A 55,784-nucleotide genomic window follows, 5' to 3' on the forward strand; every position below is an offset into this window, starting at 1 on the left:
GGCCGCCCGGCGGGGCGACGCGAGGTCACCTGCTCGTCGTGAGGCGGAACCCCTCCCGACGCCTGAGGCCGGCCTGGGATGATGGTGGTCATGTCCCTTCCCGTGGTGCTCGAGCCACAGCCCCGCACCGAAGCCGGAGCGGCCGCCCTGGCGGCGCTGCTGGCCGCCCCCGAGCAGGCGATGCTCGCATTCGACTTCGACGGCACGCTGGCCCCGATCGTCGACGACCCTGAGCATGCGCACGCCAGCAAGCGCTCGGTCCACGCGCTCCAGCGCATCGGACCGTGCGTCGGCAAGGTGGCCGTCGTCACCGGACGTCCCGTGCGCACCGCGCTCAGACTGGGTGGCTTCGGCGACCACGACGGCCTGAGCCACCTCACGATCCTCGGCCAGTACGGGGCCGAGAGGTGGGACGCCGACACCGGTGCGGAGTCGGTGCCGCCACCGCCCGCCGCGGTCGCCGAGGTCCGTGCGGCTCTGCCGGCGCTGCTCGACTCGCTCGGTCTTGCCGGCGTCAGGATCGAGGACAAGGGGCGCGCGGTGGTGGTGCACACCCGTCTCCTCGACGATCCCGGTGCGGCCCTCGAGCGCCTGGAGGGACCGGTCGCGGAGCTGGCGCGAGAGCACGGCCTCGCCGCAGAACCCGGACGGTACGTCGTGGAGGTGCGCGACCCGTCCGTCGACAAGGGGGCCGCCCTGCGGACGCTGGTCGCCGAGACCGGACTCCGGACGATCGTCTACGCCGGCGACGACCTCGGTGATATCCCGGCCTACGCGGCGCTCACGGCCATGCGCGACCACGGCGAGGCCGAGGTCATGCTGGTGGCCGTCGCCTCCGACGAGCAGCAGGCCCTGACGCCCCGGGCCGACCTCGTCGTCCACGGGCCCGAGGAGCTCTCGGCCTGGCTCGAGCGGCTCGCGGACGCTCTCGGCTGCTGACCTGCCGGGAGACCACTGTCCGCATATTGGAACGAGTGGACAGTATGTGAGACGCGCACGTACGCTTGGCTCAGCTCATCACGAGGGGCGGAGGGACACGGCCCGACGAAGCCCCGGCAACCACCTGACGTGAGCTCGCGACCCCGCGAGGCCGCCGTCAGGCATGGTGCCAAGTCCGTCCTGTGGCGACAGTCGCGCGCAGGGAAGATGACGAGGAGGCCTCGTGAGCGCGAGCACGCTGCAAACCCCTGATCGTACGAACGCCCGTGACGGCGCCTTCGGCAACGCGACCGGCCTGGTGTGCCGCGCCTGCGGTGCCGGGCAGGAGCTCGGACCCCACTACGCCTGTCTCGAGTGCTTCGGACCGCTCGAGGTCGCGTACGACTTCCCGGCGATCACGCGCGAGCAGATCGAGAGCGGCCCGAAGAGCATCTGGCGCTACCAGTCGCTGCTGCCAGTCCCCGCCGATATCGCGTCCTTCCCCAACACCGACCCCGGCTTCACCCGGCTCGTGAAGGCGGACAACCTCGCCCGTGAGCTCGGCATCAAGACGCTCTGGGTCAAGGACGACTCCGGCAACCCGACCCACTCCTTCAAGGACCGCGTCGTCGCCGTCGCCCTCTCGGCCGCCCGCGAGCTCGGCATGACGGTCCTCGCGTGCCCGTCGACGGGCAACCTCGCCAACGCCGTCGCCGCGGCCGCGGCCCGTGCCGGCATCAAGAGCGTCGTCTTCATCCCGGAGAACCTCGAGCGCCCCAAGATCCTCACGACCGCCGTGTACGGCGGCACGCTGGTCGCCGTGCGCGGCAACTACGACGACGTCAACAAGCTCGCCAGCGAGATCGCCGGCGAGGAGGAGGGCTGGGCGTTCGTCAACGTCAACGTCCGTCCCTACTACGCGGAGGGCTCCAAGACGCTCGCGTACGAGACCGCGGAGCAGCTCGGCTGGCGGCTGCCGGAGCAGGTGGTGATCCCGGTCGCCTCCGGGTCGCAGCTGACCAAGGTCGACAAGGGATTCACCGAGCTCGGCCGGCTCGGCCTGGTCGACCCGACGCCGTACAAGATCTTCGGCGCGCAGGCGACCGGCTGCTCGCCCGTCGCGCAGGCGTTCCGGGAGGGCAACGACGTCGTCCGTCCGGTCAAGCCCGACACGATCGCCAAGTCCCTCGCGATCGGCAACCCCGCCGACGGGCCGTACGTGCTCGACACCTGCCGGCGGACCGGTGGTGCCGTCGAGGACGTCTCCGACGACGAGGTGCGTGACGGCATCCAGCTCCTCGCCCGTACGGAGGGCATCTTCGCCGAGACCGCGGGAGGCGTGACGATCGCGACGCTCAAGAAGCTGCTCGCCGACGGCCGGCTCGACCCCGAGGCGGAGACGGTCGTCTTCAACACCGGCGACGGGCTCAAGACGCTCGACGCCATCGCGGACCGGGTCGGCCCCGCCGCGACCATCGACCCGACCTACACGGCCTTCACCGCCGCGAACCTCGTCTGACCGAGAGGACATCATGAGCGTCTCCGTCCGCATCCCCACGATCCTGCGCACCTACACCAAGGGCGACTCGGAGGTGACCGTCGACGGCGAGACCGTCGCCGGTGTCATCGAGGCCCTGGAGGCGTCGTTCCCCGGGATCAAGGCGCGCGTCGTCGACGAGACCGGCGCGATCCGCCGGTTCGTGAACGTGTACGTCGGCACCGAGGACGTGCGCTTCGCCGACGGGCTCGAGACCTCGGTGCCCGCCGGGCAGCAGGTCTCGATCATCCCGGCGGTCGCCGGCGGCTGACGCCGGACCGGCGGGGGCCCGCCGGCGTCAGGTGCCGACGAGACCGGTTGTCGGGCTGGAGGCCAGGCTCGTCTCGCGTCGGGGGATCCGGCCCGCCCCGTACGCCGTGCGACCGGCGCGCACCGCGCCGGCCATGGCCGACGCCATCGCGGGCGGGTCGCCCGCACGGGTGATCGCGGTCGCGCAGAGCACGGCGTCGCATCCGAGCTCCATCGCGAGTGCGGCGTCGGAGGCGGTGCCGATGCCGGCGTCGAGCACCACCGGGACCGCGACCGCCTCCGCGATCGCGGCGATCGCGCGAGGGTCGGTGACACCGAGGCCGGAGCCGATCGGCGAGCCGAGCGGCATCACGGCCGCGCAGCCGACGTCGGCGAGGCGGCGGGCGGTGACGAGGTCGGTGTTCGTGTAGGCGAGCACCGTGAAGCCCTCGCGCACCAGGGTCTCGGCGGCGTCGAGGAGCTCGACCACGTCGGGCAGCAGCGTCACGTCGTCGGCGACGACCTCCAGCTTCACCCAGGCGGTGCCGAGGGCCTCGCGCGCGAGGTTCGCGGTGAGGACCGCCTCACGCGCGGTGCGACAGCCCGCGGTGTTGGGGAGCAGCCGTGCGCCGTGCTCGCGGACGACGTCGAGGATCGAGCTCGGCGCTCCCGGGTCGACCCGGCGCATCGAGACGGTGACGAGCTCCGTGCCGCTCATCTCCAGGCACCGACGGAGGACAGCGGGGCTCGGAACCCCTCCGGTACCGAGGAACAGCCGGCTCGTGAACGGCACTCCGGCCACGGTGAGCGGGGACGGGTCGGTGGTCGTCAGCACGACTCTCACCCTCCTTGGACGGCGGTGACGACGTCGACCTCGGCGCCGTCGCGGACGAGGTGGTCCTCCCATCGGGAGCGCGGCACGACGATGCCGTCGACGGCGACTGCCACGTCGGTACGTGGCAGCGCGAGCGTGCGGAGCAGCGCGAGCACCGTGAGAGGCTCGGCGAGCGCGTGGGCCTGGCCGTTGAGACGGATGGTCATCGGGCCTCCTGGAGTGTCGGCGACAGGCGAAGCGGGTCGGTGTGACCCGACCCCTCAGGTGGCGAGGACTCCTCGACGAGCGCGGTGATCACGTCGGCGGTCCAGGGCGCGAGGAGCACGCCGCCACGATGGTGCCCGGCGGCGACGAGGAGACCGGGGATGCCGGTGGCCCCGACCAGCGGCAGGTGGTCCGAGCTCGAGGGACGCAAGCCGGCTGCCGCCTCCACGAAGGCGCAGTCACGCAGCTCCGGCACGACCTCGACCGCGTCGTGAAGGAGGTCGTGCACCCCCTCCACGGTGACGGTCGTGTCGTACCCCCGCTCGAGCATGGTCGCGCCGACCACGATCTCGCCGTCGTTGCGCGGGACCAGGTAGACGGGTCGGCCGCGCACCGCGGCGCGCACCGTCCGGGCCAGCATGGGCCGGGGGGCATGCAGCCGCAGGATCTCGCCCTTGACCGGGCGCACGGCGTCGCGCAGCCACTCGGGTGCGCCCTCGGTGGTGCGTAGCCCGACACCGTTGGCGAGGACCACCACGTCGTGGCCGCGCGCGCGCCCGTCCTGCCTGGTGCGGACACGCAGCGTGTCGCCGTCTCGCACCAGGTCGACCGTGTCGTCGACGGCGGTCACGTGCCGACGCGCGCATGCCGCCAGCAGAGCAGCGAGCAGAGTGCGGTTGTGGACGCTGCGGTCACCGGGGATCTCGACGACGGCGCGCAGCGCTGGGTGCAGCGCCGGCTCCCGGGCGCGCACCTCCCGCCGGGTGAGCGGGTGGTACGGGATCGTGTGGGTGTCGAGCAGCGCGGTGACCCGCTCCTGCTCGCGGGCATCGTCCTCGGTGGCGGCGGCGAGCAGCGTGCCCTCCCCACGGACCTCCAACGCTCGCCCGGCATCGCGTTCGAGGGCGGCCGCCATGTCCGGCCACCGTGCGAGCGACGCGACGCCGACCCGCAGCAGCGCCTCCTCGCCGTACCACGCCTCACCTGCGGGGGAGAGCATCCCCGCGGCCGCCCACGAGGCCCCACGGGCGGGCGTGGGGTCGTACGTCGTGACACGGTGACCACGACGTGCGAGCGACCACGCGACGGTGAGCCCGACGACTCCACCACCGACGACGGCGACGTCGCGGCCGGCTGGCCGGTGAGAGCGCGACACTGCTCCTGCCTCCCTTCGCCGGCATGACCCGGATCAGGTTCGACGGTCGGAGCGGCATCGGCTCCCTCTCAGCCCGTGCCCGGGCTCCCGTGGGGACCTCCGCACCGTAGGCGGGCTACGACGGCGTCGTCAAGCGGGCCCGGCGCCCGCGGGTCGAGCCGAGAAGGACGCCGGCGATGACCACCGCGCCGGATGCGAGCTCGAACGGGTCGAGGCGTTCGCTCAGGAGAAGAGCGCTCGCGCTCATCCCCACCACCGGGACGAGCAGTGAGAACGGCGCGACGGTGCTCGACGGATAGCGCGTCATCAGCAGCGTCCACAGTCCCGAGCCCACGACGGTCCCGATGACGACCGTGTAGAGGAGACCCAGCACGGCGGGCACCGCCTCGGGGGTGAAGGCGGTCACGAGCGACTCTCCGACGGCTCCCGGCCCCTCGAAGAGCAGCGAGACCACCAGCATCGGGATCGGGGGGACCACCGACATCCACAGCGTGAGGTGGAGCGGGTTGGAGGGGTGCGCCTGGCGGTTCGCGAGGTTGCCGAACGCCCAGCCGAGCGCGGCCAGCAGCGTGAGCACCACGGGGAGCAGGGCTGCCGTCTGCGACCGGTGCCACGCCACGCCGGCGAGCCCGGCGATCGCGATCACGATGCCGAGAATCTGCCGGCCGCTGAGCCGTTCGCGCAGCAGGACGCCGGCGAGCACCACCGTGAAGGGCGCGGAGGCCTGGAGCACCAACGAGGCGAGTCCTGCGGGCATGCCCGCACGCATGCCTACGTACAGGAAGAAGAACTGTGCGATCCCGAAGCCTGCGCCGTACCCGATCAACCAGCGCAGCCTGACGTCCGGGCGCGGGACGAGAAGCACGGTCGGGACGGCGAGCAGCCCGAAGCGCAGCGCGACGCAGAACATCGGCGGGAAGTGCTCGAGCGAGGCGTGGATGGCGATGAAGTTCAGTCCCCAGGTGATCGCCACCAGTACGGCGAGGAGACGGTCGCGGGTGGTCACGAGAGCCAGCGTGCGCTTGCGCCTGGGTGAAGCACAATCGAATACTCCTACGACTACGATGTAGCGTTGCTTCAATGAAGGATGCTGGCATCGACGTCGACAAGCTCGCGATCGTGCGGGAGCTCGCCGAGCGGGGGAGCATCACGGCGGTCGCTGCGGCGACGTACCGGACGCCGTCGGCGGTCTCGCAGACGATCAAGGCCCTCGAGCGTGACCTCGGGACCGTCCTCGTCGAGCGTGAGGGCCGTGGGGTCAGGCTCACCGAGGCCGGCCGGCTGCTCGCCGAGGGCGCCGTCGAGATCGCCCAGGTCGTCGCGCGCACCCGGGCCCGCCTCGAGGAGTTCCGCGGCGAGGTGGCGGGCGAGGTCGCCGTGACAGCCTTCCCGAGCGGCGCCGAGATGCTGCTGGCTCCGCTCGCGCCGCGGCTCGCGACGCGTGCGCCCGGCGTGACCGTGCGGCTGAGCGACCTCGACCTCGCGGAGTACGAGGTCCGAGCGGCCACCGCCGACCACGACGTGGTCGTCGGGCACTCGGTCGTGGCGGTGCCGGACCCTGCGGCGACGGGGCTGCACGTCACGCCGCTCCTCCGTGAGCCGCTGGACGTGGCCGTGCCCCAGGATCACCGCCTCGCCGGCCGCGACCGGGTGCGACCCGAGGACCTCGTCGGAGAGCGCTGGATCGGCGTCCCTGTCGGCCATCCCTTCGACCTGCTGCTCCCCATGCTCGCCGTCGACGGACAGTCCCCTCGTGTCGAGCAACGGTTCCTCGACAACCACGTCACGGCCGCGTTCGTCGCGGCCGGGCAGGGTGTGGCGCTGCTGCCGCGGCTGTGGCGAAGAGCAGCGGAGGCACGCGGCGTCACGCTGCTCCCGCTCGACGGCGTGCGGGCGGGGCGCCACGTGTTCGCGCTCGCAAGGCCCGACCGTGCCGAACGCGCGGCTGTCCGATGCGTCCTCGACGCCCTCCTGGAGATCGCCGACGAGGCGAGATGAGGGTGTCGCCCTCGCTCGCTGCACTGGCCCACTCTTTGCACTCTCCAGGCCCGAGTGCTAGAAAGGAGAGCGTTAGCACTCGGATCATCTGAGTGCCAACGTGCCAAACGGGCCAGGACGATGAGGTCCGAAGGTCGCGGCGAGAAGGGTTCGCCGTGGACGCGGGTCGTCCGTCGCGGGCATCCCCTGGGCCATCCACCTCTACGCGGAGGAATCGCGGGAGATATGCCGAAGACCATTGCATTCAACGAGGAAGCCCGTCGCGGCCTCGAGCGCGGGATGAACATCCTCGCCGACGCCGTGAAGGTGACCCTCGGTCCCAAGGGCCGCAACGTCGTCCTCGAAAAGAAGTGGGGCGCTCCCACCATCACCAACGATGGTGTCAGCATCGCCAAGGAGATCGAGCTCGAGGATCCCTACGAGAAGATCGGCGCCGAGCTCGTCAAGGAGGTCGCCAAGAAGACCGACGACGTCGCCGGCGACGGCACCACCACCGCCACCGTGCTCGCCCAGGCGCTCGTGCGCGAGGGCCTGCGCAACGTCGCGGCCGGCGCCAACCCGATCGCGCTCAAGCGTGGCATCGAGAAGGCCGTCGAGGCCGTCAGCGCCCAGCTGCTCGGGATGGCCAAGGACGTCGAGACCAAGGAGCAGATCGCGTCCACGGCCGCGATCTCCGCTGCTGATCCGTCGGTCGGCGAGATCATCGCCGAGGCGATGGACAAGGTCGGCAAGGAAGGCGTCATCACCGTCGAGGAGAGCAACACCTTCGGGCTCGAGCTCGAGCTCACCGAGGGCATGCGCTTCGACAAGGGCTACATCTCGCAGTACTTCTACACCGATCCCGAGCGCATGGAGGCGGTGCTCGAGGATCCCTACATCCTGATCGCCAACTCCAAGATCAGCGCCGTCAAGGACCTCGTGCCGGTCCTCGAGAAGGTCATCCAGTCGGGCAAGCCGCTGCTGATCATCGCCGAGGACATCGAGGGCGAGGCGCTGGCCACCCTGATCGTCAACAAGGTCAAGGGCACGTTCAAGTCCGTCGCCGTCAAGGCTCCGGGCTTCGGCGACCGCCGCAAGGCCATGCTGACCGACATCGCCATCCTCACCGGTGGCGAGGTCATCAGCGAGGAGCTCGGTCTCAAGCTCGAGAACGCCGACATCTCGCTGCTCGGTACGGCCCGCAAGGTCGTCGTGACCAAGGACGAGACGACCATCGTCGACGGCGGTGGCTCGGAGGACCAGATCACCGGCCGGGTCAACCAGATCCGCGCCGAGATCGAGAACTCCGACTCCGACTACGACCGCGAGAAGCTGCAGGAGCGGCTGGCGAAGCTCGCCGGCGGCGTTGCGGTCATCAAGGTCGGCGCGGCCACGGAGGTCGAGCTCAAGGAGCGCAAGCACCGCATCGAGGACGCCGTTCGCAACGCGAAGGCTGCCGTCGAGGAGGGCATCGTCGCCGGTGGCGGCGTCGCGCTCGTCCAGGCGACCGCCGCGGCGTTCGAGAAGCTCGATCTCGTCGGTGACGAGGCGACCGGTGCGCAGATCGTGCGCTCCGCCTCGACCGCCCCGCTGAAGCAGATCGCGATCAACGCCGGCCTCGAGGGCGGCGTCGTGGCGGAGAAGGTCCAGGGCCTTCCCGCGGGTCACGGCCTCAACGCGGCGACCGGCGAGTACGTCGACCTCATCGCCGAGGGCATCCTCGACCCGGCCAAGGTGACCCGCTCGGCGCTGCAGAACGCAGCCTCGATCGCGGCGCTCTTCCTCACCACCGAGGCCGTCGTCGCGGACAAGCCCGAGAAGAACCCCCCGGCCATGCCGGGTGGCGACATGGGCGACATGGGCGGCATGGGCTTCTGAGCCACCCCGCCTGAGCTCACGCTCGACGCACGCGGCGCCCCGTCGGTCTCCGGACCGGCGGGGCGTCGTCGTACGGTGGGCCGGTGTACGTGCCGCGCTTCAACGCCCTCGACGACGCAGCGGCGATCGACGGCCTCATCGCCGCCGTCGGTGCCGGCGACCTCGTCACGGTGGGCGCGGACGGCATGCCGTACGCGACACGGCTGCCGCTGGTGTGGCTGCGGGAGGAGGGTCGCGTGATCGCGCACGTGGCGCTCGCCAACCCGCACTGGCGCACGATCGGCGACGGATCGCCGGCCCTGGTCGTGGTGAGCGGACCGCAGGCGTACGTCTCGCCGTCGTGGTACGCGACCAAGGCCCAGCACGGCAGGGTCGTCCCGACGTGGAACTACAGCCGCGTCGAGCTGCGCGGCACGGTGCGCGTCCGTCGTGAGACCGAGTGGATCCGCGACGCCGTCACCCGTCTCACCGACCTCCACGAGCGGTCGCGGCCCGACCCCTGGGCGGTGACCGATGCGCCCGCGCCGTTCGTGGACGGCCAGCTGCGCGGCATCGTCGGCGTCGAGGTGGCCGTGACCTCGGTCGAGGGCAAGGCCAAGCTCAGCCAGAACCGCTCGGCAGAGGATCGCGACGGTGTGGTGCACGGCCTGCGCCGCGAAGGCGACGCCGAGGCGCACGCTGTCGCGGACACGATGGATCAGTCCTCGTCGACGTCGTCCCACGAGACCGCGTCGACCAGGTAGACCTGCTCACCCGCGCGCGGGTCGCGAGCGTGCAGCGTGAGGAACACCGGGGAGAACGGCCCTCCGAGGTCGACAACCGTCGCTCCGGCGCCCAGAACCCCGCGGATCCGGTCTGGTGGGCACGTGCGGTCGTTCCTGGTGACGACACCCGGGGTCGTCCACACCGGCACGCCGTTCATGGTGCCGGAGAGCTGGAGGTGGAAGTGGCCGCACAGGACCGCTCGGACGTCCGTCCCGGCCACAGCGTCGGCGAGCAGGTCCCGGTCGCGGAGACCGTCGTTGCGCATGAAAGGCGCCCAGTCGACGTGCAGAGGCGGATGGTGGAGCGCGACGACAGACCCGTACGGCGCGGGGGTCGCGAGCTGGCCACGGAGCCACGCGACCTGACCGCCGTCCAGCTCACCGTGCACCGATCCCGGCACGAGGCTGTCGAGCGTGATCACCCGCAGGCCCCCGACGTCGCTGACCGCGGCGCGCTTGCCCGCCGACCCACCCGCGAGCCTGCCGACGTCGCGTCCGCCGGCGTCGAGGTGCCCGGACCCGAGCGCCCGCGTGAACGCGGCCCGGTCATCGTGGTTGCCCGTCGTGTAGACGTGCGGTACGCCGCGCTCGGCGGCGTACGCGCCCACCATCTCGCGGACGGCGACACATCCCTCATACGACCCGTCGTCGGCGATGTCGCCGGTGACGAGCACGAGGTCGAGGTCGGGGACGTGACGCGCGTCGTGGAGGATCCGCTCGAGCGCGCTGACGGCGTCGACGCCGTCCTCGTCGGGGCCGGTCCGGCTGACGTGGGTGTCGGAGAGGTGGAGGATCCGGTGCGCCACGGTCACCGCCTGAGATAGCGCGTGGCGGCCGCTGCAAGGGCCGTGGCGTACCGGCGCTGGCCTGCCGCGGAGCGCATCGCCCGGGCGTCGCGAGGGTTGCGCATGTTGCCGAGCTCCACCATCGCGGTCGGGATGCGGCTGAGGTTGAGCGTGCCGAGGTCGGCCCGCTTGACCAGCCCGCGCCCGCCCCCGGTGTAGGTCGAGCGCCGGAACCCCGCCCTCTGCAGCTCTGCGCGGGTGATGCGCCCCAGCCGCAGCGACCGCGCCACCGCGCCCCGCTTCTTGGTGACGATCACGTGGAAGCCGCGTCCCGACCGCGCCGCCCCGTCGCCGTGGATGCTGATCTTGAGGTCGGCCGCGCGTTCGCGGCCGCGAAAGCCCGTGTTGCCGAGCCGTCCCCGGACGTCGACGCAGGGCCCCCAGAGCTTCCGGCTGTTGCGGCTGCGGGTCATCACCACCGTCGCGCCGGCTGCGCGCAGCTCCGCGCGCAGCCGTTTGGCCACCCGCCAGGCGAACGTCGCCTCCGCGAAGCCGCTCGCGGTGGCCGTCCCCGTGGTGTTGCACGCCTTGCGCAGACCGCCGGCGTCGACGGGGCGGTTGATGCGGCGGGGGAAGCGGCTGTTGCCGAGCTGGTGCCCGGGATCGATGACGATCGTGCGACCGGCCAGCGGGCCGGCGTCGTCGGCGCTGGAACGCACTCCGGCCGCGGGACCGTCGTGGGCGGTGGACCTGGCTGGGGCACCCGTGGTCGCGGCGGCGGCGGTGCCGGACGCGGCGAGCGCGACGGCGGCGAGCAGGCAGGTGAGACGACGCATCGCACGAGGCTAACGTGCGGGCGCGTAGGCTGTCCCCATGCTTTGGCTGCTGATCATCGTCGGGGTCGTCGTGCTCGCGTACGTGTACCGGGTCCAGCTCCTGTCCAAGGTGCTCGGACAGGACCAGACGCGTGTCCGTCGGATGCTCGAGCGTCGCAAGGGCGACCGCCGCTAGTCCGCGAGCCTCCGGGCTCGCCGCCCAGCCGCTCCTCGATCCCGGTCAGCGGCACAGCCGCAGCGCCATGAGCACGTACGCGCGGGCGCACCGCATCACCTCGTCCACCGGGAGGCTCTCGTCGACGGAGTGGGCGTGGGCGATGTCCCCGGGGCCGTACTGCACCGTGGGGACCCCCGCCGCGCTGTAGAGGCGCAGGTCGGACCCGTACGGGGCTCCCGCCGCCGCTGGACGGGGCGATCCGGAAGCCTCGGCGGCGTCCTGCACGACCTCCAGGAGCGGGTGGAGATCAGGAAGCCGCCCCGGGGCGAACGTGCCGCCGGGGAACGACACCGTCGCCGGGTTGTCCCGGAGCCAGAGGTCGCCGTTCGACGCTCCCGCGACCGCGGCACGCAGGGCGGACTGGGCGGCGGCGACGGACTCGCCGGGGCGTACGCCGTAGCGGCCCTCGACGATGCACAGATCGGGGACCGTGCTCGCCCAGTCGCCGGCCTGCACCGTCCCGATCGAGATCGGGAACGGGACCGGCAGATGCGCGAAGCGCTCCCCGACGTCAGTGTTGCGCTGATCCTCCAGCGTCCTCAGCACGGCGCGGACGGTGTCGAGCGCATCCAGGGCGCTGATGCCGCTCGTGCGCATCGATCCGTGCGCAGCGCGTCCACGGACCACCATCCGGAACGTCAGGGCCCCGGCGTTGTCGGTGACGACCGTCCCCGCGGTCGGCTCGGCGATCACGCAGGCGTCGGCGGTGTGGCCGCGGCGGAGAGTGGCGTAGGCGCCGAGACCGCCGTCCTCCTCCCCGACGACGGTGTGGATCGCGAGCGGACGGCGGAGGCTCACCCCGCTGGCACGGATCGCGTGCACCGCCCCCAGGATCGCGGCGACACCGCCGAGCATGTCGCACGCGCCCCGTCCGTACCAACGCCCTCCCTGTTCACGCAGGGTGAACGGGTCGTTGTCCGACCAGAGGCCTGAGTCGCCGGGTGGCACGACGTCGATGTGGCCCGACAGCGCCAGCGCAGGCACGCCGGCGTCCTCGCCGGGGACGACCCCGACGGTGCCCCAGGCCTCGGCGCGTTCGACCTCCATGCCGGGGAAGTCCGGCTCCTGGCGCAGAGTCGGCAGGTCGATCTCCCAGTGGTCGACGTCGGCGCCCAGGTCACCGAGCCGGTCGGCGCACCAGTGGCTGGCGGCGACCTCGCCGAGCGATCCGTCGAGCGGTGCGAGTGCGACGAGGGACGTGAGGTCGGCGGCGATCTGCTCTTCGTCGAGGTGGTCGAGGACGTCGCGGGGGTCCAGAGCGGTCACGACCTCAGTGTGCGTCATGACCCACCCCGACCGCGGCGGGATGGCAGGATCGCGGGCATGGTCGGACCGCGCAGGGTGCACGCCCACGTACGGGGCGTGGTCCTCGCCGCCGGCGAGGGGCGTCGGATGGGGATGCCGAAGGCGCTCGTCCGCACGGCGGACGGCCGGACGTGGTTGGGTCGGACGCTCGACGCGCTGGCCGACGGCGGGTGCGACGACCTCGTCGCGGTCGTCGGGGCCCGAGCGGTGCACGTCCAGGCAGAGCTCCGTACGGCCGGCGAGATCTCGCCCGGGCGTCGCCGCGGAGGCGGTCCAGAGGTGCTCGTGGCCACGGACTGGCGTGAGGGGATGGGGGCGTCGCTCCGAGCGGTGCTCGAGCAAGGACCTGGTGACGGGTCCGTCGACGCTGTCCTCGTGATGCTCGTCGACCTTCCCGACGTCGGCCCCGACGTCGTACGCCGCGTCCTCGACCACGTCGACGGGGCGGAGGCCCGGGGTGCCGTCCTCGCCCGCGCGACGTACGACGGGCGACCGGGGCACCCCGTGCTGATCGGGCGCGACCACTGGGGCCCGATGGCGGCGACGCTCTCCGGCGACGACGGCGGCCGCCACTACCTGGCCGAGCACGGCGCGACCCTGATCGAGTGCGGTGATCTCGCGACCGGGCGGGACCAGGACACGCCCACCCGTACGCCCGGACCGGAATAGGGTGATGGCGTGAAGCAGCCTCGAAGCAGCGACGAGCTCGGGCGCGACCTCGGTGAGGTCGGCTACCTCGCCGACGAAGGGCTTGCGACCATCGCATACCTCGCCCTGACCATGCAGCGGCCGCTCCTCCTCGAGGGCGAGCCAGGGACGGGCAAGACCGCGCTCGCCGAGGCGCTCGCCCGCGCGTACGGCCTCCCGCTGATCCGGCTGCAGTGCTACGAGGGGATCGACGCCACCCAGGCGCTCTACGACTGGGACTTCCCTCGGCAGATCCTCCACCTGCGCACGGTGGAGGCCACGGCCGACCGGTCGCAGGTCGATGCGGAGTCCGTCGAGCAGTCACTGTTCGACGAGCGCTTCCTCCTCGCGCGGCCGATCCTCCGGGCGCTGCGGGAGGCGCCCGCCGTCCTGCTGGTCGACGAGATCGACCGTGCCGACGACGAGTTCGAGGCGTTCCTCCTCGAGGTGCTGTCGACGAACCAGGTGACGATCCCCGAGCTCGGGACCGTGCGGGCGACCGTTCCGCCGATCGTCGTGCTGACGTCCAACCGGACCCGCGAGCTCCACGACGCCCTCAAGCGCCGCTGCCTCTACCACTGGATCGAGCACCCGGCCCTGGCCCGCGAGATCGAGATCGTCCGTACCCGGATGCCCGAGGTCTCCCAGCGCCTCGCCGAGCAGGTCGCCGGCGTGGTCTCCGACCTCCGCTCCCGAGGTGACCTGCTCAAGCCGCCGGGCGTGGCCGAGACGCTCGACTGGACGGCAGCCCTGGTGCGGCTCGAGTGCGACGACCTGGACCTCGAGACCGCAGCCGCCACGATCGGCGCGGTGTGCAAGTACCGCGAGGACATCGACCGCGTCCGCGACGCGCTCTCGTCGATGCTGGCCTGAGCCGTGTCCGACGTCGCGATCTTCGCCGGCTTCGCGAAGGCGCTGCGGGAGGCCGGGGCCGGTGTGACCGCGGACCGGACCCGCACGTTCCTGGAGGCGGTGAGCCTCGTCGGTCCCGACCGGCGCCGTGACGTCTACTGGGCCGGCCGCGCGACGCTCTGCGCCGAGCCAGACGACCTGGCGACGTACGACGCCGTCTTCGCGAGCTGGTTCTCAGCCGAGGAGCCGAGAGCGCGGCCGCGCAGCCGGCAGGACCGGCAGGTCGTCGTGCAGGCGGGTCTCGACGAGGCGCCGAGGGGGTCGGCGGAGGCGGGCGACGACCAGCAGGTTGCCATGCTCGCGAGCGTGACCGAGACGCTGCGCCACCGTGATGTCGCCTCGCTGTCGGTCGGCGAGCGCGCGGTCGTGGCGCGGATGTTCGCGGGGCTCGACGTGACGGTGCCGAGGCGCCGCAGCCCTCGCCGTACGCCTCGCCGGCACGGAGACCTCGATCCGACCCGGACGCTGCGAGACCAGCTCCGCAGGGCGGGAGAGCCCGGCCCGCTGCGCTTCCGCGCGCCCCGCCGCAGACCCCGCCGCGTGGTGATGCTCGTTGACGTCTCCGGCTCGATGAGCGCCTATGCCGACAGCCTCCTTCGGCTGGCGCACCGGCTGGCCGCCGCGTCGCCGAGGCAGGTCGAGGTGTTCACGCTCGGCACTCGGCTGACCCGCGTGACTGCTGCGATGCGGCTGCGCGACCCCGAGGACGCGCTCGCCGCCGCCGGGGCGACCGTGCCGGACTGGTCGGGCGGGACTCGGCTCGGTGAGGTGCTGCGTGCCTTCGTCGACCGGTGGGGGCAGAGAGGTATGGCGCGGGGGGCGGTCGTCGTGATCGCGTCGGACGGGTGGGAGCGGGGTGACCCGGTGCTGCTCGGTGACCAGGTCGCGCGCCTGCAACGGCTCGCGCACCGCGTGCTCTGGGCCAACCCGCACCGTGGCCGCGCCGGCTATGCGCCGGTGCAGGGCGGGATCGCCGCGGTCCACCCGCACCTGGACGCGCTGGTGGCCGGTCACTCGGTCGCGGCGTTCCAGGCGCTCCTCGACGAGGTGGGACGCTGAGGTCGTGCACCGCGTAGCGTGGATCACATGCGCGACGTGCTCGATGAGCTGATGGAGACGTGGAAGGCGGGAGAGACCGCCGGGGTGGCCACCGTGGTGCAGACCTTCCGGTCCGCGCCTCGTCCGGCCGGTGCGTCGATGGTCGTTGCGCCCGACGCCAGCGCGTACGGCTCGGTGTCGGGTGGCTGCGTCGAGGGCGCGGTCTACGAGCTCGCGCAGGAGGTCGTGGTCGCGGGGGAGGCGGTGCTGCACCGCTACGGCGTCAGCGACGACGACGCGTTCGCGGTCGGTCTCACCTGCGGCGGCATCCTCGACGTCTTCGTGGAGCCGGTCTCGAAGACGACGTTCCCCGAGCTCGGCGACGTCGCGGCCGACATCGAGGCGGGCACCCCTGTCGCGGTGGCGACCGTGATCGCCCATCCCGACACCACGTGGGTGGGGCGCCGCCTGGTCGTCCGACCTGAGGGGACGACGGGTGGTCTGGGGTCCGACCGGGCCGACGCCGCGGTCGCCGACGACGTCCGCGGGCTGCTCGCCGCGGGTCGGACGGCGACCTTGACGTACGGCCCTCACGGTGAACGCCGCGGAGAGGGGATGCGCGTCTTCGTGGCCTCGTACGCTCCGAAGCCGCGGATGCTCGTCTTCGGTGCGATCGACTTCGCGGCGGCCGTCGCGCGGCAGGGGGCCTTCCTCGGCTATCAGGTGACCGTGTGCGACGCCCGGCCGGTGTTCGCCACCGCGGCACGCTTCCCCGACGCTCACGAGGTCGTCGTGTCCTGGCCCCACAAGTACCTCGCGAAACAGGTCGAGGCCGGTCTCGTCGACGAGCGCACCGTCATCTGCCTGCTCACCCACGACCCGAAGTTCGACGTGCCGCTGCTCGAGCTGGCCCTGCGTCTCGAGCCGCCGCACCGCCCGGCCTTCGTCGGAGCGATGGGGTCGCGGCGGACTCACGAGGACCGGCTCGCGAGGCTGCGCGAGGTGGGCGTGGGGGAGAGCGAGATCGCGCGGCTCTCCAGCCCCATCGGGCTCGACCTCGGCGCTCGTACGCCGGAGGAGACGGCCGTCTCGATCGCGGCCGAGATCATCGCCCTCCAGTGGGGCGGGCACGGCGACCGGCTGAGCGAGCGCGACGGGCGCATCCACCACGAGGCGGACTGACCTCCCCGTTTGAGGTGCTCGCACCTCGTCCGTACGGATCACACCTCGTATTCGCGGTGCGGTCGCGACCTCTGGGGTGCGAGCACCTCAAACGGAGGAGGTCCCGTGGCCGGGTGCGAGAGGCGAGTCCACGACATCGCATTGTGATCCACGTCACTCCGGTGTAGGAAAGGCTTCAACCAGCACGGGTGAGCCTGCCGCCGACCGAGTGGAGTCCAGTCCATGGCAAAGAAGCCGATCACCGTCACCGTCGACGGAGTGTCCTGCACCGACGACGTCGAACCCCGAACCCTCCTCGTCCAGTACCTTCGCGACCAGCTCGGCAAGACCGGGACGCTCGTCGGCTGCGACACCACCAACTGCGGCGCGTGCACCGTCCACCTCGATGGTCGCAGCGTGAAGTCGTGCACGATGTTCGCCGTCCAGGCCGACGGCCACGAGGTGACGACGATCGAGGGGATCGCCTCGGACGACGGGGCGCTCCATCCGATGCAGCAGGCCTTCCACGACTCGCACGCGCTGCAGTGCGGGTTCTGCACCCCCGGCATGATCATGCAGTCCCTCGACATCGTCACCGAGCACCCCGACCCGGACGAGGCGACGGTGCGGGAGAACCTCGAGGGCAACCTCTGCCGCTGCACGGGCTACCAGAACATCGTCAAGGCGGTGCAGGCCGGCGCGCGGCAGATGGCCGGTGGCACGCCGGACGCGACCGAGGCGGGTGCGGCATGACCGTCACGGAGATCGGCAGCCCTCGCAAGCGCAAGGAAGACCAGCGCCTCATCACCGGGCGCTCGCGCTACACCGACAACATGGTGCTGCCGGGCATGCTGCACCTCGCCGCCGTACGCAGCCCGTTCGCGCACGCGCGCATCACCGGGGTCGACACGTCCGCGGCCGTCACCGCGCCCGGCGTCGTCACCGTGCTCACCGGCGCCGACGTGGCCGAGACCCAGGGCAGCCTGCCCAACGCGTGGCCCATCACGCCCGACCAGGTTGCGCCGCCGCACCCCGCCATCGCCGTGGACCGGGTGACCTTCGCCGGCGAGATCGTCGCGGTCGTCGTCGCGCGGTCGCGGCACGAGGCCCAGGACGCCGCCGACCTGGTCGACGTCGACTACGACGAGCTGCCGGTGGTCCTCGACCTGGAAGAGGCCGAGAAGGACGACGTCCTAGCGCACCCCGACCTCGGCACCAACCGGTCGGCCTTCTGGGTCTTCGACTCCGCCGAGGCCGGGACGGGCGGCGACGTGGAGGACGCGCTCGCCGCCGCCGGCGCCGACGACCAGATCCTCCTCGAGCGGACCTACTACCAGCAGCGTCTGATCCCGGCGTTCATGGAGCCGCGCTCCACCGTCGTCGACCCGACCGCGGACCAGATCACGATGTGGTCGTCGACGCAGGTGCCGCACATCCTCCGTCTCATGCTCGCCCTCACGCTGGGCATCCCCGAGTCCAAGGTTCGGGTGATCGCGCCGGACGTGGGCGGCGGGTTCGGCGGCAAGCTGCAGGTGACTCCTGAGGAGGTCATCACCATGCTGGCCGCACGGCGGACCGGCAAGCCGTGCAAGTTCACCGAGACCCGCTCGGAGTCCCTCATGGCCGCCCACCACGGACGTGGGCAGGTGCAGCGGCTGGCGCTGTCCGCTCGCCGTGACGGCACGGTCACAGGTCTCAAGGTCCAGCTCCTCGCCGACATGGGGTCCTACCTCGGTCTCGTCACCTCAGGTGTCCCGATCCTGGGCGCGTTCATGTTCCCGGCGATCTACAAGTTCCCGTCGTACCGGTTCGAGTGCACCAACCTCTTCACCAACAAGGCGTGGACCGACGCCTACCGCGGCGCGGGGAGACCGGAGGCGACCTTCGCGATCGAGCGTCTGATGGACGACCTGGCCGCCGAGCTCGACATGGACCCGATCGAGCTGCGCCGCAAGAACTGGATCGCCCACGAGGAGTTCCCGTTCACGACCGTCTGCGGGCTGGAGTACGACACCGGCAACTACGAGGCGGCGACCGCGCGGGCGCTCGAGCTCTTCGGGTACGACGAGCTGCGAGCCGAGCAGAGGCGTCGCCGCGACGACGGTGACCCGGTCCAGCTCGGGATCGGTGTCTCGACGTTCACGGAGATGTGCGGCCTCGCTCCGTCGCGGGTCCTCGGGTCGTTGGACTACGGCGCGGGCGGCTGGGAGTACGCGCAGGTCCGGATGCTGCCGACCGGCAACGTGGAGGTCGTGACCGGGGTCAGCGCGCACGGCCAGGGCCACGAGACGGCGTGGAGCCAGATCGTCGCCGACCGGCTCGGCGTGCCGTTCGACGACGTCCAGGTGCTCCACGGCGACACGGCGATCGCCCAGCGCGGGCTCGACACGTACGGCTCCCGCTCGCTCGCCGTCGGGGGCATGGCCGTGGTCGCCGCCGCCGACAAGGTGATCGCGAAGGCCAGGGTCATCGCGGCCCACATGCTCGAGGCCGCCGACGATGACCTCGAGTTCACCGACGGGAGATTCACGGTGCGGGGCACGGACCAGGGGGTCGCCCTCGGTGACGTCGCGCTCGCGACGTTCGCGGCCCACGACCTGCCCGACGGGGTGGAGCCCAGCCTGGACTCCGACGCGACCTTCGACCCGGAGAACTTCTCGTTCCCGCACGGCACCCACCTGGCCGCGATGGAGGTCGACACCGAGACCGGGCAGGTCACACTCCGCTCGTACGTCTGCGTCGACGACGTCGGCACCGTGATCAACCCGTTGATCGTCGAGGGGCAGATCCACGGTGGGCTCGTCCAGGGCATCGCCCAGGCGCTCTTCGAGGAAGCCGTCCACGACGAGTCCGGGACGCTCGTGACGGGATCCTTCGTGGACTACCTGGTCCCGAGCGCGGCCGACGTGCCGTCGTTCATCACCGATCGCACCGAGACCGCGTCGACGACGAACGTCCTGGGGGTCAAGGGCGTCGGTGAGGCGGGGACCATCGCCTCGACGCCGGCGATCGTCAACGGGGTCATCGACGCCGTGCGACATCTCGGAGTCGATGACATCCTCATGCCATGCTCGCCCGGCCGTGTCTGGGCGGCGCTGCAGGGCGCGGACAAGGGCCGGGGGGCCGAAGCCGCCGTACCGACGGTGAACAGCCCCGAGGTCGCCGACCGCGACATCGCGTCGACCGGCGCGGTCCAGACGGGTACGGACCAGGGGGAGCAGCAGTGATTCCGACAGCTTTCGAGTACGAGTCGCCGACTACCGTCGAGGATGCACTGAGGCTCCTTGCCGAGGGAGGTGAGGACGTCAAGGTCCTCGCCGGGGGCCAGAGCCTCATCCCGGTCCTCAAGCTCCGCCTCGCCGGGCCCGAGCTCATCGTCGACCTCGGCCGCATCGAAGGGCTGCGCGGCGTCCGCGAGGACGGGGACGCGCTGGTCATCGGGGCGACCACACCGCACCACGAGGTGGCGACGAGCGCCCTGGTGCGTGAGCACGCGGCGCTGCTGGTCGAGGCTGCGGGCACGGTCGCCGACCCGCAGGTGCGTCATCGTGGCACCTTCGGGGGCGCCCTGGTGCACGCCGACCCCGCGGGCGACCTGCCCGCGCCGGCGCTCGCGCTCGGGGCATCGTTCGAGATCGCCGGGCCCGCCGGCGTCCGTACGGTCGCCGCGGAGGACTTCTTCGTCGACCTGTTCACCACCGCGGTCGGTGAGGACGAGATCCTCACCGCCGTGCGGGTGCCGAAGCGGACCGGCTGGACCGCGGCCTACGAGAAGTTCGTCCGGGTGGCCCAGCAGTGGTCGATCGTGGCCGTCGCCGCGACCGTCCGTGTCGAGGACGGCGTCATCACCGATGCCCGCCTCGGGCTCACCAACATGGGTTCGACGCCTATCCGCCCCGCGGCCGTGGAGCAGAACCTGGTCGGGCTCGCCCCCGTGGGCGGGGCGGTCGAGGGCGCCGTCGCCGACGTTGCCGCAGGCACGACACCACCCGACGACCTCAACGGGACGGCGGACTACCGTCGCCACCTCGCGCGCGTCCTGGCCCGTCGGGCCGTGGTGCGGGCAGCTGGTGCCTGATGGAGCTCACCCACACCTTCTCCGTCCCGGCGCCGATCGAGACCACCTGGGCGGCGTTCAACGACCCCGAGTCGATCGCTCCGTGCATGCCGGGCGCCGTCGTCACGGTGGTCGACGACAACGACTTCACGGGCACGATCAAGATCAAGCTGGGGCCGATCTCGCTGGTCTATGCCGGTTCGGGGACGTACATCGAGCGCGACGAGGCCGGCCGCCGGGTCGTGATCGACGCGAAGGGCAAGGACAAGCGCGGTCAGGGTACGGCGGGGGCGAAGGTGACGGCCCGGCTCGTGCAGGAGGGCGGGGGGACGCGGGTCGAGGTGCGCACCGACCTCGCGATCACCGGCAAACCGGCGCAGTTCGGTCGCGGCGTCATCCAGGACGTGAGCGACAAGCTGTTGTCGCAGTTCGTCGGGTGCATCAGTGACAGCCTCTCGGCGGGCTCGACCCCTTCTGCGGAGCGCGGGCCGGGGCTGGAGGGCGTGGAGACCGCCCAGACGCCGGCCGAGGTCGAGGAGGCGGACGTGGTCGAGGGTGGACGGCATGCCGCGTCGGTGCGCGAGCCCGCCGCGACTCCGTCGTCAGACGTCTCGTCCGGTGGTGCCTCGTCCGGGACGGCGAGCAGCCCTCACGGAGATCCTCTCGAGTCGGCGGCCGAGCTCGACCTGGGGTCGACCGTGGTCCCCGTGCTCGCCCGTCGCTACGGGCCGGCGGTGGCCGTCGGCACGGTCGCCCTGGCGCTCGCCTGGTGGCTGGTGCGCCGCAGGCGCTGACTCGGCGCTCAGCCGGTCGACTGGTCGAGCGCTCGCAGCGCCCCGACCGGTGCGACCTCGAGGCCGGACTCGGTGCACACCCAACGAGGGTCCTCGCCGAGCTCCGGCTCGACCCCGAGGCTGTGCTCGGGGCCTGGCCCGCAGGCGCGGCAGCGGGGCCACCGGCTGCCCGCGTCGAAGAGGGCGTCCTGGACGTCCTGGGCGATGAGGCCGGCGAGGAACGGTGCACCATCCGGCCACTGGGCGACCCACCAGCCACGCTGGCTGAGCGCCTCCTCCAGGAGGGAGACCGCCGAGGCGTCGGCCATGCGGTACGCGGCGAGGTCGTGCAGCACGCGGGCCCGCGCCTCGAGGAGGAACTCCGTCACGGCGTCCAGGTTAAGCGGCCGGGCAAACCCTAGACCGCGACCGGACGACCGAGCGACCTCAGCTCGCGCGTGATGTTGGACCTCGCGCACGTCTCCCAGAGGGCACGGGCGGGTCGGGTCGCGAAGAAGTGGGGCCGCGCCTGGTAGCGCGCGAGAACCCGGGAGCGGAGCCGCCGGTACTCCGAGTCGGGGACGTGCAGGTTCTCGGCGCGGATCGCGCGGGCGTACCGGTCGTAGCGCTCGGGATCGGACCCGAGGACGCTCAGGTCGGCGTCGCACAGGACGGCTGCCTCGAGGTCTCCCGGCGGTGCGACGTGGTCACGGGTGGCCATCACGATCTCGGCCACGCGGTCCCCGGTGCCCGGTGCGAGCCAGCGCTGGGCGAGCGCGGCGGACCGCTCGACGTTGTCGGCGCGATGCACGTCGTAGATCGCGTCGTGGAACCACGCGGCGGTGCGGACGGTCTCCACGTCGAACGTCAGGCCCAGTGCTGCAAGCAGGTCCACGGCGCGGACCACCTCTGCCAGGTGATCGGCCCCGTGGTGTTCGCGGTGAGGCTCCGACCAGCGCTTCGCCAGCTCGAGCCGGATGCTGGGGTGCACCTGGTCCAATCTACGGGGCCTCCGCGACGACCGCAGGCGTGGCGGAGAATCCTGTCACCGCGTCGAGCGCCGCGGCCGCCACGACCAGGTCCTCCCACGCCATGCCGACGGACTTGAAGAACACCGGCCGTCCGGCCGCGTGCACCGGCTCGGCCGCAACCTCGGCCAGGGTGACGAGGGACAAGGGGTCGAGCGTCCCGGCCGCGACGGCCATCACGACGTCGCCGGCCTCGCGGAGCGCCGTCCGGCGATCCTCGACCACGACCCTCGACCGGCCGACCAGGTGCTCGTCAACCTCGCGTGCGTCCGGGTCGTGCGACCCGACGGCCACGACGATCGCGTCGTCGGCGACGAGGGTCCCGTCGAACACGGGCTCGCGCGCCGACGTGGCGCACAGGATCAGCCCTGCCGCACCCACGGCCTCGGCGGCGGCGGCGCTGTCGACGGCCACGACCCGGGTGGGGACGCCGACGAGCTCGGGGACCTCGGCCGTACGCGGATCGCGGGCGACATAGGTGACCGAGGCGACCGTGCGCACGCCCTCGACGACGTCGGCGGCGGTCGCCACGTGGCGTACGGCCTGGATGCCGACGCCGTAGGCGACGACGTGCAGCGGGCCGGTGTCGGCGAGGAGGTGCTGGCGGACACCGGCGAGAGAGACCGCCGGGGTGCGGAGCGCCGTCAGCTCGATCCCGTCGAGCAACGCGCGCGGAGCGAGCGTCCGGGCGTCGAAGAGCACGTAGATCCCTTGGATCCGCGGCAGCCCTCGCTCGCGGTTGCGGGGCGCGACCGTCACGATCTTGACGCCGGTGTCGGCGCCGTTCTCGGCGGGCATCACGATGTACTCGCCGTGGGTGAGCGGGACGAAGGTCCGCGGGGTGCCCTGGGTGGGGTCCAGGCCGTCGCGCAGCGCGGTGAGGAGCGCCTCGACGGCGTCGCGTGGGCGAAGCGCCGAGACGGCGGAGGCGTCGAGGTACGGCAGCGTCGTCATCGCAGCACGAACCCGGGTGTCAGGGAGTCGGCCGGGTCCACCACGAAGCGGTGCTCGCCGGTGCGGTGCGCGGTGCCGCTCACCGACACCACCACGGCCTCGTGCCCGTCGACGACCGTCCGCTCCTCCACACGTGCGAGGAAGCGCGAGCCGACCAGCGAGTCGTGCACGAGGTCGCGCCCGTCGGGGAGATCGCCGTGGGCGTCCAGCACCGCGACGCGAGCACACGTGCCGGAGCCGCAGGGGGATCGGTCGACCTCGCCGTCGGCGAAGACGGTGACGTTGCGCTGGTGCGCCCTGCCGTCGTCGGTGGTGCCGAGATCGTCGTAGATCGTCGTCCCGTAGACACCGCTCAGGCGGGTGTCGGTCGGGTGCTGGGCCACGGCGTGGTCGTTCAGGGCCCACTTGATCTCGCGACCGAGGGCGATGAGGTCGTCGACCTGCTCGGGCACGACGGCCAGCGCGGCGGTCCGGGCGTCGAGCTGCGCGTAGATCGCGCCACCGAAGCCGACGTCGACGCGCAGCGGACCCCGTGACGTCGCGACCTCCACGTCTCGGGCGATCGCATGGCTGGGCACGTTGACGAAGTCGGTGTGGGAGACGCGGCCCTGCGCCACGTGCACGCGTGCGGTCACCCGTCCCGAGGGGACGTCGATCCTGACGTCGACGACGCCGTCGGCGGGTGCCTGGACGAGGCCCGACTCCACCGCCCACGTCCCGAGGGCGATCGTGCCGTGGCCGCAGGCGGTCGAGAAGCCGTCCTTGTGCCAGAACAGCACACCGAAGTGGGCGCCGTCGTCGTCGGGCGGGGTGATGAAGCCGCCGTACATGTCGGCGTGGCCCCGCGGCTCGTGGCAGAGCACCCGACGCAGGTGCTGGACGTCGGGGTCGGCCGCCGCCCTGACCCGCCGGTCGGCGACCCCGTCACCGGGGAGCGCGACGGGCGGGTCGGCGACGATCCGGAAGGGCTCGCCGCCGGTGTGGTAGTCGACGGTCGTCACGCCCTCCCACTCGGCGGTGTCCGATGCCGTCGGGGTGCTCGCCATCAGTACCGCCCGGTGAGCTCGCCCCACTGCCGCGACAGTCCGGCCGGGCTGCGGCGCTGCGGCACCCCCCAGGGGTTGTCGTCGCGCAGCGGCGGAGGAAGGACCGACTGCGGCGCGCCCTGGTAGGCCACCGCGCGGAGGAACCGTCCGATCGCCACGGTCCCCACCGACGTGGCGTCGTGCGTGGTCGCCGGGTACGGGCCACCGTGCTGCATCGCCGCCGTCACGGAGACACCGGTGGGCCATGCCCCGAAGAGCACGCGTCCGCTCGTGCGGGCCAGGGCGTCGAGGAGAGGCTCGAGGGCTGCCGTGTCCTCGGTCGGAGCGAGGTGCACCGTCGCGGTCAGGTTGCCCGGGAAGAGGCGCTCGAAAGCAGCGGGGAGCTCCGCCGCGGTGCCGTACTCGACGACGACCGACAACGGTCCGAACGACTCGTCGAGGACCGTGTCTCCGGCCTTCTCGAGGTCGGCGAGGGACATCGACACCAGCGTGGGCGTGGCCCAGCCGAGACCGTCGGCGCCGACCCGGACCTCTCCCTCGACCAGCACCGAGACACCGGCGGCAGCGAGGACGGCCTCACGGCGCTCGCGGTAGCCGGCGGTGATCCCGGCGGTCAGCAGGCGGTGCTCGGGCACCTCCGCCGCCGCGGTGACGAGGGCATCGGCCAGCGGCTCCACACCGGGGACGAGGAGGAAACCGGGCTTGGTGCACAGCTGACCGCACGAGCCCGAGACGCTGCCGACGTACGCGGCGGCGAGAGCATCGGCGCCGGCGGCGAGCGCAGCCGGGGTCACGACGACGGGGTTGACGCTGCCCAGCTCGCCGTAGAAGGGGATCGGCACCGGGCGGGCCGCGGCGACGTCGGCGAGCATCCGACCGACCGTCGTCGAGCCGGTGAACGCCGCCGCGCGGATGCGGTCGTCCTTGAGGGCCGCGACCCCGTCCTCACGGTCGAAGATCACGGCGAACGACCCGTGGGGCATCCCGGCCTCGCGGAGGGCCTCGGTCACGATCGTCGCGACGAGCGCGCTGAGCCGCGGGTGTCCGTCGTGGGCCTTGACCACGACCGGGTTGCCCGCGGCCAGTGCGGCTGCGGTGTCACCGCCAGCGACGGAGAAGGCCAGCGGGAAGTTGGAGGCGGCGTAGTTCAGCACGGGTCCGACCGGGACGTTGACCCTGCGCACGTCGGGCCGGGGACCGACCGCGTAGTCGGGGTCGGCGGCATCGATCCGGGCGTCGAGGTAGGCACCCTCGACGACGACCTCGGCGAACAGGCGCAGTTGCTGCGTCGTACGGTTCAGCTCTCCTCGTAGCCGGCCCTCCGTGAGGCCGGTCTCCTCGGTGCCGAGCGCGACGATCTCGTCGGCCGCGAGCTCGAGGCGATCAGCGACCGCGACCAGGGCGGCTGCGCGGTCGCGCGGCGTCGTGCGGGCCAGGAGGGGGGCCGCCGCGTCGGCGGCGTCCAGCGTGGTGAACAGGTCGGTCATCGCCATCCTCAGAAGTCGAATCCGGTGGGGAACGGGTCGTGGGGGTCGAGCAGGTACTGGGCCGTGCCGGTGATCCAGGCCCGGCCGGTGATCTCCGGCAGCACCGCCTCGTGGTCACCGACGGTGGTGGTGGCGACGAGCCGCCCGGTGAACTCCGACCCGATGAACGACTCGTTGACGAAGTCGGTGTGCAGCGCCAGCTCACCCCGCGTGTACAGCTCGGCCATCCGCGCGGAGGTGCCGGTGCCGCAGGGCGACCGGTCGAACCACCCGGGATAGATCGCCATCGCGTGCCGGGACCGCACGGCGTCTGACCCGGGAGCGATGAACTCCACGTGGTGGACGTGGTCGACGCCTTCGATCGTGGGGTGGTGCGGGGGTGCGGTCTCGTTGATCGCCGACATGATGGCCAGACCGGCGGCGGCGATGTCGTTCTGACGCGCGCGGTCGAACGGCAGGCCGACGTCGTCGAGGTCGACCATCGCATAGAAGTTGCCGCCGAACGCCACCGAGTACGGCACCGTGCCGAGGCCGGGCACCTCGATCTTCTGGTCGAGTCGCTCGGTGAAGCTCGCCACGTTGGCGAGGGTCACCGACGTGGCTCGCCCGTCCTGCACAGCGACCCGGGCGACGACGAGACCGGCGGGGGTGTCGAGCCGGATCTCGGTCACCGGCTCGGTCGCCTCGACCATCCCGGTCTCGACCAGCACGGTGGCGACGCCGATCGTGCCGTGCCCGCACATCGGCAGGCAGCCGCTGGCCTCGATGAAGATGATCCCGAAGTCGCAGTCGTCCCGGGCGGGTGGCTGCAGGATCGCCCCGGACATCGAGGCGTGCCCGCGGGGCTCGCTCATGAGCAGCCGACGGATGTGGTCGAGGTGCTCGATGAAGTGGAGCCGGCGCTCGTTCATCGTCGCACCCGGGACCACGCCCACGCCGCCGGTGACCACTCGGGTGGGCATGCCTTCGGTGTGGGAGTCGACGGCATGGAAGATGCGTGTGGATCGCATGGTGACCTCCTGACTCGAGTATGGATCGGTGGCGTGGGCGCTCGGACGTCAGCGTGCGGCGATCGCGGCGAGCGCGCGCTCGGTGTCAGCGGTCACCGCAGCGACCTGCTCGGGGCTGAGCGGGCCGCGGGGCGGTCGCGTCGGCCCGCCGTACGAGTTGCCGCAGATGTCCATCGAGAGCTTGATCGCCTGCACGAACTCCGTACGGGAGTCCCACCGGAAGACCGCGACGAGCTGCGCGTAGAGCTGCTGGGCCTCCTGCCACTTGCCCGCCACGCAGAGGTCGTACAGCGCGACGGCCTCCTTGGGGAAGGCGTTGGGGTAGCCGGCGAACCAGCCGACGGCACCGTTGACCATGAGCTCGAAGAGCACGTCGTCGGCGCCGGCGATGACGTCGATGTCGCACTTCTCCTTGATCTCGTAGACCCGGCGGACGTCACCGGAGAACTCCTTGATCGCGACGACCTCGGGGATCTCGGCGAGTCGGGCGACGAGGTCGGGGGTCACGTCGACCTTGGTGTCGAAGGGGTTGTTGTAGGCCATGATCGGCATCCCGACCTCCGCCACCTTGCGGAAGTGCTCGACGACCTCGTCGGGGTTGGAGCGATAGAGGGTCGGCGGGAGCAGGAGCACGCCGTCGGCCCCGTCGGCCTGGGCGTTACGCGCCCACTCCTGCGCCTGGTGCCAGCCGACACCGTGTACGCCGGCGACGACGACGCCCCGTCCGTCGACGGCGTCGACCGCGACCTGGACGACCTTGCGGCGTTCCTCGTCGGTCAGCGAGGAGTACTCGCCGAGCGACCCGTTGGGGCCGACTCCGCGGCACCCGTTCGCCATGAGGAAGTCGACGTGCTCGCCGAACTTGTCGTAGTCGACCGCGAGCCCGGCGGGCGCCGACGGGTCCTCCTTGAACGCGAGGGCGGTCGCGACGACGACGCCGCCGAGATCGATGGTGCTGGTCATGCTGGGTCCTTTCGGGAGGGGGACGGAACGTCGGGGGATGCGGGTCGGGCGAGGTCGCCCACCCGGACCGGCACGGCGATCGGCCGCCGGTCGGTGGAGGTGTGGTCGGCGAACGGGACGGATCCCCGTCCGCTCGCCGCGGCGAGGATGGTCTCGACCGTGCGGCCGCAGACCCTCCCCTGGCAGAGGCCGAGACCGGCTCGGGTGGTCAGTTTGAGTGAGCGCAGTCCGACGGACGAGGTGTCGGACGCGACGCGGGTCAGCGTGCCGTAGCCGACCTCCTCGCACCGGCACACGACCGTGTCGTCGTCGAGCCAGCGCGTCCATCCCGGTCCGATGCCGTGGGCGGCCTCGATGCGGTCGGCGAACCGTCGGGAACGGCTGCGGGCGCGGCGGGCGCGCGACAGGTGCGCCGCGGACGGATCGCCGCCCCCGGCCACCCAGCCGGCGATCTCGCCCTCGGCGAGGGCGAGGTCCACCCCGCCGATCTGCGTCAGCTCACCAGCCGCGAGCACACCCGCGACCGTGGTGCGCTGGTGGGCGTCGACGGCGACGAAGCGCTGGTCGGTGAGTCCGCAGCCGGCGGCGATCGCGAGCTCGAGGCGCGGGACGAAGCCGTGGCCGAGGCAGACGGCGTCGCACGACACCTCGCTCTCGGTTCCGGCCACGGGCTGCCAGCGGTCGTCGACGTCGGCGACGGTCACGCCCTCGACGCGGCCCTCTCCGTGGATGCGGACGACCGCCGAGCCGGTGCGGTACGGGACGCGGCCTCGGACCTGGTGTCTCGCGTACCCCGCGAGCTCGCTCACCTTGTGGGCCGTGCCGACCAGCTCCCACGGTCGCGCGAGCCACTCGCGGGCGAGGCGTCGAGGACGCGCGGCCTCGTGGACGCCGACGACGGAGGCGCCCGCCTGGAGCAGCGAGGCGGTGACCGGCAGCAGGAACGGCCCGGAGCCGGCGACCACGACGCGCTCGCCGATCGCGAGGCGCTCGCCCTTGGCGAGGGCCTGGGCCGCGCCGGCGGTCACGACGCCGGGCAGGGTCCAGCCGGGGACCGGCAGCGTACGGTCGTGCGCCCCGGTGGCGAGGACCAGCCGCTGGGGTCGCAGCGTCTCCGTGCGCTGTCCGGTGCCGTCGACGTCACCGTGGGAGACGTGCACCGTGAGACCGGCGTCGTCCTGGCCGATCGCCCACACGTGCGCCTCCAGGCTCACCGTGACGCCGGGGTCGGACTGGAGGCTCTGGTGGAGCCGCCGATAACGGTCCCACTGGTGGTGGAGCACGCGCTCGCGTGCGGCGGGCCTGCTGGCCGGCAGGTGGCGCCAGTACTGGCCGCCGGTCCCGTCGGAGGCGTCGAGCACGCGGACGGTCGCTCCGGCGGCTCGCGCTGCGTGCGCCGCGGCCATGCCGGCAGGCCCGGCGCCGATCACGAGGACGTCCACGTCATCGCTCCTCTCGGGGCTCGGGCAGCCGGTCGTGCTGGCGCTCGACCAGCTCGCCGCCGCGGGCGCGTCGCTGGCACGCGCGGACGTCGCGGACACCGTCGACGCTCACGACGCAGTCGAAGCAGACGCCGATCCCGCAGAAGAGGCCCCGGCCCGCTCCGGAGACCGACGTCGTACGCCAGTCGAGGACGTCGTGGGAGAGCAGGATGCCGGCGACGGTCTGGCCGCGCACGCCCTCGTACCGGCGCCCCTCGAACTCGATGGTCACCGTCGTGGCGAGGGCCGGCTCCGCGGGGTCGCGGGCGGGGTCGACAGGACGCGGGGTCACGATGCCTCCTCGAGGTAGGGCGCGAGCGTGGGGCGGTCGACCGCGAACGCCGCCGGGTCGAGTGGGGCCGCGGAGCCGGTCACCAGCGCGTGGAGCAGGTCGGCCGAGGGCACCGAGAGGCCGATGCCGGCGCCTTCGTGGCCGGTGACGTGGAAGAGCCCGGGTAGGCGGGGATCAGCCCCGACGAGCGGCAGGTGGTCGGGCATGTACGGGCGGAAGCCGCCGTACGTGCGCAGCACCGACGCGCTGGTGAGGAACGGGAAGATGCGCAGCGACTTCGCCGCGATCTCACGGACGACCTCGACGTCGAGGCGGTCGTCGAAGCCGACACGCTGGCGAGAGGAGCCGATGAGGACGGTGCCGGCCGCGGTGGACTCCACCACGGTCGAGGTCTGGAGGTCGGCGTCCGCGGACTGGGTGGCACCGACGTAGTCGGCGTCGTAGACCTTGTGGAGCACGCGGTGCGGCATCCGTGTCGTGACGAGCACCATCCCGCGCCGGGGGAGGACCGGCAGGTGGACGCCGAGACGTCGGGCGACGTCGCCTGCCCACGGGCCGGCCGCGTTCACGACGACGTCTCCACCGTGGTCGCCTGCGGGTGTCGAGACACCGATCAGGCGACCGTCTGTGCTGCGGACGGCCCCGACGACCTCGGTCTCGGTGAGGACGGTCGCCCCCGCGTGGCGGGCGGAGGCCAGCAGCGCCTCGGCCGCCGTCACCGGCTGCACCTGGGCATCCTGCGGATAGAGCACGCCTGCGGTGACGTCGCGGGTGAGGTACGGCTCGAGGGCCAGCGCCCCGGCGGTGTCGACGTCCTGCGCGTCGACACCTGCCGCGCGCTGCGTCGCGGCGAACGCCCGCAGGGCGTCGGCGCCGTCGGCGGTCGTGGAGACGACGAGCCCGCCCTTGCGCTCGTACTCGACCGAGGGGAAGGCAGCCCCGAGCTCCTCGTGCAGCTCGGCGGCGACCGTGGCCCACCGGTCGGCCGCCAGCAGCGAGAGGTCGAGCTCCGGTCCGGGTGTCTTGTCGGAGACGAGGAGATTGCCCTCGCAGGCCGCCGACGTGCCTCCGACGGCGGCACCCCGCTCGAGGACGAGAACGTCGACCCCGGCCCGGGCGAGGCTCCGGGCACAGGCGGCACCGACGATGCCGGCGCCGACCACGATGGCGCGCATGGTGCCTCCTCGTTCGGGAGCGAGTAATATATCACATATTACTGGTAGGGACAGAGCGATCTCTGGGGTCTGGCTGTGTTCTGGCGTGACGTCGGGTCGCGGGGTCAGGAGCCGAGGTACGCCTCGACGACGCGCGCGTCTCCCGCGAGCTCGTCGGCGGCGCCCGACAACGTCACACGCCCTGTCTCGACGACGTACGCACGGTCGGCGATGCGCAGCGCCGCCTTCGCGTTCTGTTCCACCAGGAGCACGGTGGTCCCCTGGGCGTTGACCTCGGCGATGATCTCCATGACCTGCTTGACGATCAGCGGAGCAAGGCCCATCGACGGCTCGTCGAGCAGGAGCAGTCGCGGATCGGCCACGAGGGCGCGGCCGATCGCCAGCATCTGCTGCTCGCCGCCCGACAGCGTGCCGCCCTGCTGGCGCCGCCGCTCGAGCAGGCGCGGCATCAAGGCGTAGACCCGCTCGACGCGCTCGTCGATCACCGAGGTGTCGCGCACGCGGTAGCCGCCGAGCATGAGGTTCTCGTGCACCGTCATCGTGCTGAAGATCCGCCGGCCCTCGGGCACGTGGACCACGCCGCGAGGGACGAGGTCGTGTGCCGGCACCGACCGCAGGTCGGTCCCGTCCCAGGTCACCGACCCCGACGACGGCTTGACCAGTCCCGAGATGAGGTTCATCGTCGTGGTCTTGCCGGCGCCGTTGTTGCCGAGCAGCGCGACGATCTCGCCCTGGTCCACGTGGAAGCTCAGCGAACGCAGCGCGTGGACCCGTCCGTAGTAGACGTCCACGTCCTCGACGACCAGCCCGCTCATGCGTCCTCCTCGTCCTCGGAGCCGAGATACGCCTCGATCACCTTCGGGTCGCTCTTGATCTCCGCGGGAGTCCCGTCGGCGATCTCCTTGCCGTGGTTGAGCACGATGATGCGCTCGGAGATGTCCATCACCAGCCCCATGTCGTGCTCGATGAGGACGATGCCGATCCCCAGGTCGCGGATCCGCCGGATGAGGGCGACCAGCTGCTGCTTCTCGTTGTGGTTCAGGCCGGCGGCCGGCTCGTCGAGCAGCAGCAGGCGGGGCTTCGTGGCGAGGGCACGAGCGATCTCCACCCGACGCTGCTCGCCGTACGGGAGCTGGGTCACGTAGAGGTCCTCATCGCCGGTGAAGCCGACGAAGTCGAGCCACCCACGCGCCTCCTCGAGGCACTGCCGCTCGCTGCGCTTGTAGCGCGGGGTGTGCAGCATGGCGTCGTACCAGCGCTGACGCAGGGCAGCGTGCATCGCGGTCTTCACGTTGTCGAGGACCGACAGCTCCCGGAACAGCCGCAGGTTCTGGAAGGTGCGTGCCATCCCGGCCTTCGTGATCGTCGACGGCAGCGACCGTACGATCGAGCGGCCCTTGAACGTGATCGATCCGCTGGTGGGACGGTAGAACCCGGAGATGCAGTTGAAGGCGGACGTCTTGCCCGCCCCGTTCGGACCGATGACCGAGAGGATCTCGCCCGAGCGCACCGACATCGACAGTCCGTCCACGGCCTTCACGCCGCCGAAGGCCAGGTGCAGGTCGGTGACCTCGAGCAGGACCTCTCCGGTCTCCGTGGTGGTCGCGGTCATCGGTTCTCTCCTTCCCGGCGCGCGAGCAGGTCGCCGCCGGTGTCCTCGCCCTCGTTCAGCTCAGCCTCGTCGCGCGTCTCAGGGGCCGAGTCCTGCTCCACCTCGTCGACGTCCTCGTCGACGTGCTTGTCCTTGGACCACGGGAGGACGGCCGTCGCGGGCCAGATGCCCGTCGGACGGAAGATCATGGTCACGACCAGCAGCACACCGAAGAGCAGGAACCGCCAATCCGCGAACTCCCGCAGGAACTCAGGCGCCAGCGAGACGAACAGCGCGCCGATGATGACGCCGGGCACCGAGCCCATCCCGCCGAGCACGACGGCCATGAGGATCAACGCCGAGTAGAGGAACAAGAAGCTGTTGGGGGAGATCGCGGTGAGGTGCGTCCCCATCAACTGCCCGGCGAGTCCCGCCCAGACCGCACCGATGATGTAGGCGGTGATCTTGGTGACGTAGGTGTTGATGCCCATCGCCTCGGCGGCGTCCTCGTCGTCGCGGACCGCCTTCCACGCACGGCCCATCTTGCCGCGGGCGAGTCGCCCCAGTGCCACCACTCCGACGAGGCCGACGATGACGGCGACGAAGTAGTAGAAGACGACCTTGCCGTTGAAGAAGATGCCCCCGATGGTGACGCCGTCGGCGAGGTCCCAGCCGAAGAGCTGCCACGAGGGGATCCCGTGGATGCCGGACGGGCCTCCGGTGATCTCCAGGTTGTTGGCCGTGAGGCGGATGATCTCGCCGAAGCCGAGCGTGACGATCGCGAGGTAGTCGCTGCGCAACCGCAGCGTCGGACCGCCGATGACGATGCCGGCGATGATGCAGGCGACGATGACGCCGGGCACGGCGAAGACCATCGACCAGCCGAAGTGGGTGGTCAGGATGCCGGAGGTGTAGGCGCCAACCGCGAAGAACGCGATGTAGCCGAGGTCGAGGAGGCCCGCGTAGCCGACCACGACGTTGAGACCGAGCGCGAGCATCACGTAGATGAGTGCCGTGGTCATGATCGAGATCGTGTACGGCGACGCGTTGATGAACGGCAGGAGCAGCACGAAGGCGAACGCGGCGATGCCGAGCAGCCGCAGCACGCTGTCGTCGCTGCGCCAACCACGGGAACGCTCGGGACGGGCGCGGGTCGGGGCGGGCGCGGTGATGGAGGCCTGAGTCTTCATCGGGTCACATCCGCTCGACGACGCGGGCACCGAGGATGCCGGTCGGCTTGAACGACAAGAAGATGATCAGACAGGCGAACGAGAACACGTCGCGCCACTCCCCTCCGAGCCAGGCGGTCCCGAAGGACTCGAGCAGACCGAGCGTCAGTCCGCCGAGCATCGCGCCGTACAGGTTCCCGATGCCGCCGATCACCGCGGCCGTGAATGCCTTGATGCCGATCACGAACCCCATGAGGAAGTCGATCGAGCCGTAGTAGGCGCCGGCCATGACGCCTGCGGCGCCGGCCAGTGCCGAGCCGATGAAGAAGACCCGCGAGATAACGCGGTTGACGTTGATGCCCATCAGGGTCGAGGCCGCGGGGTCCAGGGCGATGGCGCGCATCGCGCGGCCCTCCCGCGTGCGGTTCACGTAGAACGCGAGCACGACCATCAGGAGTGCGGCGAGGGCCATCAGCACCAGCTGTGCGGTGGAGATGCGAGCGCCGATGAACTCGACGCTGCCTCCGCTGACCCGCACGGGGTACGCCTTGGGGGACGGGCCGAAGATCTGGCGGACCGCGTACTCGAGGGTGAAGGACATGCCCACCGCGGTGATGAGGACCGCCAACCGTGGTGACGATCTCAACGGTCTGTACGCCACGCGCTCGACCGTCACCCCGAGCAGTCCGGTGAAGATCATCGCGACCAGCACGAGCAGGACGAGTGTCGGGATGGTGGCCGCTGCGGCGAGGCCACCGAAGGACGTCAGCAGGACGAAGCCGACGAAGGCGCCGATCATGTAGACGTCGCCGTGGGCGAAGTTGAGCAGCTTGATGATCCCGTACACCATGCTGTAGCCGAGCGCGATGAGGGCGTAGAACGACCCGACGAACAGGCCGTTGATGATGATCTGCGACATGAGGCTCCGATCGTGATCCAGCGATACGGGGTCCCGGCCCCACAGGAGCCGGGACCCCTCTCAGACGTCAGCCCTGCAGGTCGTCGTGCAGGACGAACGAGCCGTCGTCGCCGATCGTCACGATCGCGAAGCCGCCCTCGGCGAGGGTGCCTTCCTCGGTGAAGGTGATCGGACCGGAGAAGGCGGGGAACCCGTCGAGGTCGCGCAGCGCGGCGTCGATGTCCTTCATCTCGGTGGAGTCGGCGTTCTTGATCGCCTCGGCCATCACCCGGACCGCGTCGTAGGACTGCGTCGAGTACGGGCCAGGCTCGTCGCCGAACTTCTTCGTGTAGTCGGCGATCCAGTCCTCGGCACCCTCGAGCATGTCGGGCGTCTGGGTGAAGGTCGCGTAGACGTTGTCGGTGTAGTCCTTGCCGGAGATCTCCGCGAAGCTGGCATCGACCGAGCCGTCACCGGCGAGGAACGTGCCCTTGTAGCCGGCGTCCTTGGACTGGCGGTTCAGCAGGCCGCCCTCCTGGTAGTAGCCCGTCCAGTAGACGAAGTCGGCGCCGGACTTCACGAGCTTGTTGGCCTCGGCGGAGTAGTCCTTCTCCTTCGGCGTCATGGTCGCGTCCAGCACGACGTCGAGACCGGCGGACTTGGCCTGCTCGACGAACGAGTCGGCGAGGTCGACGGAGTAGTCGGTCGAGTCGTCGATCACCGCGATCTTGGAGGCACCCTCCTTCTTCGCGAACGCGACGGCGGCGGCGGCCTGCTGGGTGCCGGTGCCGTTGATGAGGAAGACGTTCTCCTGGTCGGCCTCGACGAGCGCGTTGGAGTTGGCCGCCGGGATGACCATCGGCACCTTGGCCTGCAGGAAGATCGGGAGCGTCGGGAGCGTCGCGCCCGAGCAGTAGCCGCCCACCGACGCCACGACTCCCTGGGAGACGAGCTTGTTGGCGGCCGCGACGGCGGTCGTCGCGTCGCACCCGTCGTCCTGGGTCACGAGCTCGATGTCCTTGCCGTCGATGCCGCCGTCGGCGTTGATCTCCTCGACGGCGAGGGCGGCGCCGTTCTTCATGTAGTCGCCGAACGCGCTCTCCGTACCGGAGAAGGGGGCGAGCATGCCGAACTTGATCGTGTCGCCGGACTTCTCGTCGTCGCTTCCACCGACGCCACCGCCGCAACCTGCGACGGCAGTCGCGAGAGCGACGCTGGCGGCCAGATAGCGGGCGCGCCGCCAGACCGACGCGGACCGAGTGCTCTTCATGCGTGTTCCTTCCTCGTCGGCGCGGGTCATCGCCGTGCCTTGATATGTGACATATTACATATCACGTGACGCGGATTACGCGGAAGTAAATCGGGAAAACAGTTGCGTTACAACGTCGCCGACGGCGTGGTGTCCTCCGCCACACCGCTCCACCAGCCGAGGACGTGACCGATGTGGCGTGACATCAGCTCGCTCGCCGCCGCCCCGTCGCCGGCCTCCAGGAAGTCGAGGAGGGCCTCGTGCTCGTCGATCGACGCCCGGAGCTGCTCGCGGGTGATCTTGGCGGCGATGCCCACCGTGCGTGTCTGGTCGCGCAGGTTGCCGACGACCTCGACGAGGATCGGGTTGCCCAGGAGCGCGAGGAGACCGAGGTGAAGCTCCTTGTCGGCCCGGACGTAGGTCGGGAAGTCCCGCGCGTCGGCCGCGTCGCGGACGCGGACGACGAGCGCGTCGAAGGCGGGCCGGTCCGCCGCGGTGAACCGCTCGGCGACGTCGAGCATCGTGGGGCACTCCAGCAGGCGCCTGGTCCGTACGAGGTTGGAGAGCTCGTCACGCCCGACCTCGCGGACGCGGAAGCCCTTGTTGCGCACGGGGACGACGAAACCGCGACGAGCGAGGTTGAGCATCGCCTCGCGCACCGGCGTGGCCGACACCTCGTACTGTGACGCGAGCACAGGGACGGTGAGCAGCTCGTGCGGCTCCACGAGGCCGGTGACGATCGCCGCGGTCAGCGACTCCTCGATCTGCTCGCGCAGGCTGTGACCGGGCTCGATCCGGCGGGACGTCCAGGTCGGCAATGGACCCACTCCTCGATCAGTGATGCGTCACATAGTACCGACCCTTGCACCGTGGGCACCTTGGTCCTCGCATCTCGACGAGAGGTGCCGGATATGGCGAACACCACACCGTTTGGCGACTCGAACAACAATTCGTCCGGCGTTGGACATAGCGAGAGCATCCCACCAGCGACGAGGGGAAAGGGCATGACCATCGCGACCGAACTGCGCACCGAGACCGGCCGTGGCCGCGGCTGGGAGGGCTTCGTCGACGGGCCGTGGCAGACCCGCATCGACGTCCGGGACTTCATCCAGCGCAACTACACGCCGTACGACGGCGACAGTAGGTTCCTCGCCGGCCCGACCGAACGGACCAGCGCGCTCTGGCGCCGGGTCAGCAGTCTCTTCCCCGAGGAGCGCGAGAAGGGCGTCTACGACGTCGACTGGCACACCCCGGCCGGCATCACCGCCCACGCGCCCGGCTACATCGACCGGGCGAACGAGCTCATCGTCGGGCTTCAGACCGATGCTCCGCTCAAGCGGGCGATGATGCCCAACGGTGGGTGGCGCATGGTCGAGAACGCCCTCGAGACGTACGGCTACCCGGTCGACCCGATGCTCAAGAAGGTCTTCACCGAGTACCGCAAGACCCACAACCAGGGTGTCTTCGACGCCTACCCGCCCTCGGTGCGCGCGGCCCGTTCGTCGCACGTCATCACCGGCCTCCCGGACGCCTACGGACGAGGCCGCATCATCGGCGACTACCGCCGCGTGGCGCTGTACGGGGTCGACGCCCTCATCGCCGACAAGCGCAACGACCGGGCCCTCCTCGACCGCCAGCCTGCGTCGGAGGACATCATCCGCGCCCGCGAGGAGAACAGCGAGCAGATCCGCGCGCTCCAGGAGCTCGGGCAGATGGCCGCCTCGTACGGGTTCGACATCTCGCAGCCGGCGACGAACGCCCGTGAGGCCGTCCAGTGGACCTACTTCGCCTACCTCGGCGCCGTGAAGGAGCAGAACGGTGCCGCGATGTCGCTCGGTCGCACGGCGACCTTCCTCGACATCTACCTCGAGCGCGACCTGGCCCGTGGCGACCTGACCGAGTCTCAGGCGCAGGAGCTGATCGACGACTTCGTCATCAAGCTGCGCATCGTCCGCTTCCTTCGGACGCCCGAGTACGACGCCCTGTTCAGCGGCGACCCGACCTGGGTGACGGAGTCGCTCGCGGGCATGGGCGACGACGGGCGCCCTCTGGTCACCAAGACGACGTTCCGCTACCTCCAGACCCTCTACAACCTCGGTCCCGCGCCGGAGCCGAACCTCACCGTGCTGTGGAGCGACCGGCTCCCCGAGGGATTCAAGCGCTTCGCCGCGCAGGTCTCGATCGACACGTCGGCCATCCAGTACGAGTCCGACCACCACATCCGTGAGTGGTGGGGTGACGACGCGGCCATCGCGTGCTGTGTGTCCCCGATGCGCGTCGGCAAGCAGATGCAGTTCTTCGGCGCGCGGGTGAACCTCGCCAAGACCTTGCTCTACGCCATCAACGGCGGCCGCGACGAGATCACCGGCAAGCAGGTCGGACCGGCCGCCTCGCCGGTCGACGAGGGACCGCTGGACTACCGCGACGTGATGAAGCGCTTCGACGCCGAGATGGACTGGCTCGCCGGGACGTACGTGGAGGCGCTCAACGTCATCCACTACATGCACGACAAGTACGCCTACGAGCGGCTCGAGATGGCGCTGCACGACACCGACGTGCTGCGGACCATGGCGTGCGGCATCGCAGGGCTGTCGGTGGCCGCGGACTCGTTGTCGGCGATCAAGTACGCACGCGTGGTCCCGGTCTTCGACGAGCGAGGGATCGTCGTGGACTTCGACACCACCGGCGACTTCCCGACCTTCGGCAACGACGACGACCGTGTCGACGCCATCGCGCGCGACCTCGTCGAGCGGTTCATGGAGAAGCTGCGCGCCTACCCGACCTACCGGGACGCGCTTCACACGCAGTCGGTCCTCACCATCACGTCCAACGTCGTCTACGGCAAGGCCACCGGCAACACCCCGGACGGACGCCGCCGGGGCGAGCCGTTCGCGCCGGGCGCCAACCCGATGAACGGGCGTGACACCCACGGGATGCTCGCCAGCGCGCTGTCGGTGGCGAAGCTCGCCTACGACGACGCACAGGACGGCATCTCGCTGACGAACACCGTGGTGCCGTCGGGACTCGGTCGCACGAAGGAGGAGCAGGTCACGAACCTCGTCGGCCTCCTCGACGCCTACACCGGCTCCGACGGCTACCACATGAACGTCAACGTCCTGAACCGCGAGACCCTCGAGGACGCGATGGAGCACCCGGAGAAGTACCCGCAGCTCACCGTCCGGGTGTCGGGGTACGCAGTGAACTTCGTCCGCCTCACGCGCGAGCAGCAGCTCGACGTGCTGTCGCGCACGTTCCACGGGGCCGTCGCCTGATGACCGCCACCGTTCTCGCCGACCTCCCCGCGGTCGAGCTCGACCGCGAGGAGCGGCTGGCGGCGATGCGCTCCGGCGAGGTGGGGGCGGTCCACTCCTGGGAGCTCGTGACGGCGGTCGACGGGCCTGGGACCCGGATGACGACGTTCCTGACCGGATGCCCGTTGCGCTGCCTCTACTGCCAGAACCCCGACACCTGGAGGATGCGTGACGGCACGGAGGTGCGCGCCGACGACCTGGTCGCCCGCGTCGCGCGCTACCGGCCGGTGTTCGAGGCGACCGGCGGCGGCCTCACGCTGTCGGGCGGTGAGCCGTTGATGCAGCCGCGGTTCGTCGCCCGTGTCCTGCGCGGGGTGAAGCAGCTGGGGGTGCGTACGGCGCTCGACACCTCGGGCTTCCTCGGTGCCGCCGCGACCGACGAGATGCTCGACGACGTCGACCTGGTGCTGCTCGACGTCAAGGCCGGGGACGAGGAGACCTACCGGCGTGCGACCGGCCGCACCCTCCGACCGACGATCGACTTCGGAGACCGCCTGGCAGCGCGGGGAACCGAGGTCTGGGTGCGGTTCGTGCTCGTTCCCGGGCTGACCGACGCTGTCGACAACGTCGAGAACGTGGCGCGGATCGTCGAGCGCTGGCCCAACGTCACCCGCGTCGAGATCCTCCCCTTCCACCAGCTGGGCCGCGGGAAGTGGGAGCGGCTCGACACCCCGTACGCGCTCGCCGACGTCGCGCCGCCCTCACCCGAGCTGGTCGCGCGGGTCCGCCGCCAGTTCGAGGCGCACGGTCTGCCGACGTACGTCGGCTGACCCTCAGTCGTCGCGCTCGCTGCCCTGGTAGAGGCGGTCGCGTCCCGGGCCGCCCCGCAGGACGTCCCTGCCTGGACCACCCTCGAGCGTGTCGTTGCCCGGGCCACCCCACAGGCGGTCGCGCCCACGGTTGCCCTCGATGTCGTCGTTGCCCGACCCGCCGCGGAGACGGTCGTTGCCCACGCCGCCCTGCAGGTCGTCGTTGCCGGAGCCGCCCCACATGCGGTCGTTGCCGGAGCCGCCCTCGATGTCGTCGCCTCGGGACCCGCCGTACAGGCGGTCGCTGCCGGTGCCGCCCTCGAGGTCGTCCTCGCCGGCGCCGCCGCAGATGACGTCGTTGCCGCCGAGCCCTCGGATGTCGTCCTCGCCGCCGAGCCCGGCGATCACGTCCCGCCCACCGGTGCCGCGGATGTTGTCGTCGCCGGCGGTGCCGACGATCGTGGCCCGGAGACCACCGCAGGTGGCTGCCTGGGCAGCGTCCGCGGAGCCGGCCGTGAGGGCAAGGCCGGCGATCCCGAGCACGGATGCCGCTCCGAGGGCCGCGCTCCGGCGGCGGATGCTGGTGCGAGTCATGGGTCTCTCCTTCGGCAGGGGATCTGGTCGCTGTCCCTCCAGACAACCCCCGATCGGGCCGCTCTGCACGAACGGCTCAGTCAGGCCAGGAGGGAGAGCGCCCGGCGAGCGCGACGACCCGGTCGAGCAGGGGAGCGTCCGCAGCCACCGGCAGCGGAGGCCCGAACAACCCCTCGCGCGCCTCGGCCTGCTCCGGCGCCGCCGACTCCTCGACGAAGCGGTGGACGATGGTGAGGGCTTCCGGGTCGACCTCGTACGGCTGGCCGGTGGCGCGGGCGAGGTCCCAACCGTGCAGCACGATCTCGTCCAGGGCCACGACGCCGGCGATCTCCGCAGGCATCGTGACGCCTCCCGCCGTCGCCTCACCTGTCCACGCCTCCGGAGACCGCCAGGCCTCGGCGAGCGCATCGAGGCGCTGCGGGATCCGCTCTCGCCACCCCGGGGAGAGACCTGCGTCCGACGGTTGCGGTGGGGCGGCGAGCGCCGGGTCGTCGGACTTGCGGGCCGCGAGCGTGAAGGCGAGGGCAAGTCCGTCGAGATGGTCCAGCAGGGTCGCGACGTCGTACTCGCACGGGGTCGGCCGACCGAGCTCGCCGTCGTCGACGCCCTCGAGCAGAGCGCTGACGCGACGGGCGGCGGGGCCGAGGTCCAGAAGATCAGGCACGGGTGAGCCTCTCGTCGTTTCGGGTCCGGTCACATCCCCGACTCGGCAAGCCTCCCAAAATCATCGGCACGCCAACCCATCAGTCCGTCAGCCCATCAGTCCCTCAGCCCGTCAGGTCGGCGACGAGCTGCGCGGTCTCGCGGTCGACGACCTCGGTGCTGACGTACCCACGGCGTCCTTGCGCGATGTACTGCTGCGACCGCTCGGCTCGTCGACCAGCGTGCCCAGCATGTCGAAGACCACAGCCTCGGGGTCGGTGGATCCGGTCCATGTCTCCCCGCCTGCGCGAGCCGGCTCAGACGTCGGCGGCGTCGACGATCCGGTAGGCGTAGCCCTGCTCGGCGAGGAACCGCTGCCGGTGCTGGGCGAACTCCGCGTCGACGGTGTCCCGGGCGACGACGGCGTAGAAGCGCGCCGTACGGCCGTCACCCTTGGGGCGCAGCAGGCGCCCGAGACGCTGCGCCTCCTCCTGCCGCGACCCGAACGAGCCCGACACCTGGATCGCGACGGACGCCTCGGGCAGGTCGACGGAGAAGTTGGCGACCTTGGAGACGACGAGGAGCCCGATCTCCCCGGTACGGAAGGCTGCGAACAGCGCCTCGCGCTCCTTGACCGACGTCTCGCCCTTGATCAGCGGAGCGCCCAGACGCTCGGCGAGGTCGTCCAGCTGGTCGATGTACTGGCCGATCACCAGCGTCGGCTCGCCGCGGTGCTCCTCCACGAGTCGCTCGACGACGTCGGTCTTGCGGTCGGTCGAGGCCGCGAGCCGGTAGCGCACGTCGGCCTCGGCCGTGGCGTAGACGATCCGCTCGGAGTCGCTCAGGGTCACCCGCACCTCGACGCAGTCCGCGGGGGCGATGTAGCCCTGTGCCTCGATGTCCTTCCACGGCGCGTCGTACCGCTTCGGGCCGATCAGGCTGAAGACGTCACCCTCGTGACCGTCCTCGCGCACCAGGGTCGCCGTGAGGCCGATGCGGCGGCGGGCCTGCAGGTCGGCGGTCATCCGGAAGATCGGAGCCGGCAGCAGGTGGACCTCGTCATAGATGATCAGGCCCCAGTCGCGCGCGTCGAACAGCTCGAGGTGGGGATAGACCCCCTTCCGCCGCGTGGTCATCACCTGATAGGTCGCGATGGTGACCGGGCGGACCTCCTTCTTGGCGCCGGAGTACTCACCGATCTCGTCCTCGGTCAACGTCGTACGGCGGAGCAGCTCCTCCTTCCACTGCCGCGCCGAGACCGTGTTGGTCACGAGGATCAAGGTCGTCGAGCTGGCCTGGGCCATCGCCGCGGCACCGACGATCGTCTTGCCCGCACCGCACGGCAGCACGACGACGCCGGACCCGCCGTGCCAGAAGGACTCGACCGCCTCCGACTGGTACGGCCGCAGGTGCCACTCGCCGTCGGACAGGCTGATGGCGTGAGCCTCGCCGTCGACGTACCCGGCGAGGTCCTCCGCGGGCCAGCCCACCTTGAGCAGCGCCTGCTTGAGGGACCCGCGCTCGCTGGGGTGGACCACGACGGTGTCGTCGTCGATGCGGTCGCCGAGCATTCCCTGGATGCGCTTGGCACGGACGACCTCCTCGAGCACGGGCCGGTCGGTGGTGGAGAGAACGAGGCCGTGCACCGGGTGGTTCTCGAGCCGGAGGCGGCCGTAGCGAGACATGGTCTCCGCGACGTCGACCAGCAGCGCGTGCGGGACGGGATAGCGCGAGTAGTCCATCAAGGCGTCCACGACCTGCTCGGCGTCGTGGCCGGCGGCCCGGGCGTTCCACAGTCCGAGCGGGGTGATCCGGTAGGTGTGGATGTGCTCGGGCGAGCGCTCCAGCTCGGCGAAGGGCGCGATGACCCGACGACACTCGGCAGCCTGCTCGTGGTCGACCTCGAGCAGCAGCGTCTTGTCGGACTGCACGATCAGCGGTCCGTCGGTCATGCGATACCTCCAGGGATCGGGCGCGACTTCTGGCGCGCCCGGTAGGCCGCGACGTTCGCGCGGGAGGAGCACCGCTCGGAGCAGAATCGCCGCGAGCGGTTGGGTGAGAGGTCGACATAGGTGTTGGTGCACGCATGGGCGGCGCACACGCCGAGCCTCGCCGGCGTCAGGTCACAGACGAGCGTGGCGAGCCCCATGAGGGACTCGGCCACCAGCAGCTCCGCGACCGAGGCCGCGCGGTCGGCGACGTGCAGCCGCCATCCGCTCGCGGCGCCGTCGGCGACCTTCGTGGTGTCGGTGGCGGTGGCGGTGTCGGTGGCCGTTGCGTCGGTGGGGACGATGAGAGGCGTGATCCGGTGCGACGCGAGCAGTGCGTTGAGGGAGTAGACCACCGCGCCGGGCTGTCCGGCGCTGCCCTGCTCGAAGACCGTGCGCAGCCGGCGCTGGAAGCGTCGGAGCGCGCGGACGTCGCGCTCGGTGGCCTGCCGGACCAGCCACTGGCGCTCGCGGAGGTGGGCGCGGACGTCGTCGACGGTGACCAGGCGGGCGTTCACGAGCTCGGCGGCGCGCTCGGCGTACCCGACGAAGTCCATCCCTCCATCCTACTGGCGCACTCCCGTCGGCGGTAAGGCCTGGAAGCCGCTTTGGACCTCACCTACCGCCCGGTAGTATGTAAGACGTAGCGGCAGAGATGCCTGTTACCCGTCACCCTCGCCGATGTACCCCCCCGACATGGCGAGGGTGATGTCGTGTGCGGGGTCGAGGGCGTCAGCGCCGTGGCGCGACCAGGAGCGGCTGCATCACGAAGCCGCAGAGCCCGTCCGTGTCGCTGGCGACCGCGTGGGCGACCCCGGTGCCGCGCGGCTGCGACCACGAGGCCGCCTCGAGGTGCACCCACTCCGACGACGGCGGCCGCTGGAGCGTCACGCCGAGACCTGGCGGGATGAAGAGCCAGTCACGCAGGTCCAGGTTCGCGCTCACGCCGTTCGCGGAGTCCGCGACCACCATCAGCCGCGCGAGGGCAGAGGTGTCCTCGCCCGCCACGAGCGGGACCCGCGCGCGCATCCAGACGCTGGTCGCGCCGTCGTCGGCCGACGCCTGTCCGTCCGGCGCGCCGACGACGTACCGCCACTCGATCGCCCGCCCGTACCCCCAGTCCGGCCGCACCCCGACCATCGGCGGATGAGGCTGCGGGGCAGGGAGTCCGGGCACGGCGGCGGTGGCGCCGGTGGCGGGGGCGCGCCCGTCCTCGTGGGACACCAGCCACGCCCGGGCGCTGGCGGCGGCCCGCCTGTCCGCCGTCAGCGTCGCCTCCACCAGCCGCACGCGGCGGCCCGGGCGGAGCGTCGTGACGGCGACCTCGCAGACGCCCTGCGGGATCGGTCCGAGGAAGTCGACGTCGATCTTGGCCACGGCCATCGCCGCGTCGTCCACGCCGTGCTCGATCGCGCGGGCGAGCAGCGCCGACGGCGGTCCCCCGTGCTGCGCGCGGGGATCCCACGGGCTCTCGGTGGCTGCGGTCGATCGGAAGGCGTGGTCGTCCTCGCGCTCGTAGAAGCTCGCGGCGGGGAGCTCGGGCAGCGGCACCGTGGTGCTCGACGTGGAGAGTTCGCTCACGGAGCGGACGCTACCTGCACGATCCGGTGGACCGCGAAGCGCTGCACACGCTGGGAACGGTGATCGAAGGCGGTGAGCCATCCCGCGTCCACCCGCAGCGGCTCCACGACCCGCTCGGTCCGGGTGCCCGCCTGGTCCATGTAGGCGACCCAGACGGGCTCCTGCGCGTCCGCGGCCTCCCGCAGCTGCGCCATGGTCGCGAGCGAGCCCTGGTGCTCGTCGCGGCCGCCGACCGGTCGCAACGACGCCGCGCGCTCGCCGGCGCGGATCGCGCGTACGGCCTCGGCCGGGTCGCCCATCCTCCGGACGCCGGCGTCGACCACCTCGGCGCGGCGCTGGTCGCGACGGCGCACCCGCAGGACGCCGCCCGGCTCCTCGCCGACAGGTCGGTGTCCTGCCGTCGAGAGCCGGTCGGCGAGCACCTCGTGCCGGACCGTGCTGACGGCGACGGTCGGGGCGATCCGGTGCAGCATCGGTCCGATGGTCGGGTCGGCGAGCAGCGCCTCGAGCTCCGCGGGGTCGTCGGAGCGGAGGTACGCCGACGCGTCGCCGATCCGCAGCCGGCCGTGCTGCCGTGCGGTGTCGTCGACGAGGTAGGTCAGCGGCTGCGGGATCGGCGTCACCGACACCTGCTCGACGAAGGCGTGGATCTCGCTCGCCGGCCAACCGCGGTCGAGAGCGCGGCGTACGGAGTCGGCCGTGAAACGGTAGACGGTCGCACCGCCGCGCGACTCGACGTCGGCGACATCCTCGAGCCGGTCACGGACGGCGGGCTCGAGCGGGCCAGGGGCGACCGCGGTGAGGTCAGCCTGAACGAGAACGTGGTCGACCCGGGACGGCAGCAGCCCTTCCACGACCGCCGCGGCGTCCGGGAGCCCGAGACCGGCGCCGGCAGGACTCAGCGCATCCAGGGTGACGACACCGAGCCGGGTCGCCTCGACGAGCGTTCGTCGCACCAGGTCGTCGCGATCGGCGTCGGCCCGAGGCACGGCCCACGCCACTGCCTCGACGACCTCTTCGGCGTCGACGTAGGCGGCCCCGTCGAGCGACGACAGCACGCGGAGCACCTGTGTCCGCACCCGGCGCCCAGGGCCGGCGAGCCACGCCGTGGCGACCGCCACCCACCGGGCGGCGGGCGGGCTGTCGCGCCACGTGTCGAACAGTGTCGTGGGGGCCCACACCTCACCGGCGCCGTCATCCGGTGCGCGGCCCAGCAGACCGGCGGACTCGGTGAGGTCGAGCAGGAACTCGACGTGGTCGACCGTGACGCCGAGTGCTGTGGCGGCGTTGCGGACGTCGCGGACGCCTCGCCCGCCGGAGCGGAGGACCGGTGGAGGACTCTCGCCCCACGACCCGAGCAGGTGCTCGAGACGTTGCAGGACCTCCATCACCGTGCCCGCGCTCGCGTTGCGATGACGGCGGTCGTCGACCTCGCGGGTGCGCACCGGCGGCGGCCCGTCGTAGGGGCCTCGTGGCCCGTAGGTCCGCAGCACCTCTCGCGCCTCGCGGACGACGTGCCACGCGCCGTCACGCCCCCAGACCAGTGCGCTCGCGTGCAGACGGGCCACCATCGCCGCGATGCGGGCGTCGTCGGCGTCGACCTGCCGGCGCAGTCCGTCCAGCGACACCGGCGGCTCGAGGGCCGCCATCGCGGCGAGCGTCGAGAGGTGAGCGGTGTCGAGCCGGTCCAGGGCCCACAGCACGGAGGGTCGCGAGGCGGCTCGAGACGCGAGCTGTCCGATATCGGCCGGCGGGGTCGCCCCAAGGTCCGGACGTGCGCGCAGCAGGACGACCAGCGCCTCGTCGCTACGGGCCCGGAGGTCGTCCGCGAGGGTGCGCGGTGGGGCGTCGGACATCGTCATCCCTCCCACGGTAGTCCGGGGGCGGGAGCGTCCCGCACTACGCTTCCCCCATGCCTCGTACGCGCGACCTCCTGTCCCGTCTCGTCTCCACGCTGACTCGTGGTCGCGCGTCGTCTCCGCGGACGTCGCAGAGCACGGCAGGAGCATCAGGCGCTCTCGACATGACCTACGGGCCGACGCCGGACGGACGGCCCGACCCGGGCGAGATCGTCTGGACGTGGGTCGCGTACGAGGATGACCCGAGTCAGGGCAAGGACCGCCCCGTGCTGGTCGTCGGCCGGCGCGGACCCGGGCTGGTCGGCGTGATGCTGAGCAGCAAGGACCACGACCGGGATGCTGCCGACGAGGCCCGGTGGGGACGCCAGTGGCTCGACATCGGGGCCGGCGGGTGGGACCCTCGGCGGCGTCCCAGCGAGGTGCGGCTCGACCGCCTGATCACGGTCGATCCGAGCCGCGTCCGGCGGGAGGGTGCGGTGCTCGACCGGCCGCGCTTCGACGCCGTCGTCGCGGGTGTCCGCCAGTACGCCGACGTGGGCTGACTGCGGCCGGCGGCCCTCAGGTGGACGCGCTGCGCTCCCGGTGGTTGCGGACCTTGGCGCGGTTTCCGCACACCTCCATCGAGCACCACTGGCGGGAGTGGTTCTTGGAGCGGTCGTAGAACGCCCAGCGGCAGTCGTCGGCCGGGCAGATCTTGACGCGCCCGAGCCTCCCCTCGATCGCGAGCCGCGCCGCTGCCGCGGCGACCTCGCCCACGACTCCGGCTCCGCTGAGCCGAGCGCCTGCGTCCACCGTCACCTCGATCGGGACCCGCAGAGGGTCCTCCGGTGGCGGCTCTCCGGCAGCGAGGGCCCGGAGGTGGTCGCGCAGGCTCCGCGCGACCTCGAGGTCACGGTCGGTCTGCGGTCGGCCCGACCAGTCGGCGTACTCCGACGTCGTCGCGAGCCGGTCGACCACGCCCTCGACATCGAGCGTGTTGAGGAAGGCCACCACCTGGTCGGCGGGATCGTCGCCGGCATCCTCGTACTCGCTCATGCAACCACCGTACTTGCTTGACTGGTTGCGCCTGATCCGACTAACTGGCAAAGTCCGTATGACAGTTACTAACGGAGGGGACACCATGCACCCGTGGGCCGCATATCTGATCAGTCAGGACTACCTCGCCCGCGAGGAGCGTCGACGGCGGGCGGAGACCAGAGCGCCGTCCCGGCACGCCCGGGCCAGGGGGTGCGCCCTGTGAGCGGGACGGAGGTCCGGATCGGCGCCTACGTCCTCGACTGCCCCGACCCGCTCGCGCTGGCCCGCTTCTACGGGAGCATGCTCGGCCTCCCGGTCGCCGACGACAGCACCGACCGGTGGGTGGAGCTCGCCGGTGACGGCCCCACACTGGCGTTCCAGCGTGTCGCCGACTACGAGCCGCCCCGGTGGCCGGACGGTCTCCCGCAGCAGGCGCACCTCGACCTGGCGGTGGACTCGTACGAGGCGCCGCACGCGCTGGCGATCTCGCTCGGCGCCACGCCGCTCGATCCCGTCGAGCCTCCGACCCCCTCCTTCTCGCGCGGTTTCCGCGTCTACGCCGACCCCGCAGGGCATCCCTTCTGTCTCTGCACCTGCGACTGAGGCGGGCCTCGAGCGGGGAGCCAGTCGAGCGCTGCCGACACATGCGGTCCCGGCAACGGGTAGTTTTGCCAGGTGTCAGTCGTCGAGCGGATCGACCGCTTCCAGCGGAGTCACCCGTTCGTCGGGTTCCCGATCGCTGTCATCTACAAGTTCTTCGACGACTCGAGCAACTACCTCGCCGCGGCCGTCACCTACTACGCGTTCGTCGCGATCTTCCCGCTACTGCTCATCGGGTCGAGCATCCTCGGCTTCTTCCTCCAGAACGACGGCAAGCTCCGCGAGCAGCTGCTCGATACCGCGATCGGCAGCTTCCCGATCATCGCCGACCAGATCGAGAGCACCGAGGGCCTGCACGGCTCGACGACCGCGGTGGTGTTCGGAGCCCTCGTCGCTCTGTACGGCGTGCTCGGGCTCGGCCAGTCGTCGCAGTATGCGATGAACGTGGCGTGGGCCGTCCCGCGCAACTCGCGACCGAACCCGTTCATCGGGCGCGGCGTGAGCCTGGTGATGCTCGGGTTCGCCGGGCTCGCGCTGCTCGTGATCGCCGCACTGACCGGGTTCCTGTCGACCAACCCGTGGTTCGACGACCAGCACTCCTGGGCGGGATGGCTGGTGCGCGGCGGCACGCTGGTGCTGAGCGGCGCTGCGTTCACGGTGCTGTTCCTGCTGGCGTCGGCGCGCAAGCACAGCTTCCGGTCGGCGGCTCCGGGCGCCTTCGCGGTCGCGGTCATGTGGCAGGGCCTGCAGCTGGCCGGGACGGCGTACGTCCAGAACGTGATCGGGCGATCGAGCAACCTCAACCAGATCTTTGCCGTCGTCCTCGGGATGATGGGGCTGATCTACATCGGTGCGGTGATGGCGATGATCGGCGTCCAGATCAACGTGGTCAGGACCAAGCGCCTCTATCCACGTGCGCTCCTCACGCCGTTCACCGACAACGTCAACCTGACCAAGGCCGACCAGCGGGCGTACTCCGACTACGCGAAGGCGCAGCGCCACAAGGGGTTCGAGTCGATCCGCGTGATGTTCGGTCGGCCAGAGGAGTGGCCCCGGGTCGAGCTCCCGCCGCCCGTGAAGCGCGCGGACCGGCCTGCCGTCCGCGAGTGAGGGCGCGTTAGCGCGCCTCGCGAGCGAGGACGAGCATGCGTTCCTCGATGGTTGCGGGTACGGGCTCGACCGACGCGTCGAGGCGTGCGGCGGTGAGGATCCGGGTGATCTCGTCGCGTCCGGCATCGGCGACGCGTACGGTGCGTCCGTCCAGGATCACCGCGGCCCCGGCGTCGTTGAGCGCGGAGAACGCGGCGGCCCAGTCGTCGGTCCGTACGACGAGGGCGCGGGTGGGTCCGATGATGTCGGTCTCGCTGCCCTGTGCGACGAGCCTGCCCTGCGACATCAGCAGCAGCCGGTCGCACTGCTGCGCCTCCTGCATGTAGTGCGTGGTGATCAAGACCCCCACACCTCGGTCGGCCTGTGCCCGGATGGTGTCCCACAACGTGGCCCGCGCGAGTGCGTCGACGCCCGAGGTCGGCTCGTCGAGCAGCACCGCCTCCGGCTGGTGCGACAACGCGGCGACGAAGGCGCCCTGACGCTGAGCGCCGAGGGGCATGTCGGCGACGAGCTCGTCGGCGTACCGGGAGATGCCGTCGGGCAGGACCGGGACGGTGGTGCCGTACGCGTCGGCGACGAAGGCGAGGTTCTCGGTCAGCGTGAGGTCGCGGTACAGCCCGAGGTTCTGAGGGACGTAGCCGAGCCGACGACGCCGCTCGCGACGAGGAGGTCCGCCGAGCATCTGGACGGTTCCCTCCGTCGTGGGGAGCAGCCCGAGGAGCATCCGCATCAGCGTCGTCTTGCCGGCGCCGTTCGCCCCCAGCAGTCCCACGACCTCCCCCGGCGCCACGTCCATGGTCACGTCGTCCACGGCCGTGAACGACTCGAACCGCCTCGTGACCGAACGCGCTTCGAGCACCGTGGCGGTCATGCCGCTGCTCCGCGGTCGGCGCGACGTACCAGCGAGAGCGCGATCACGATGTCCTCGAGATCGGGCTCGACGACCGGCAGGTGAGGAGGGGCGTCACCGTCGGGCCAGTACTCGTGCCGCTCCCGGCCTCGCCGCCATGACCACTCGGGGCGGACGCTGGGGTCGGCCCGGGTCACCGTCCCCTGGAAACCGGCGCGGACCTCGTCGTACGAGCCCTGGACGAGTATGTGTCCCGCGTCGAGGACGACCAGACGGCTCGCCCGCTCGGCCTCGTCGAGGTACGTCGTGGACATCACCACCGCCGAGCCCGCCGCCGCTGTCTCGGAGACCATCCGCCAGAGGTCGACGCGGCTGACCGGGTCGACGCCGGTGCTGGGTTCGTCGAGGACCAGCAGCCGCGGGCGGTGGACGATCGCCATGCACACGCCGAGCTTGCGCCGCATGCCGCCGGACAGCTGGGAGGCGAGCCGGTCGGCGGCCTGACTCAGCCCCGCCGCGGCGAGCAGGGTCGTCCGTCGCTCGTCGAGCTCCGCGCCACGGACGCCGTACGCGCCGCCGGCGAAGTCGAGGTTCTGCGTCACGGTCAGGGCGGCCCAGCTGCCGGGCGAGGCGGGCAGGAAGCCGATCTCCGCCTTCGGCGGTGCGTCGACCTCGCCGGCCTCGGGCGCCACCTCGCGTACCAACGTGCGGAGGAGCGTCGTCTTGCCGGCACCGTCGCCCCCGACGATCGCGACGACCTCGCCCGCGGGAACCTCCACCGTGACGCCGTGCAGGGCCGGCACGCCTCCGAACGACACGTCGACCGAGTCCAATCCGTACGTCATGCCGGGCTCCGGGAACGGTCGGTGGACCGGGGTTGGTCCTTGACCTTGCGCTCGGGTGCGAGGTCTCGACGGAAGCGCAGCGTGGCCGCGGTGAACACGACCAGTGCCATGACGGCCAGGACCACCAGGGGCAACCACAGGGCAGTGATCGGTGCGCCGCGCAGCATGACGCCCTGCGAGATCATCGTGAAGTACGTGAGCGGCAGCAGGTAGCCGATCCACCTGACGCCGGCTGCCATCGCCTCGAGCGGGAAGATCATCCCCGACAGCAGGATCTGGGGAAGCAGCACGAAGAACGCGCTCTGGATCGCCTGGCCCGCGGTCTGGGAGATCGTCGAGATGAAGATGCCGATCCCGAGGACCACCAGCAGGAAGAGCACCGCGCCCAGGGCGAAGGTGAGGACGTGCCCGTTGAACGGGACGTCGAAGAGCAGCATCCCGAGGACGGTGACGACCGCCATGTCGAGCGCGGCGAGGACGAAGTACGGGGTGACCTTCCCGAGGATGACGGTGCTCGGACGGATCGGCATCACGGCCAGCTGCTCCAGCGTGCCTGCTTCGCGCTCGCGGACCAGTCCGATGCTCGTGATGATCGTGCCGATGAACGTCAGGATCAGTCCGATGATCGCCGGGATCATGACCCACGACGTCTTCAGGTCGGGGTTGTAGAGGACCTCGACCGTCATTCCCTGGCCCGAGGTCTTGAGCGCGGCCACCGCGGACTGGGCGGCGAACAGGTTCGAGCCGTCGACGAGCGCTCGGGTGCCGCCCGCGCCGGTCACCAGCGCCACGTCGACGATGTCGTCGCGCAGGAGGTCCCGCGCATCGTCCTCGCCCTCCGACGGCTCCGTCGTCGAGACGTCGAAGAAGCCCGGCAAGGTGCCGGCGACCTGCTCTGCCTCGGGCCCGACGACAGCGGTGTCGACCCTGTCGACGGAGAAGTTGGCCGCGTAGCCGAAGACGACGAGCAGCAGCAGCGGCATCGCGACCAGCAGCGCAAGGGTCCGGTGGTCCCGGACGAGCTCGCGGAACTCCTTGATGATCATGGCTCTCACCCACGACACGTTACGACAGGTTCGTCAGATCCTCAACAGGTGTTGAACCAGGTCAGATGCCTGGTTAGCCGTTCAGGAGAGCCTGGAGCGGTGGGGAGACCGCCGCGACCAGGTCCTCCAGGGGCATCGAGGCGAGCGGCTCGGTGCCGAGGACGTAGCGCGCCATCGCGATCCCGAAGACCTGCGCTCCCAGCAGGTTGAGGCGTTCGGGGGCCCAGTGCGACGTCCCGTCCACGGACAGTGCGCTCTCGATGGTCGTCCTGACGACTCGGGCCGCGGTCGCCGAGCTCGCTGCGGAGCGCACGACGCTGTGCAGGACCAGGGAGGTGTCCGGGTGCTCCCAGGCGCCGAAGTAGGCGCGGGCGAACCGCTCGCTGAAGGCCTCCGACGGACCGTCGACGGCCGCTCGGACCTGGTCGGCGACGAAGCCGGCGTCGGCGATGGTGGCGGCGAACAGGTTTTCCTTGCTGCCGAAGTAGTGGATCACGAGCGCCGGGTCCACGGACGCGCCGCGGGCGATCGCACGGACGGTCGCCGCGCCGTACCCGACGCGCGCGAACTCGGCACGGGCCGACTGCAGGATCGACGTCCGTGCGGCGCCGGGGGCGCCGCGGCCCGGCTCGCGCTGAGCGGGTGCCGGTTCCTCTGAGGTCATGCGCCGAGCCTAGGGCGCAGTCGCCTTCCGCCGCGTTCGCGCGCTTGTTCGCGCGGGGCGAACGTCGTGGTGCGCGGGACGGGAACACCCCGGGCCGACGCGAGGTTGAGTAGGGCACGCTCAACTTTGAAAGGTTGCTCATGACTGAGCCACGCACCCCCCAGCAGCTGCCCGTCCTGTTCCTGACCGAGCCCGTCCTCCTCCCTGGGATGGTGGTGCCGATCGAGCTCGACGAGGCTGCCCGCGCCGCGGTCGACGCCGCGCGTGCCAGCTCCGGCGACCGACTCCTGGTCGCTCCCCGGCTCGAGGACCGCTACGCCTCGTTCGGGGTCGTGGCCGAGATCCTGCAGACCGGCCGTACGCAGTCCGGCGAGTCCGCCGCCGTCCTCAAGGCGGAGCGCCGTGCCCGGATCGGCACCGGCGTGACCGGCCCCGGTGCCGCCCTCTGGGTGGAGGCCGAGGAGGTCGACGAGAATCTCGACGACGAGCGCATCCCCGAGCTCGCCAAGGAATACAAGTCGCTCGTGATCGCCAACCTGCAGCGCCGTGACGCCTGGCAGGTCGTCGACATGGTCAACAAGGTCACCGACCCGTCGGCGCTGGCCGACATGGCCGGCTACGCCCCCTACTTCACCGACGTCCAGAAGCGCCAGCTGCTCGAGACGCCGGACACGGCCGAGCGCCTCGAGGTGCTGCTCGCGTGGACCAAGGCCACCATCGCCGAGGCCGACGTGGCCGAGAAGATCGCCGAGGACGTCCGCGAGGGCATGGACAAGACGCAGCGCGAGTTCCTGCTGCGCCAGCAGCTCGCCGCGATCCGCAAGGAGCTCGGCGAGGACGAACCCGACGGCGCCGACTCGTACCGCGAGCGTGTCGAGGCGGCCGACCTGCCCGACGGCGTCCGTACGGCCGCGCTGCGTGAGGTCGACAAGCTGGAGCGGTCCTCGGAGCAGAACCCGGAGACCGGCTACATCCGTACCTGGCTCGACACGGTCCTCGAGATCCCGTGGAGCGTGAAGACCGACGACAACGACGACGTCGAGGCGGCTCGTGCGGTGCTCGACGCCGACCACCACGGCCTGGACGACGTCAAGGACCGGATCGTCGAGTACCTCGCCGTGCGGTCGCGTCGTGCGCAGCGCGGTCTGCAGGTCGTCGGTGGACGAGGATCCGGTGCCGTGATGGTGCTCGCCGGGCCGCCGGGAGTCGGCAAGACCTCGCTCGGCGAGTCCGTCGCCCGCGCCCTCGGCCGGACGTTCGTCCGCGTCGCCCTCGGCGGCGTCCGTGACGAGGCGGAGATCCGCGGCCACCGTCGTACGTACGTCGGTGCCCTTCCGGGCCGCATCGTCCGTGCGATCAACGAGGCCGGCTCGATGAACCCGGTCGTGCTGCTCGACGAGGTCGACAAGCTCGGCGCGGACTTCCGTGGAGACCCGGCAGCGGCGCTGCTGGAGGTCCTGGACCCGGCGCAGAACCACACGTTCCGCGATCACTACCTGGACCTCGACCTGGACCTCTCGGACGTGCTGTTCCTCGCTACGGCCAACGTCGTCGAGCAGATCCCGCAGGCGCTGCTCGACCGGATGGAGCTCGTGACCCTCGACGGCTACACCGCCGACGACAAGGCCGCGATCGCCCGTGACTTCCTCTGGCCCCGCCAGCTGGAGCGCGCGGCGCTCGACGCCGACGAGGTCACGCTGACCGACGCCGCGCTCGCGAAGATCGTGGCCGACTACACCCGCGAGCCGGGCGTACGCCAGCTCGAGCGGCTGCTGGCCAAGATCCTCCGCAAGGTGGCCACGAAGCTGGCCGGGGCGACGGGACAGGAGACCGTCGTCGTCGACGAGGCGGATCTGAAGGAGTACCTCGGTCGTCCACGGTTCACTCCGGAGTCCGACGAGCGTACGGCGGTCCCCGGCGTGGCGACCGGACTGGCGGTCACCGGGTTCGGTGGTGACGTCCTCTACATCGAGGCGACACCGACCGACGGCAAGCCCGGCATCACGCTCACGGGTCAGCTCGGTGACGTGATGAAGGAGTCGGCGCAGATCGCCCACTCCTACGTCCGCTCGCACGCCGAGGCGCTCGGGGTCGACCCGGCGTTCTTCGACCACCACGTCCACATCCACGTCCCGGCGGGGGCCATCCCCAAGGACGGGCCGTCGGCGGGCGTGACGATGGTGACGGCGCTCGTGTCGGCCGCGACGGGCCGCAAGGTCCGCTCCGAGGTGGGCATGACCGGCGAGGTGACGCTCAACGGGCGGGTGCTGCCGATCGGCGGCGTGAAGCAGAAGCTGCTCGCTGCCCAGCGGGCTGGGCTCACGACGGTGTTCGTCCCGCACCGCAACGAGCCCGACCTCGACGAGGTCCCTGCCGAGGTCCGCGAGGGGATCGACGTCCGTCCGATGACGGACGTGGCCGAGATCGTCGCGCAGGCGCTCGAGCCGGCCGCCGAGGGGGCGTCCCAGGTCGCCGCCTGACGCCTGACCCGTCCACGAGATGAGACGTGGCGACCACCCGGGGGTCGGAACGTCTCATCGTTCTGTCTCGCCGCTTGCGGGCTGCGGGGTATAACCCGGATACATCTCTCTACCTGGATGAATACTCGGTATAGGGGGCCAGGATGTCGATACGCCAAGCCATGCTCGCGCTGCTCTCGGAGCAGCCGATGTACGGCGCGCAGCTGCGGTCGGAGTTCGAGCGCCGCACCGCGGGCACGTGGCCGCTCAACGTCGGGCAGGTCTACACGACGTTGGGCCGGCTCCAGCGCGACGGCCTCGTCGAGGCTGACGGCGAGGGGGACGACGAAGGTCGGATCACGTACGGGCTCACCGATGCCGGGCGGACCTCCGTGGGGGAGTGGTTCGCCTCGTCGGTGTCGCCGGACTCCGCGCCGCGCGACGAGCTCACGATCAAGGTCGCGCTCGGCGTGACCCTCTCCGACGTCGACGTCGGAGAGGTCGTCCAGACCCAACGTGCCGACTCTCTGCGCCACCTCCAGGCCCTGACGCGCGACAAGCGCGACGCGGTCGCCACGGACGACCTCGCCCGGGAGCTCGTCGTCGAGCGCTCCATCTTCGCGATCGAGGCGCAGGTCCGCTGGCTCGACCACATGGAGTCCCGGATCCGCCGCGCCCGCCGCCGTACGACCACCCCGCCCGCCGTAGAGGAGACACGCCGATGACCGCCGCTGCCCACCACCCGGAGACCCTGCTCGAGCTGCGTGGCGTGCATCGCACCCACGGTGACGGCGCCGCGGCGGTCCACGCGCTGCGGGGTGTCGACCTGACGCTGCG

At 71.4% G+C, this 55,784-nt stretch carries 57 protein-coding genes and 2 riboswitches (1 of these 59 only partly in view); of the genes, 23 read left to right on the top strand and 34 right to left on the bottom strand.

Annotated elements, in window-relative coordinates:
• Positions 1-90: 90 nt before the first annotated feature.
• The 3 genes from otsB (at position 91) to KV102_RS10240 (ending at position 2,726) form a co-directional block, all read left to right on the top strand.
• Positions 91-939, top strand: coding sequence for a trehalose-phosphatase (gene otsB, locus KV102_RS10230; RefSeq protein ID WP_220343482.1), 849 nt, complete (start codon positions 91-93; stop codon positions 937-939).
• A 72-nt stretch (positions 940-1,011) separates the two neighbouring features.
• A riboswitch (SAM riboswitch) is annotated at positions 1,012-1,153 on the top strand.
• 9 nt (positions 1,154-1,162) lie between these two features.
• Positions 1,163-2,437, top strand: coding sequence for a threonine synthase (thrC, locus tag KV102_RS10235; protein ID WP_220343483.1), 1,275 nt, complete (start codon positions 1,163-1,165; stop codon positions 2,435-2,437).
• Between the two features lie 13 nt (positions 2,438-2,450).
• The gene (locus tag KV102_RS10240; protein WP_220346103.1) at positions 2,451-2,726 is read left to right on the top strand and encodes a MoaD/ThiS family protein; all 276 of its coding nucleotides are present in this window, start codon (positions 2,451-2,453) and stop codon (positions 2,724-2,726) included.
• Positions 2,727-2,753: 27 nt separating this feature from the next.
• On the opposite strand, the gene KV102_RS10245 is transcribed toward KV102_RS10240, so the two are convergent.
• From KV102_RS10245 to KV102_RS10260, 4 genes are all read right to left on the bottom strand, one after another.
• Positions 2,754-3,539 carry a thiazole synthase gene (locus tag KV102_RS10245; protein ID WP_308290291.1) on the bottom strand — a complete coding sequence of 262 codons (786 nt, stop codon included), beginning with the start codon at positions 3,537-3,539 and terminating at the stop codon, positions 2,754-2,756.
• 5 nt (positions 3,540-3,544) lie between these two features.
• Positions 3,545-3,745, bottom strand: a complete 201-nt coding sequence (thiS, locus tag KV102_RS10250; protein ID WP_220343486.1) for a sulfur carrier protein ThiS — start codon at positions 3,743-3,745, stop codon at positions 3,545-3,547.
• Positions 3,742-4,899 carry a glycine oxidase ThiO gene (thiO, locus tag KV102_RS10255; RefSeq protein WP_220343487.1) on the bottom strand — a complete coding sequence of 386 codons (1,158 nt, stop codon included), beginning with the start codon at positions 4,897-4,899 and terminating at the stop codon, positions 3,742-3,744. The genes thiS and thiO overlap by 4 nt, the downstream gene beginning before the upstream one ends.
• Before the next feature lie 8 nt (positions 4,900-4,907).
• A riboswitch (TPP riboswitch) is annotated at positions 4,908-4,992 on the bottom strand.
• A gap of 22 nt (positions 4,993-5,014) precedes the next feature.
• Positions 5,015-5,905: an EamA family transporter gene (locus KV102_RS10260; protein WP_220343488.1), complete on the bottom strand. Its 891-nt coding sequence runs from the start codon at positions 5,903-5,905 to the stop codon at positions 5,015-5,017.
• A gap of 74 nt (positions 5,906-5,979) precedes the next feature.
• Here KV102_RS10260 and KV102_RS10265 point away from each other — a divergent pair, with 74 nt between their 5' ends.
• The 3 genes from KV102_RS10265 (at position 5,980) to KV102_RS10275 (ending at position 9,497) form a co-directional block, all read left to right on the top strand.
• On the top strand, positions 5,980-6,897 hold the full coding sequence (locus KV102_RS10265) for a LysR family transcriptional regulator (RefSeq protein WP_220346104.1): 918 nt from the start codon (positions 5,980-5,982) through the stop codon (positions 6,895-6,897).
• Between the two features lie 225 nt (positions 6,898-7,122).
• A complete protein-coding gene (groL, locus tag KV102_RS10270; RefSeq protein WP_220343490.1) occupies positions 7,123-8,754 on the top strand; it encodes a chaperonin GroEL in 1,632 nt (543 codons plus the stop codon).
• A gap of 83 nt (positions 8,755-8,837) precedes the next feature.
• Positions 8,838-9,497, top strand: a complete 660-nt coding sequence (locus KV102_RS10275) for an FMN-binding negative transcriptional regulator (protein WP_220346105.1) — start codon at positions 8,838-8,840, stop codon at positions 9,495-9,497.
• Here the strand turns inward: KV102_RS10275 and KV102_RS10280 are convergent.
• Both KV102_RS10280 and KV102_RS10285 read right to left on the bottom strand, forming a co-directional pair.
• Positions 9,452-10,324, bottom strand: a complete 873-nt coding sequence (locus KV102_RS10280) for a metallophosphoesterase (RefSeq protein WP_308290292.1) — start codon at positions 10,322-10,324, stop codon at positions 9,452-9,454. The genes KV102_RS10275 and KV102_RS10280 overlap by 46 nt on opposite strands.
• 2 nt (positions 10,325-10,326) lie before the next feature.
• The gene (locus tag KV102_RS10285) at positions 10,327-11,139 is read right to left on the bottom strand and encodes an N-acetylmuramoyl-L-alanine amidase (RefSeq protein ID WP_220346107.1); all 813 of its coding nucleotides are present in this window, start codon (positions 11,137-11,139) and stop codon (positions 10,327-10,329) included.
• Between the two features lie 37 nt (positions 11,140-11,176).
• Between KV102_RS10285 and KV102_RS10290 the strand changes: the two genes are divergently transcribed.
• Complete coding sequence (locus tag KV102_RS10290; protein ID WP_220343494.1) at positions 11,177-11,314, top strand: hypothetical protein; 138 nt, start codon at positions 11,177-11,179, stop codon at positions 11,312-11,314.
• Positions 11,315-11,359: 45 nt separating this feature from the next.
• Here the strand turns inward: KV102_RS10290 and KV102_RS10295 are convergent, their stop codons facing one another.
• Positions 11,360-12,622 (bottom strand): ArgE/DapE family deacylase, encoded by a 1,263-nt coding sequence (locus KV102_RS10295; protein WP_308290293.1) that lies wholly within the window; start codon positions 12,620-12,622, stop codon positions 11,360-11,362.
• A gap of 57 nt (positions 12,623-12,679) precedes the next feature.
• On the opposite strand from KV102_RS10295, the gene KV102_RS10300 reads away from it, so the two are divergent.
• The 8 genes from KV102_RS10300 (at position 12,680) to KV102_RS10335 (ending at position 21,310) form a co-directional block, all read left to right on the top strand.
• Positions 12,680-13,330 carry an NTP transferase domain-containing protein gene (locus KV102_RS10300; protein WP_220346109.1) on the top strand — a complete coding sequence of 217 codons (651 nt, stop codon included), beginning with the start codon at positions 12,680-12,682 and terminating at the stop codon, positions 13,328-13,330.
• Between the two features lie 9 nt (positions 13,331-13,339).
• A complete protein-coding gene (locus KV102_RS10305; protein ID WP_308290294.1) occupies positions 13,340-14,221 on the top strand; it encodes a MoxR family ATPase in 882 nt (293 codons plus the stop codon).
• A 3-nt stretch (positions 14,222-14,224) separates the two neighbouring features.
• A complete protein-coding gene (locus KV102_RS10310; RefSeq protein WP_220346110.1) occupies positions 14,225-15,319 on the top strand; it encodes a VWA domain-containing protein in 1,095 nt (364 codons plus the stop codon).
• A 27-nt stretch (positions 15,320-15,346) separates the two neighbouring features.
• Positions 15,347-16,480, top strand: coding sequence for an XdhC/CoxI family protein (locus tag KV102_RS10315; RefSeq protein WP_220346111.1), 1,134 nt, complete (start codon positions 15,347-15,349; stop codon positions 16,478-16,480).
• A gap of 222 nt (positions 16,481-16,702) precedes the next feature.
• Complete coding sequence (locus KV102_RS10320; RefSeq protein WP_220343499.1) at positions 16,703-17,212, top strand: (2Fe-2S)-binding protein; 510 nt, start codon at positions 16,703-16,705, stop codon at positions 17,210-17,212.
• On the top strand, positions 17,209-19,686 hold the full coding sequence (locus KV102_RS10325) for a xanthine dehydrogenase family protein molybdopterin-binding subunit (RefSeq protein WP_220346112.1): 2,478 nt from the start codon (positions 17,209-17,211) through the stop codon (positions 19,684-19,686). The genes KV102_RS10320 and KV102_RS10325 overlap by 4 nt, the downstream gene beginning before the upstream one ends.
• Positions 19,683-20,537, top strand: a complete 855-nt coding sequence (locus KV102_RS10330; protein WP_220346113.1) for a xanthine dehydrogenase family protein subunit M — start codon at positions 19,683-19,685, stop codon at positions 20,535-20,537. The genes KV102_RS10325 and KV102_RS10330 overlap by 4 nt, the downstream gene beginning before the upstream one ends.
• Positions 20,537-21,310 (top strand): SRPBCC family protein, encoded by a 774-nt coding sequence (locus KV102_RS10335; protein ID WP_220346114.1) that lies wholly within the window; start codon positions 20,537-20,539, stop codon positions 21,308-21,310. The genes KV102_RS10330 and KV102_RS10335 overlap by 1 nt, the downstream gene beginning before the upstream one ends.
• Positions 21,311-21,318: 8 nt before the next feature.
• Here the strand turns inward: KV102_RS10335 and KV102_RS10340 are convergent, their stop codons facing one another.
• From KV102_RS10340 to KV102_RS10415, 16 genes are all read right to left on the bottom strand, one after another.
• Positions 21,319-21,678: a hypothetical protein gene (locus KV102_RS10340; protein WP_220346115.1), complete on the bottom strand. Its 360-nt coding sequence runs from the start codon at positions 21,676-21,678 to the stop codon at positions 21,319-21,321.
• 29 nt (positions 21,679-21,707) lie between these two features.
• Positions 21,708-22,280, bottom strand: a complete 573-nt coding sequence (locus KV102_RS10345; RefSeq protein WP_220346116.1) for a hypothetical protein — start codon at positions 22,278-22,280, stop codon at positions 21,708-21,710.
• 10 nt (positions 22,281-22,290) lie between these two features.
• Positions 22,291-23,271, bottom strand: a complete 981-nt coding sequence (locus tag KV102_RS10350; protein ID WP_220346117.1) for an ornithine cyclodeaminase family protein — start codon at positions 23,269-23,271, stop codon at positions 22,291-22,293.
• Positions 23,268-24,317, bottom strand: a complete 1,050-nt coding sequence (locus tag KV102_RS10355; protein WP_220346118.1) for a proline racemase family protein — start codon at positions 24,315-24,317, stop codon at positions 23,268-23,270. The genes KV102_RS10350 and KV102_RS10355 overlap by 4 nt, the downstream gene beginning before the upstream one ends.
• Positions 24,317-25,804, bottom strand: coding sequence for an aldehyde dehydrogenase (NADP(+)) (locus KV102_RS10360; RefSeq protein ID WP_255560601.1), 1,488 nt, complete (start codon positions 25,802-25,804; stop codon positions 24,317-24,319). The genes KV102_RS10355 and KV102_RS10360 overlap by 1 nt, the downstream gene beginning before the upstream one ends.
• Positions 25,805-25,812: 8 nt before the next feature.
• On the bottom strand, positions 25,813-26,814 hold the full coding sequence (locus tag KV102_RS10365; RefSeq protein WP_220346120.1) for a proline racemase family protein: 1,002 nt from the start codon (positions 26,812-26,814) through the stop codon (positions 25,813-25,815).
• A gap of 48 nt (positions 26,815-26,862) precedes the next feature.
• Positions 26,863-27,777, bottom strand: coding sequence for a dihydrodipicolinate synthase family protein (locus KV102_RS10370; protein ID WP_220346121.1), 915 nt, complete (start codon positions 27,775-27,777; stop codon positions 26,863-26,865).
• Complete coding sequence (locus KV102_RS19585; RefSeq protein ID WP_308290295.1) at positions 27,774-29,219, bottom strand: FAD/NAD(P)-binding oxidoreductase; 1,446 nt, start codon at positions 29,217-29,219, stop codon at positions 27,774-27,776. The genes KV102_RS10370 and KV102_RS19585 overlap by 4 nt, the downstream gene beginning before the upstream one ends.
• Before the next feature lies 1 nt (position 29,220).
• Positions 29,221-29,550 (bottom strand): (2Fe-2S)-binding protein, encoded by a 330-nt coding sequence (locus KV102_RS10380; RefSeq protein ID WP_308290296.1) that lies wholly within the window; start codon positions 29,548-29,550, stop codon positions 29,221-29,223.
• On the bottom strand, positions 29,547-30,725 hold the full coding sequence (locus KV102_RS10385) for an FAD-binding oxidoreductase (RefSeq protein WP_220346122.1): 1,179 nt from the start codon (positions 30,723-30,725) through the stop codon (positions 29,547-29,549). The genes KV102_RS10380 and KV102_RS10385 overlap by 4 nt, the downstream gene beginning before the upstream one ends.
• A 104-nt stretch (positions 30,726-30,829) precedes the next feature.
• The gene (locus KV102_RS10390) at positions 30,830-31,540 is read right to left on the bottom strand and encodes an ABC transporter ATP-binding protein (protein ID WP_220343512.1); all 711 of its coding nucleotides are present in this window, start codon (positions 31,538-31,540) and stop codon (positions 30,830-30,832) included.
• Positions 31,537-32,337 carry an ABC transporter ATP-binding protein gene (locus tag KV102_RS10395; RefSeq protein ID WP_220343513.1) on the bottom strand — a complete coding sequence of 267 codons (801 nt, stop codon included), beginning with the start codon at positions 32,335-32,337 and terminating at the stop codon, positions 31,537-31,539. The genes KV102_RS10390 and KV102_RS10395 overlap by 4 nt, the downstream gene beginning before the upstream one ends.
• Positions 32,334-33,506 carry a branched-chain amino acid ABC transporter permease gene (locus KV102_RS10400; RefSeq protein ID WP_220346123.1) on the bottom strand — a complete coding sequence of 391 codons (1,173 nt, stop codon included), beginning with the start codon at positions 33,504-33,506 and terminating at the stop codon, positions 32,334-32,336. Before KV102_RS10400 ends, KV102_RS10395 begins: the two co-directional genes overlap by 4 nt.
• 4 nt (positions 33,507-33,510) lie before the next feature.
• Positions 33,511-34,404: a branched-chain amino acid ABC transporter permease gene (locus KV102_RS10405; protein WP_220343515.1), complete on the bottom strand. Its 894-nt coding sequence runs from the start codon at positions 34,402-34,404 to the stop codon at positions 33,511-33,513.
• Between the two features lie 67 nt (positions 34,405-34,471).
• Positions 34,472-35,653, bottom strand: coding sequence for a branched-chain amino acid ABC transporter substrate-binding protein (locus KV102_RS10410; RefSeq protein ID WP_220346124.1), 1,182 nt, complete (start codon positions 35,651-35,653; stop codon positions 34,472-34,474).
• A gap of 107 nt (positions 35,654-35,760) precedes the next feature.
• On the bottom strand, positions 35,761-36,450 hold the full coding sequence (locus KV102_RS10415; protein WP_220343517.1) for a GntR family transcriptional regulator: 690 nt from the start codon (positions 36,448-36,450) through the stop codon (positions 35,761-35,763).
• Positions 36,451-36,636: 186 nt separating this feature from the next.
• On the opposite strand from KV102_RS10415, the gene pflB reads away from it, so the two are divergent.
• Both pflB and pflA read left to right on the top strand, forming a co-directional pair.
• The gene (gene pflB, locus KV102_RS10420; RefSeq protein ID WP_220346125.1) at positions 36,637-38,904 is read left to right on the top strand and encodes a formate C-acetyltransferase; all 2,268 of its coding nucleotides are present in this window, start codon (positions 36,637-36,639) and stop codon (positions 38,902-38,904) included.
• Positions 38,904-39,713, top strand: coding sequence for a pyruvate formate-lyase-activating protein (gene pflA, locus KV102_RS10425; protein WP_220343519.1), 810 nt, complete (start codon positions 38,904-38,906; stop codon positions 39,711-39,713). The genes pflB and pflA overlap by 1 nt, the downstream gene beginning before the upstream one ends.
• 3 nt (positions 39,714-39,716) lie before the next feature.
• Here pflA and KV102_RS10430 read toward each other — a convergent pair whose 3' ends face one another.
• The 6 genes from KV102_RS10430 to KV102_RS10455 form a co-directional block, all read right to left on the bottom strand.
• Positions 39,717-40,286 (bottom strand): calcium-binding protein, encoded by a 570-nt coding sequence (locus tag KV102_RS10430; protein WP_220343520.1) that lies wholly within the window; start codon positions 40,284-40,286, stop codon positions 39,717-39,719.
• A gap of 76 nt (positions 40,287-40,362) precedes the next feature.
• Positions 40,363-40,950, bottom strand: a complete 588-nt coding sequence (locus KV102_RS10435) for a TIGR03086 family metal-binding protein (RefSeq protein WP_301022139.1) — start codon at positions 40,948-40,950, stop codon at positions 40,363-40,365.
• A gap of 295 nt (positions 40,951-41,245) precedes the next feature.
• The gene (locus KV102_RS10440) at positions 41,246-42,880 is read right to left on the bottom strand and encodes a DNA repair helicase XPB (RefSeq protein WP_220343521.1); all 1,635 of its coding nucleotides are present in this window, start codon (positions 42,878-42,880) and stop codon (positions 41,246-41,248) included.
• Positions 42,877-43,473, bottom strand: a complete 597-nt coding sequence (locus KV102_RS10445; protein WP_220346126.1) for a CGNR zinc finger domain-containing protein — start codon at positions 43,471-43,473, stop codon at positions 42,877-42,879. The genes KV102_RS10440 and KV102_RS10445 overlap by 4 nt, the downstream gene beginning before the upstream one ends.
• A 175-nt stretch (positions 43,474-43,648) precedes the next feature.
• A complete protein-coding gene (locus tag KV102_RS10450; protein WP_308290298.1) occupies positions 43,649-44,497 on the bottom strand; it encodes a thioesterase family protein in 849 nt (282 codons plus the stop codon).
• On the bottom strand, positions 44,494-46,359 hold the full coding sequence (locus KV102_RS10455; RefSeq protein WP_220343524.1) for a helicase-associated domain-containing protein: 1,866 nt from the start codon (positions 46,357-46,359) through the stop codon (positions 44,494-44,496). Before KV102_RS10455 ends, KV102_RS10450 begins: the two co-directional genes overlap by 4 nt.
• Before the next feature lie 50 nt (positions 46,360-46,409).
• On the opposite strand from KV102_RS10455, the gene KV102_RS10460 reads away from it, so the two are divergent.
• Entirely contained in the window at positions 46,410-46,898 is a 489-nt protein-coding gene (locus tag KV102_RS10460; RefSeq protein WP_255559642.1) for a type II toxin-antitoxin system PemK/MazF family toxin, read from the top strand.
• A 16-nt stretch (positions 46,899-46,914) separates the two neighbouring features.
• Here the strand turns inward: KV102_RS10460 and KV102_RS19150 are convergent, their stop codons facing one another.
• Entirely contained in the window at positions 46,915-47,391 is a 477-nt protein-coding gene (locus tag KV102_RS19150) for a CGNR zinc finger domain-containing protein (RefSeq protein WP_255560602.1), read from the bottom strand.
• Between the two features lie 201 nt (positions 47,392-47,592).
• On the opposite strand from KV102_RS19150, the gene KV102_RS10470 reads away from it, so the two are divergent.
• Together KV102_RS10470 and KV102_RS10475 are read left to right on the top strand one after the other, a co-directional pair.
• Positions 47,593-47,976, top strand: coding sequence for a VOC family protein (locus KV102_RS10470; protein WP_220346128.1), 384 nt, complete (start codon positions 47,593-47,595; stop codon positions 47,974-47,976).
• A gap of 72 nt (positions 47,977-48,048) precedes the next feature.
• Complete coding sequence (locus tag KV102_RS10475; protein WP_220343526.1) at positions 48,049-49,083, top strand: YihY/virulence factor BrkB family protein; 1,035 nt, start codon at positions 48,049-48,051, stop codon at positions 49,081-49,083.
• Positions 49,084-49,090: 7 nt separating this feature from the next.
• Here KV102_RS10475 and KV102_RS10480 read toward each other — a convergent pair whose 3' ends face one another.
• From KV102_RS10480 to KV102_RS10495, 4 genes are all read right to left on the bottom strand, one after another.
• Entirely contained in the window at positions 49,091-49,954 is an 864-nt protein-coding gene (locus KV102_RS10480; protein WP_220346129.1) for an ABC transporter ATP-binding protein, read from the bottom strand.
• Positions 49,951-50,778: an ABC transporter ATP-binding protein gene (locus KV102_RS10485; RefSeq protein WP_220346130.1), complete on the bottom strand. Its 828-nt coding sequence runs from the start codon at positions 50,776-50,778 to the stop codon at positions 49,951-49,953. The genes KV102_RS10480 and KV102_RS10485 overlap by 4 nt, the downstream gene beginning before the upstream one ends.
• Positions 50,775-51,824 (bottom strand): ABC transporter permease, encoded by a 1,050-nt coding sequence (locus KV102_RS10490; RefSeq protein ID WP_255560871.1) that lies wholly within the window; start codon positions 51,822-51,824, stop codon positions 50,775-50,777. The genes KV102_RS10485 and KV102_RS10490 overlap by 4 nt, the downstream gene beginning before the upstream one ends.
• A 73-nt stretch (positions 51,825-51,897) precedes the next feature.
• A complete protein-coding gene (locus KV102_RS10495; RefSeq protein ID WP_220346131.1) occupies positions 51,898-52,488 on the bottom strand; it encodes a TetR/AcrR family transcriptional regulator in 591 nt (196 codons plus the stop codon).
• Positions 52,489-52,628: 140 nt separating this feature from the next.
• Between KV102_RS10495 and lon the strand changes: the two genes are divergently transcribed.
• From lon to KV102_RS10510, 3 genes are all read left to right on the top strand, one after another.
• On the top strand, positions 52,629-54,968 hold the full coding sequence (gene lon / locus KV102_RS10500) for an endopeptidase La (protein WP_220346132.1): 2,340 nt from the start codon (positions 52,629-52,631) through the stop codon (positions 54,966-54,968).
• 143 nt (positions 54,969-55,111) lie between these two features.
• Complete coding sequence (locus KV102_RS10505) at positions 55,112-55,672, top strand: PadR family transcriptional regulator (RefSeq protein WP_220346133.1); 561 nt, start codon at positions 55,112-55,114, stop codon at positions 55,670-55,672.
• Positions 55,669-55,784, top strand: partial view of an ABC transporter ATP-binding protein gene (locus KV102_RS10510; RefSeq protein WP_220346134.1) — the beginning only. Its footprint extends 637 nt past the window's final position; only the first 116 of its 753 coding nucleotides appear in the window; its start codon is at positions 55,669-55,671; its stop codon lies beyond the right edge, outside the window. The genes KV102_RS10505 and KV102_RS10510 overlap by 4 nt, the downstream gene beginning before the upstream one ends.

Origin of the sequence: Mumia sp. zg.B53, from assembly GCF_019550935.1 — a bacterium.
Taxonomy (GTDB): domain Bacteria; phylum Actinomycetota; class Actinomycetes; order Propionibacteriales; family Nocardioidaceae; genus Mumia.

Excerpts from the sequence above, each read along its gene's own strand:
- otsB (WP_220343482.1), top strand. The coding sequence starts at position 91 with ATGTCCCTTCCCGTGGTGCTCGAGCCACAGCCCCGCACCGAAGCCGGA.
- KV102_RS10240 (WP_220346103.1), top strand. The coding sequence starts at position 2,451 with ATGAGCGTCTCCGTCCGCATCCCCACGATCCTGCGCACCTACACCAAG.
- thiS (WP_220343486.1), bottom strand. The coding sequence starts at position 3,745 with ATGACCATCCGTCTCAACGGCCAGGCCCACGCGCTCGCCGAGCCTCTC.
- KV102_RS10265 (WP_220346104.1), top strand. The coding sequence starts at position 5,980 with ATGAAGGATGCTGGCATCGACGTCGACAAGCTCGCGATCGTGCGGGAG.
- groL (WP_220343490.1), top strand. The coding sequence starts at position 7,123 with ATGCCGAAGACCATTGCATTCAACGAGGAAGCCCGTCGCGGCCTCGAG.
- KV102_RS10285 (WP_220346107.1), bottom strand. The coding sequence starts at position 11,139 with ATGCGTCGTCTCACCTGCCTGCTCGCCGCCGTCGCGCTCGCCGCGTCC.
- KV102_RS10290 (WP_220343494.1), top strand. The coding sequence starts at position 11,177 with ATGCTTTGGCTGCTGATCATCGTCGGGGTCGTCGTGCTCGCGTACGTG.
- KV102_RS10300 (WP_220346109.1), top strand. The coding sequence starts at position 12,680 with ATGGTCGGACCGCGCAGGGTGCACGCCCACGTACGGGGCGTGGTCCTC.
- KV102_RS10315 (WP_220346111.1), top strand. The coding sequence starts at position 15,347 with ATGCGCGACGTGCTCGATGAGCTGATGGAGACGTGGAAGGCGGGAGAG.
- KV102_RS10320 (WP_220343499.1), top strand. The coding sequence starts at position 16,703 with ATGGCAAAGAAGCCGATCACCGTCACCGTCGACGGAGTGTCCTGCACC.
- KV102_RS10325 (WP_220346112.1), top strand. The coding sequence starts at position 17,209 with ATGACCGTCACGGAGATCGGCAGCCCTCGCAAGCGCAAGGAAGACCAG.
- KV102_RS10335 (WP_220346114.1), top strand. The coding sequence starts at position 20,537 with ATGGAGCTCACCCACACCTTCTCCGTCCCGGCGCCGATCGAGACCACC.
- KV102_RS10350 (WP_220346117.1), bottom strand. The coding sequence starts at position 23,271 with ATGACGACGCTGCCGTACCTCGACGCCTCCGCCGTCTCGGCGCTTCGC.
- KV102_RS10355 (WP_220346118.1), bottom strand. The coding sequence starts at position 24,317 with ATGGCGAGCACCCCGACGGCATCGGACACCGCCGAGTGGGAGGGCGTG.
- KV102_RS10360 (WP_255560601.1), bottom strand. The coding sequence starts at position 25,804 with ATGACCGACCTGTTCACCACGCTGGACGCCGCCGACGCGGCGGCCCCC.
- KV102_RS10365 (WP_220346120.1), bottom strand. The coding sequence starts at position 26,814 with ATGCGATCCACACGCATCTTCCATGCCGTCGACTCCCACACCGAAGGC.
- KV102_RS10370 (WP_220346121.1), bottom strand. The coding sequence starts at position 27,777 with ATGACCAGCACCATCGATCTCGGCGGCGTCGTCGTCGCGACCGCCCTC.
- KV102_RS10385 (WP_220346122.1), bottom strand. The coding sequence starts at position 30,725 with ATGCGCGCCATCGTGGTCGGCGCCGGCATCGTCGGTGCCGCCTGTGCC.
- KV102_RS10390 (WP_220343512.1), bottom strand. The coding sequence starts at position 31,540 with ATGAGCGGGCTGGTCGTCGAGGACGTGGACGTCTACTACGGACGGGTC.
- KV102_RS10395 (WP_220343513.1), bottom strand. The coding sequence starts at position 32,337 with ATGACCGCGACCACCACGGAGACCGGAGAGGTCCTGCTCGAGGTCACC.
- KV102_RS10400 (WP_220346123.1), bottom strand. The coding sequence starts at position 33,506 with ATGAAGACTCAGGCCTCCATCACCGCGCCCGCCCCGACCCGCGCCCGT.
- KV102_RS10405 (WP_220343515.1), bottom strand. The coding sequence starts at position 34,404 with ATGTCGCAGATCATCATCAACGGCCTGTTCGTCGGGTCGTTCTACGCC.
- KV102_RS10410 (WP_220346124.1), bottom strand. The coding sequence starts at position 35,653 with ATGAAGAGCACTCGGTCCGCGTCGGTCTGGCGGCGCGCCCGCTATCTG.
- pflB (WP_220346125.1), top strand. The coding sequence starts at position 36,637 with ATGACCATCGCGACCGAACTGCGCACCGAGACCGGCCGTGGCCGCGGC.
- pflA (WP_220343519.1), top strand. The coding sequence starts at position 38,904 with ATGACCGCCACCGTTCTCGCCGACCTCCCCGCGGTCGAGCTCGACCGC.
- KV102_RS10430 (WP_220343520.1), bottom strand. The coding sequence starts at position 40,286 with ATGACTCGCACCAGCATCCGCCGCCGGAGCGCGGCCCTCGGAGCGGCA.
- KV102_RS10440 (WP_220343521.1), bottom strand. The coding sequence starts at position 42,880 with ATGACCGACGGACCGCTGATCGTGCAGTCCGACAAGACGCTGCTGCTC.
- KV102_RS10445 (WP_220346126.1), bottom strand. The coding sequence starts at position 43,473 with ATGGACTTCGTCGGGTACGCCGAGCGCGCCGCCGAGCTCGTGAACGCC.
- KV102_RS10455 (WP_220343524.1), bottom strand. The coding sequence starts at position 46,359 with ATGACGATGTCCGACGCCCCACCGCGCACCCTCGCGGACGACCTCCGG.
- KV102_RS10460 (WP_255559642.1), top strand. The coding sequence starts at position 46,410 with ATGCCTCGTACGCGCGACCTCCTGTCCCGTCTCGTCTCCACGCTGACT.
- KV102_RS19150 (WP_255560602.1), bottom strand. The coding sequence starts at position 47,391 with ATGAGCGAGTACGAGGATGCCGGCGACGATCCCGCCGACCAGGTGGTG.
- KV102_RS10480 (WP_220346129.1), bottom strand. The coding sequence starts at position 49,954 with ATGACCGCCACGGTGCTCGAAGCGCGTTCGGTCACGAGGCGGTTCGAG.
- KV102_RS10485 (WP_220346130.1), bottom strand. The coding sequence starts at position 50,778 with ATGACGTACGGATTGGACTCGGTCGACGTGTCGTTCGGAGGCGTGCCG.
- KV102_RS10490 (WP_255560871.1), bottom strand. The coding sequence starts at position 51,824 with ATGATCATCAAGGAGTTCCGCGAGCTCGTCCGGGACCACCGGACCCTT.
- KV102_RS10495 (WP_220346131.1), bottom strand. The coding sequence starts at position 52,488 with ATGACCTCAGAGGAACCGGCACCCGCTCAGCGCGAGCCGGGCCGCGGC.
- lon (WP_220346132.1), top strand. The coding sequence starts at position 52,629 with ATGACTGAGCCACGCACCCCCCAGCAGCTGCCCGTCCTGTTCCTGACC.
- KV102_RS10505 (WP_220346133.1), top strand. The coding sequence starts at position 55,112 with ATGTCGATACGCCAAGCCATGCTCGCGCTGCTCTCGGAGCAGCCGATG.